The following is a 56,152-nucleotide window of genomic DNA, read 5'->3' as shown; positions in this document are numbered from 1 at the left end:
CGCTTCATCGAGAGCGATGCCAGCAACCCGTTCGAAGATGCCCAACTGGCGCTGGTCGCCCTGGAATGGCTGACCCACGACGAGAAGGCCCAAGACGCTCTGTTCGCCGCCGGCTGGGACCTGATGGTGGTCGACGAAGCCCACCACTTGGTCTGGCACGAAGAACAGGCCAGTCCCGAGTACACCCTGGTCGAGCAACTGGCCCAGGTTATCCCGGGCGTGCTGCTGCTCACCGCCACCCCCGAGCAGCTCGGCCAGGACAGCCACTTCGCCCGCCTGCGCCTGCTCGACCCCAACCGTTTCCACGACCTAGCGGCCTTCCGTGCCGAGAGCGAGCACTACCGCCCAGTGGCCGAAGCCGTCCAGGAGTTGCTCGACGAAGGGCGCCTGTCGGCCGAAGCCCATGCCACCATCGAAGGCTTCCTCGGTGCCGAGGGCGAAGCCCTGCTGGCCGCGGTCAGCGACGGCGACAGCCAGGCCAGCGCGCGCCTGATCCGCGAACTGCTCGACCGCCACGGTACCGGCCGCGTGCTGTTCCGCAATACCCGTGCGGCGATCCAGGGATTCCCCGAGCGCAAGCTGCACCCTTACCCGCTGCCCAATCCCGAGCAGTACCTCGACCTACCGGCTGGCGAGCATGCCGAGCTTTATCCGGAAGTGGCCTTCCAGGCCCAGGGCGAAACCAGCGATGAAGAGCGCTGGTGGCGCTTCGATCCACGGGTCGACTGGCTGATCGACACCCTGAAGATGCTCAAACGGACCAAGGTCCTGGTGATCTGCGCCCACGCCGAGACCGCCATGGACCTTGAAGACGCCCTGCGCGTGCGCTCCGGCATCCCGGCCACGGTGTTCCATGAGGGCATGAGCATCCTCGAGCGCGACCGTGCAGCCGCCTACTTCGCCGACGAAGAGTTCGGTGCCCAGGTGCTGATCTGTTCGGAGATCGGCAGCGAAGGTCGCAACTTCCAGTTCGCCCATCACTTGGTGATGTTCGACCTGCCGGCCCACCCGGACCTGCTCGAACAGCGTATCGGCCGCCTCGACCGGATCGGTCAGAAGCACACCATCGAGCTGCACGTGCCCTACCTGCAGGAGAGCCCCCAGGAACGCCTGTTCCAGTGGTACCACCAGGGCCTCAACGCCTTCCTCAATACCTGCCCGACCGGCAATGCCCTACAGCATCGCTTCGGCTCCCGCCTGTTGCCGTTGCTCGAAGGTGGCAAGGCTTCAGACTGGGACGGTCTGGTCGAGGAAGCGCGCAGCGAACGCGAGCGCCTGGAGGCCGAGCTGCACAGCGGTCGCGACCGCCTGCTGGAGTTGAATTCCGGTGGCGCCGGCGAAGGCCAGGCACTGGTCGAGGCGATCCTCGAACAAGATGACCAGTTCGCCCTGCCGATCTACATGGAAACCCTGTTCGACGCTTTCGGCATCGACAGCGAAGACCATTCGGAAAATGCCCTTATCCTCAAACCGAGCGAAAAGATGCTCGACGCCAGCTTCCCGCTGGGCGACGACGAAGGCGTGACCATCACCTACGACCGCGGCCAGGCCCTGTCACGCGAAGACATGCAGTTCATCACCTGGGAGCACCCGATGGTCCAGGGCGGCATGGACCTGGTGCTGTCCGGCTCGATGGGCAACACCGCCGTGGCGCTGATCAAGAACAAAGCGCTCAAGCCAGGCACCGTGCTGCTCGAGCTGCTGTATGTCAGCGAAGTGGTGGCTCCGCGTAACCTGCAACTGGGCCGCTACCTGCCTCCAGCGGCATTGCGTTGCCTGCTTGATGCCAACGGCAATGACCTGGCGCCACGGGTGGCCTTCGAAACCCTCAATGAGCAGCTCGAAAGCGTGCCCAAGGCCAGCGCCAACAAGTTCATCCAGGCCCAGCGCGACGTCCTGGCCAGCCGCATCAATGGCGGTGAAGCCAAGATACTGCCGCGCCATACCGAACGCGTAGCCGAAGCGCAACGCCGTCTGGCGGCGCAAGCCGATGAAGAGCTGGCGCGCCTGACAGCCCTGCAAGCCGTCAACCCGAGCGTGCGGGACAGCGAGATCGAGACACTGCGCAAGCAGCGCGAAGACGGGCTGGCCATGCTGGAGAAAGCGGCACTGCGGCTCGAAGCGATTCGCGTGCTGGTCGCAGGCTGATAATCGCGGGCAAGTCCGCTCCCACGAGCCTCGGCTCGTGGGAGCGACTGCCTCGCATCAGGCTCTACCGGGGCAATCCCAAAGCAGCTCTACGCGGGCACCCCGGCCCCGTCTTTAGATCCCTCCGCTATTAAGCCAATATCCAAATGGTTGAAATCAAAACGCCATTATCCAGGAAGGCTTGACGCCCAGTTCCTATACTCCAGCCAGACAGTCTCCACACAACTTTTTGGGGACGAGTGCAAACTCGACAAAGAGGCATTCAATGGAGTGGCTGGGGCTGCAATTGTTCGCCGAACTGCCAGCGACCGGGCAGATCATCCTCGATTGCCGACACAATGCCTTCCTGGTGATGCTCGCCTACGCGGTTGCCTGCGCAGGATGTTTCGCCACCCTGGACATGGCTGAACGCCAGAGCCACAGCGAGCACCACTCCTCCCGGCGGCAGTGGCGGGTGCTGGGTGCGTTCTGCCTGGCGAGCGGCATCTGGGCCATGCACTTCATCAGCCTGCTGGCCTTCGAAGTACCGATCGAGACTCACTATGACGTCACGCTGACCGGCATGTCGCTGCTGATCGCCCTGCTAGCCGCCTGGCTGGCGATGAACACCCTCAACCGAAGCGAGCTGCGCCCGCGTCATTACCTGCAGACGGCTGTCATCATCGGCCTGGGTATCACGGTCATGCATTATGTCGGGATGGCCGCGCTGCAGACTGGCGCCCGGCAGTACTACCAGGTCGGCCTGCTGCTGGCATCACTGGCCATCGCCATCACCACCAGCCTGGTCGCCCTGCTGCTGGCCCGCTACTTTCGCAATGGCAGCGGCACCCTGCACTTGGCGATGAAATGCGGCGCGAGCCTGCTGATGGGAGCCGGTATCGTCTGTACCCACTTCACCGGCATGGCTGCCATGACCCTGGTGCTGGCGAACGGTTCCGCACTGCAACTGCCCGTCACCGACAACAGCCTGCAACTGAGCCTTACCATCGCCTTCATCACCTTGCTGATCAGCGCCAGCAGCATCAGCGTGGCCCTGGCGGACAAAAAGCTGCAAAGCAAGGAGCACGACCTGCGCCGGGTCAATGTCCTGCTCAGCCAACTGGACCAGGCGCGAGTGTCGTTGCAGCAGGCCGCCCATTACGACGCCCTGACCAACCTGGTCAACCGCAGGGGCTTCAACCAGGTGTTCGCCGAACGCCTGGCCGAGCAGAACGCCAACGAAGGCATGCTGGCGGTGATGTTCCTCGACATCGACCATTTCAAGCGGATCAACGACAGCCTCGGCCACGCCGCCGGTGACGAACTGCTCAAGGTGATCGCCGGGCACATCAAGGCCGCTACCCGCAGCCAGGACGTCGTGGCGCGCTTCGGCGGCGACGAGTTCTGCATCCTCACCAGCCTCAACAACCGTGACGAGGCCCGCCACCTCGCCCAACGCATCATGCAGAGGATGAAGGACCCCATCCACCTGGCTGGCCGGCGCATGGTCATGACCACCAGCATCGGTATCAGCATCTTTCCCGATGACGGGCGCACCAGCGAGGAACTGCTGAAAAACGCCGATCTAGCGCTCTACCAATCCAAGGGCTGCGGACGCAACAGCCTGAACTTCTTCAATAGCAGCCTGAAGACCCGTGCCTCGCTGGAGTTGCAACTGGAGGAAGAACTGCGCGTAGCCCTGCTCGAGGAACAGGGACTGTGCGTGCACTACCAGCCGATCTTCGACCTGCACACTGGCCAAGTGGCCAAACTCGAAGCCCTGGTGCGCTGGCAACATCCACAGCATGGCCTGATCGGCCCAGACCGTTTTCTCGGCATCGCCGAGACCAACGGCCTGATCGTCGAGCTGGACCTATGGGTGCTGCGACAGGCTTGCGAAGACCTAGCCCAGCTCAATCGCCATGGCCTGGGCGGCCTCAAGGTCACAGTCAACTGCTCGGCCCTGACTCTGGGCCGCGAGGAGTTGGCCAACGAAGTCGAAATGACGCTATTCCAGACCGGTCTCGGCCCGTGGCAGTTGGAATTGGAGGTCACGGAAAATGCCCTGATGGGCGACATCCAGCACACCATCAGCTTGCTCAAGCGCATCCGGACCCTGGGCGTGTCGCTCTTGATCGATGATTTCGGCACTGGCTACTCATCACTGGCCTACCTCAAGTGCCTGCCCCTGGACATCCTGAAGATCGATCGCTCGTTCATCCAGGATGTGCCGGGCAACCAAAAAGACCGGGAGATCGTCCAGGCCATCATTGCCATGGCCCATACCCTGCACTTGCAGGTGGTGACCGAAGGCGTGGAAACCGTCGAGCAATACGAATTTCTCGCCAACCACGGCTGCGACTTCCTCCAGGGCCACCTGCTCAGCCGCGCCGTGCCTCTGAGCGAACTGCGACCGATCCTCCAGCGCCTCAACCGGCAGGCCTCCGACATGGCCAGCGATGTCAGTCCTTACTGCGATACAGCGCTACCAGGGTCGACGGATCTTTTTGCAGGTAGCCCTGACTACCGTGCAAGCGCAACAGTTGCGCGGCGAGGCCACTGACCGGCGTGGCCGAGCCCTGTTCGCGCGAGAACTTCACCGCCGTGTCGACGTCCTTGAGCAAGGTACGCACATGCCACTTGATCGGTTCGAAACGGCTTTCAGCCATTTGCGGAGCGAGGATCTGCAGTGGCTTGGAGTCGGCGAAGCCACCAGCCAGGGCTTCGGCAATCTGACTCGCATCGACCCCGGCCTTCTCGGCCAACGCCACCACCTCGGCGATCACCAGCGCGTTGCAGGCAACGATCATCTGGTTGCAGGCCTTGGTCACTTGCCCGGCACCGACGCCCCCCATGTGCGTTACACGCTGGCCCAAGGTCAGTAGCACAGGCCGCGCCCGCTCCAGGTCAGCCTCCTCGCCGCCGACCATGATCGCCAGAGTGCCGGCCTCAGCCCCCGGTGTGCCTCCGGACACCGGCGCGTCCAACCAGGCCATGCCGCACAAAGCCGCCAGCTCGGCGGCCATCTCACGGGTCGCGGTCGGCTCCAGGCTGGACAGGTCCACCAGTAACTGCCCGGCACTCGCCCCCTGGGCAATACCCGCTTCACCGAATACCACTTCACGCACCACTGCCGTATCGGCCAGGCACAGCAAAACCAGATCCGTACCCTGGCACAACTCGGCGGGGTTGGCCGCCAGACGCGCGCCGGCCTTGACCAGCTCGGCACATTTGTCCGGGCTGCGGTTCCACACGGTCAGCGGATACCCCGCTGCCAGCAAGCGCCGACACATCGGCAGGCCCATCAGGCCGATTCCGGCAAATCCCAGCGAAGGCAATGCAGTACTCATGTACGACTCCAGGCAGATGATTAAGGAACTTCGATAATTGGACGATCCAGTTCAGGCGTAACGGGAAAACCCTTAGCTCTTGTAGGGCAAAACCCTATCGCTTACGTAAAAGATGCACTGATACAGTCGCGAAATTACTCAATGATGGCCATATGACATCCATCTTTGACAGTCCACCACTCCAGGCAAATGGCGCAATATGACCTCTACGAACACTTCTGCCAATGCGCTTCCCGAGTTGTCGCCCTCCTCCACCTCGCTGACCGCCACCGATGCTCGAGAGCACTACATCGCCCGTAACGTGCCGGCGCAGCAATACCTGTACTACACCGAGAACGACATCCAGCGCATCCTCGAAAACCTCGACGGCCTGCGCGACCTGGTGTTCCCCCATAGCCTGCACGTGGAAGACGCAGACCTGCTGCGCCTGGAGCAGCAGTTTCCTTCAGTGTGCCTGATCGGCCTGGGCCGCTGCGGCTCGAACATCGCCCTGGACGTGGCGGAACTGGTGTACAACGCCCGCACCTTCTTCCTCAATGAGTTCAACAACGAAGACCGGCACAACAGCGAAACCTCCTACAGTCCAGCACGCTGGATCCGCAACAACCTGCGCCTGGTCCAGAACAAGGGGGCCAAGCCAGTGTTCCTGGTCGAGCCTCTGGTCATGCTCGGTGACCTGGACAAGGATATCGCCGGGCGCATCCGTTTCTCGCGCAAGGGTGAACGGGGCGGGTTCCTGCGGGACTACAGCAAGATGAAGATCATGGACCTGTCGGAAGTCCATGCTGGCGGCGCAGGCAATGCGCCGATCCTCGGCCAGTACCTAGCCAAGATCATCCTCAATAAGGAAACCCAGCGTTTCTCCAGCGCCGACTGGAAGCTGATCCATTCGTACCTGATCGACTCGTGCGGGATAAAGGCCAACCAGTCGCGCCTGTACTTCTACATCTTCAGTGCCGGCGGCGGCACAGGCTCCGGCATGGCCTCCGAATTCGGCCTGGCCCAGCAGTACTCGTACATGAACAAGACCTTCGACACCAAGGCTGCCGACGAAAACGACGGCAAGAGCGGGCATTCGTTCGTCTTCGAGCCGATCTTCACCAGCGGCATCTGCGTACTGCCCAACATTTCCGATCACCGCAGCGAGATGTCTGAAGCCCTGCACATCAACGCTGGGCGATTGCTGTGCAAGTACCTATCGGAAGAATGGGACTTCTCGTACAACTTCGACAATGAAGACAGTAGCGAAGCCAGTGTCATGGGGCGCATCCGTCCCTGGAACGCGATGATGCTGATATCCAACGACATCATGCGTTATGCCGAAGAGAGCGATGACGGCAACATCCAGAACATCGACGTCAACGCCATGGAGAAGCATGCGAACCAGTACATCTCCCAACAGATCTTCAACATCCTGACCGCCCAGGCCGTCACGACCGACTACGACCAGAACTATTTCCGCCGCGCCGGCATCGATATCGGCGAAACCATCCGCCTGGACGCCAACGACCTGTTCATGAGCCTGGCCGGCCCAGTCGCGATCGCCTACGCCGAATCCGTGGTGCCGGAACAACCGGCCCCGGGGTCGGACAAGTTCAAGGTATTCGAAAAAGACCCACCCCGTCTGGACATCGATGACCTGTTCTTCCGCTCCATCGACCTGCCGCATTTCAACAAGCAGACCCAGGCCATCGAAGGCATCAGCCTGCTGCCGATCGAGTCACAGCGCTACCGTGCGGCCCTGGAGCAGTACCAAGCCTCTGGCTTCGATGCCGCGGCCCTGCATGACCTGCATTTCTTCAAGAACTGCTCGTCGGTGGTGTCGATCGTCTCGCTGCCCAAAGACTACAAGCTGTCGTACATGGACCTGAACCGGCTCAAGACCCACCTCAACAGCCTGTTCCCCAACACCACGCTCAAGCGCTATGCCCTGGTCATCGGTGCTTCGGCCAACCTCTCGCTGACCACCCTGATCGCCAAGAGCCCGTGCCTGTCGGATGACTTCCTGACCTTGATCGTGGCGTTCATCAAGCGCTGCTTCGCGCGCAATCCGTACCGCTTCGACGACACCCTGGACAACGCCATCCTCGAGTTCATCACCAGCGAGCACTTCGACGAGGGGCGCATCGACGACCTGCTCAACGAATTCGAGAACCCAGCGAAGATCCTCGACACCAACTGGTATGCGATCAAACCGATGTACGAGAAGAAGTACCGCGAGCTGATCAATGACAAGAGCCGCTTCGTGTCGATCAACGACATCCGCCTGTCCCGCGAATGCGTGAAGAAGGCGGTGAAGTACCTGCGGGAGATCTTCCGTCACCGCATCGGCAAGACCCGGATCATCTCGCTGAACAGCCATACCGGGCGGGTCGACTACTGAGGCATTGCGGGCCGCTGGGCGGCCCTGCAACTTCGTTACGCATTCCGTAAACTGTTACCGCACAGCCAAACGCTCACGCAATTGTTACTTACGTCCACCTTACGTGAACGTCAACACGCACCAAACAGATGCCGATGCGCATTTTCACGCACCCAAAAAGCGCAGGCTCACTGCGTTTTTTTCTCCTGAATCACGATGAACGGCGATACCACCACCGCCCAGATCTCAGGATCGCGGCCCTGCAGGTCTAGCGCCTGCTCTGCCGTGACCGGCCCGACAGTGCCAGCATTGCGCCAGTTGGCGAAGGTTTCACTGCGGTTCTCAGCCATTGCCTGTGCCACCTCGATCAAGTCCAGGCTTGGGTCGACCCAAATCAGGTCACCCTTGGCCCAAAAACGCTCCAATGCTTTCCACTCGATGATTGCCGTCTCGCCGAGCAGTTTGGCATAGAGGGTGCTTGTTTGATCTGTCATGGGTTCCTACCAGCAAAGATTCAGCCACTAAAAGGTTGTCATTTTTGCAGAAAAACCCGGTTTCAAATATGTAATTGGTCGACAGAGCGCGCAGAGCCTGGGGTTGCTGTGGGATGAAGGCAATTTGATGGCGCTTTTCTGTATCTTTCTGTCAACCAGGCGACACCCTCGGAGAGCGCTGCGATTCGCCCGCTTTTCAAGCGCTCGAACGGCGCTCTACACTGTACCGGTACAGTTACCGGGACAAGTTCCGGGGGAAGGTGGGCTTGCGGCATTTGGCGTGGCCATGCCGCAAATCCCGCCCGGTCTGTAGCCCTGGGCGCCAGGACTATAAGAATTACAACAGAATGAGTGGAGCACTATGATCAAGATTTCCAAGCTGTTTGCCGCAATGGTACTGGCCGGGGTTGCCAGCCATTCGTTTGCCGCCGACACCATCAAGATCGGTATCGCCGGCCCCAAGACCGGTCCGGTCACCCAGTACGGCGACATGCAGTTCATCGGTGCCAAGATGGCCATCGAGCAGATCAACGCCAAGGGCGGCGTCGACGGCAAGCTGCTCGAAGCCAAGGAATACGACGACGCCTGTGACCCTAAACAGGCCGTCGCGGTTGCCAACAAAGTGGTCAACGATGGCGTCAAGTATGTCGTCGGCCACCTGTGCTCCAGCTCCACCCAGCCTGCGTCCGACATCTACGAAGACGAAGGCGTGATCATGATCACCCCAGCCGCAACCAGCCCGGAAATCACCGCCCGTGGTTACAAGCTGATCTTCCGCACCATTGGCCTGGACAGCGCCCAGGGGCCGGCCGCCGGCAACTACATCGCCGACCACGTCAAACCGAACGTCGTCGCAGTGCTCCACGACAAGCAGCAGTACGGTGAAGGCATCGCCACCGCCGTCAAGCAGACCCTCGAGGGCAAAGGCACCAAGGTTGCCGTCTTCGAAGGCCTGAACGCCGGCGACAAAGACTTCTCCTCGATCATCCAGAAGCTCAAGCAGAACAACGTCGACTTCGTCTACTACGGCGGCTACCACCCCGAGCTGGGCCTGATCCTGCGCCAAGCCAAGGAAAGGGGCCTGAACGCCAAGTTCATGGGGCCAGAAGGTGTCGGCAACGACTCCATCTCGCAGATCGCCCAACAAGCCTCCGAAGGCCTGCTGGTGACCCTGCCCAAGTCGTTCGACCAAGACCCGGCCAACCAGGCACTGGTCAAAGCCTTCGCTGACAAGAAGCAGGACCCGAGCGGCCCGTTCGTGTTCCCGGCCTACTCCGCCGTCCAGGTGATTGCCGAAGCGATCAAGGCCGCCGGTGACAGCGATGACGCCGAGAAAGTGGCCGAGGAAATCCACAAAGGCACCTTCCACACCCCGACCGGCGAGCTGTCGTTCGACGACAAGGGAGACCTGAAGGATTTCAAATTCGTGGTCTACGAATGGCATTTCGGCAAACCGAAAACCGAAGTTTCCCCTCAGTAATTGCGTCTGACTAGCTGACCGAAAGCCCACTGTGCGAGCAGTGGGCTTTGTTTTACGAGGTTCATGGGCCCGACTCCCGCGATCCGGGAGCAGGCTCACCTGAAAATCTTAAAACCGTCACCCGCGGTTCCCTGGCAGTGCCCAGCCGAAGTGGCCAAAGACCACAAGGAAGGGCCGGGTTCACCACCCGCCAGCGAATGCAAATCAGGTTTTTAGGAGCGCTGTAAATGCCTGAGATCTATCACTTCTTCCAACAGCTGGTTAATGGCCTGACCATTGGCAGCACCTATGCCTTGATAGCCATTGGCTACACAATGGTTTACGGCATCATTGGAATGATCAACTTCGCCCATGGCGAGGTGTACATGATCGGTTCCTATGTGGCCTTCATCGCCCTCGCCGGGCTGGCCATGATGGGCATCGACTCACTGCCGCTGCTGATGACCGTCGCCTTCATCGCGACGATCTTCGTGACCAGTGCCTATGGCTACAGCATCGAGCGGGTTGCCTACCGCCCCCTGCGCAACAGCAACCGCTTGATCCCGCTGATCTCCGCCATCGGCATGTCGATCTTCCTGCAAAACACCGTCCTGTTGTCGCAGGACTCCAAGGACAAATCCATTCCCAACCTGATTCCGGGGAGTTTCTCCTTCGGTCCGGGCGGCGCGGAGGAAGTCCTGGTGTCCTACATGCAGGTCCTGGTGTTCGTGGTCACCCTGGTGGCCATGACTGGCCTGACTCTGTTCATCTCTCGCTCCCGCCTGGGGCGCGCCTGCCGTGCCTGCGCCGAGGACCTCAAGATGGCCAACCTGCTGGGCATCAATACCAACAACATCATCGCCCTGACCTTCGTCGTCGGCGCCGCCCTGGCCGCCGTGGCGGCCGTACTGCTGAGCATGCAGTACGGCGTGATCAACCCCAACGCCGGCTTCCTGGTGGGCCTGAAGGCCTTCACCGCTGCGGTTCTCGGCGGCATCGGCAGTATCCCGGGCGCCATGCTCGGAGGCCTGGTGCTCGGTGTGGCCGAAGCCTTTGGTGCCGATATCTTCGGTGACCAGTACAAGGACGTGGTGGCGTTCGGCCTATTGGTTCTGGTGTTGCTGTTCCGGCCGACCGGCATCCTGGGCCGTCCGGAGGTTGAAAAAGTATGAACAGAAATCTCAAACAGGCGTTCTTCAGCGCCTTGCTGGTATGGGCCGTGGCCTTCCCGGTCCTGGGCCTGAAGCTGAGCATCGAAGGCATCCGCCTGATCGTCCACAGCCAGGGGCCCTTCACCCTCACGGTGATCGCCGTCTGCTCGGTGCTGATGTTCCTGCGCGTGCTGTTCGACAAGCAGTGGAGCGCAGTGATGCGCAGCCGCTCGGATCGCAAGCTGATCTCGCCGGCCGTCAGCAACTTCCTGACCCTGCCGCAGACCCAGCGCTGGGTCATCCTCGGCCTGATCGTGCTAGCCCTGGTCTGGCCGTTCTTCGGCTCGCGCGGCGCGGTCGACATTGCCACCCTGATCCTGATCTACGTGCTGCTGGGCCTGGGCCTGAACATCGTGGTCGGATTGGCAGGCCTGCTCGACCTGGGCTACGTCGGCTTCTATGCCGTCGGCGCCTATAGCTACGCCTTGCTGTCGCACTACTTTGGCCTGAGCTTCTGGATCTGCCTGCCGATCGCCGGCCTGATGGCGGCGATCTTCGGCTTCCTGCTCGGCTTCCCGGTACTGCGCCTGCGCGGGGACTACCTGGCGATCGTGACCCTCGGCTTCGGCGAGATCATCCGTCTGTTCCTGCGCAACCTGACCAGCGTCACCGGTGGCCCCAACGGCATCAGCAACATCGACAAGCCGACCTTCTTCGGCCTGACCTTCGAACGCCGTGCCGCCGAGGGGATGCAGACCTTCCACGAGTTCTTCGGCCTGCCGTACAACTCGATCAACAAGGTCATATTCCTTTACCTGGTAGCCCTGCTGCTGGCGCTGCTCGCCTTGTTCGTGATCAACCGTCTGCTGCGCATGCCGATAGGCCGCGCCTGGGAAGCGCTACGCGAAGACGAGATCGCCTGCCGTGCGCTGGGCCTGAACCCGACCGTGATCAAGCTGTCGGCATTCACCCTCGGGGCCAGCTTCGCCGGTTTTGCCGGCAGCTTCTTCGCCGCGCGCCAGGGCTTGGTAACACCGGAGTCGTTCACCTTCATCGAATCGGCGATTATCCTCGCCATCGTCGTGCTCGGCGGCATGGGCTCGCAACTGGGCGTGATCCTCGCGGCCATCGTGATGATCCTGCTGCCGGAACTCATGCGCGAGTTCAGCGAGTACCGGATGCTGATGTTCGGTGCAATGATGGTGTTGATGATGATCTGGCGTCCGCAAGGCCTGCTGCCTATGCAACGTCCACACATGGAGCTGCGTCGATGAGCCGCGAAATTCTGCAAGTCAGCGGCCTGAGCATGCGCTTCGGCGGCTTGTTGGCGGTCAACGGCGTGGGCCTGACCGTCAAGGAAAAACAAGTGGTGGCGTTGATTGGCCCGAACGGCGCCGGCAAGACCACGGTGTTCAACTGCCTGACCGGCTTCTACAAACCCAGCAGCGGCACAATCCTGCTCGATGGCCAGCCAATCCAGGGCCTGCCCGGTCACGAGATCGCCCGCAAGGGCGTGGTGCGAACCTTCCAGAACGTGCGCTTGTTCAAGGAAATGACCGCACTGGAAAACCTGCTGATCGCCCAACACCGGCACTTGAACACCAACTTCTTCGCCGGCCTGTTCAAGACCCCGAGCTATCGTCGCAGCGAGCAAGAGGCCATGGAGCACGCGCAGTACTGGCTGGAGAAAGTGAACCTCACCGACTTCGCCAACCGTACTGCCGGCACCTTGGCCTACGGCCAGCAGCGTCGCCTGGAAATCGCCCGCTGCATGATGACCCGCCCGCGCATCATCATGCTCGACGAGCCAGCGGCAGGCCTCAACCCGAGGGAGACCGAAGACCTCAAGGCCCTGATCGCCTATCTGCGCCAGGACCACAACGTGACCGTGCTGCTGATCGAACACGACATGAAGCTGGTGATGAGCATTTCCGACCATATCGTGGTAATCAACCAGGGCACTCCCCTGGCCGACGGCACGCCGGAGCAGATCCGCGACAACCCTGAAGTGATCAAAGCCTACCTGGGGGAAGCGTAAATGCTGCAGTTCGAAAACGTCTCCACCTTCTACGGCAAGATCCAGGCGCTGCACAGCATCAACGTCGAGATCCGCCAGGGCGAGATCGTCACCCTTATCGGTGCCAACGGTGCCGGCAAATCGACCCTGCTGATGACCCTCTGCGGTTCGCCCCAAGCCCAAAGCGGCAGCATCAAGTACCTGGGCGAAGAGCTGGTCGGCCAGCCCTCCTCGCACATCATGCGCAAGAGCATCGCCGTGGTCCCTGAAGGCCGCCGCGTGTTCGCCCGCCTGACCGTCGAGGAAAACCTGGCCATGGGTGGCTTCTTCACCAACAAGGGCGACTACCAGGAGCAGTTGGACAAGGTCCTGCAGTTGTTCCCCCGCCTGAAGGAGCGCTACAACCAGCGTGGCGGCACCATGTCCGGCGGCGAGCAGCAAATGCTCGCCATCGGCCGGGCGCTGATGAGCAAGCCCAAGCTGTTGCTGCTCGACGAACCCTCGCTGGGCCTTGCGCCGATCATCATCCAGCAGATCTTCGACATCATCGAGCAACTGCGCAGCGATGGCGTCACAGTGTTCCTGGTCGAGCAGAACGCCAACCAGGCCCTGAAGATCGCCGACCGTGCCTACGTGCTGGAAAACGGCCGCGTGGTCATGCAGGGTACCGGTGAATCGCTGCTCACCGACCCGAAGGTCCGCGACGCCTACCTGGGAGGTTGATCGACACCTGCAATGGAAAAAAGGCCTTCGGGCCTTTTTTTGCCTGTGGAGAGCAGGCCCTGCCGCTACGGAATTGCCCTTGTGATCCGAGACCATGCTGGGTAACGTGCCCACTTCATCCGTCGTGACCCCGGAGCCCCATCCATGCGCCTCGCCCCACCCCTGCTGCTCGCCACCCTGTTGCCCCTGTTCGGCGGCTGCCAGATGCTGGCGGACAAGCCCAGCGATCCGAACCTCGGCACCACGCGGATGCAGGGCGAACTCAGCGCCAGCGGCGGAAAGCTGCTGTTCAAGCCCTGCAACGAAAGCCGTCGTTTCGTGGTCAACGACAGCGGTAACACCGGACTGCTGCAGGAAGCCGCGAACCTGGCCGACGATGCTGCCGAGCAACTGTTCGCTGACGTACGCGGTAAACTGACTGGCGCCACCCAAGCCGGCAGCGACGGGCAACTGAACGTGCAACGGCTTTACCGCGTGGAAGGCTCCGCCAATGCCTGCAGCGATCCCAACTTCAAGCAACTGACCTTGCGCGCCAGTGGCCATGAGCCCGACTGGGACATCAAGGCGAGCGGCAAGGGCATGGTCCTCAGCCGGGTTGGCCAACCTGCGCTACCCCTGCCCTACCTGGAAGAACAAATGCCCGGGGGCGGCCTGAGCTTGAGCAGCGAAGCCGACGGCCAACGCATCGAGTTGTGGGTAGCCCCGCAGCGTTGCATCGACAGTGCCACTGGCGCGGTACAACACCTGCGTGCCGAGCTGCGTATCGACGACCAGGTCCTGCAAGGTTGCGGCTATTACGGCGGTTCTCGCGACGACTGATCGCCGGCGGCGTTTCTCCTGCCTGCAAAGGCAGCGAACAGCTTATACTTGGCGGTTTGTGTAAAGCCGCCGGCCACCCATGGCCGGGATACTGGACCCTGCCATGCTACGAATCACCGAACTGAAGCTGCCCCTGGATCATCCCGACGAAGCCCTGCGCGAAGCCATCGTGCAGCGCCTGGGCATCGAGGATGAGCAACTGCTCGGCTTCACCCTGTTCAAACGCAGCTACGACGCCCGCAAGAAGAACAGCGAGATGCTGTTCATCTACACCATCGATCTTGAGGCAAGCAACGAAGCGGAACTGCTGCGCAAGTTCGCCGACGACCGCAACGTCAACCTCGCGCCCGATGTCAGCTACAAGTTCGTCGGCCAGGCGCCGGACGGGCTTGAAGAACGGCCAATCGTGGTCGGCTTCGGCCCCTGCGGCATCTTCGCAGGCCTGCTGCTGGCGCAGATGGGCTTCCGGCCGATCATCCTCGAACGCGGCAAGGAAGTGCGCCAACGCACCAAGGACACCTGGGGCCTGTGGCGCAAGAGCGTGCTCAACCCCGAGTCCAACGTGCAGTTCGGTGAAGGTGGCGCAGGGACATTCTCCGACGGCAAGCTCTATAGCCAGATCAAGGACCCGCACCACCATGGCCGCAAGGTCCTGCACGAGTTCGTCAAGGCTGGCGCACCGGATGAGATCCTCTATGTCAGCAAGCCGCACATCGGGACTTTCCGCCTGACCGGCATGGTCGAGAACATGCGCCAGGAGATCATCGCCCTGGGTGGCGAAGTACGCTTCCAGCAGAAGGTCACCGACCTGTTGATGGACGATGGCCAACTGCACGGCGTGGTCCTGGAAAGCGGCGAACAGCTGCACTCGCGCCATGTCGTCCTGGCCCTGGGCCACAGCGCCCGCGACACCTTCCGCATGCTCCATGGCAAAGGCGTGTACATGGAAGCCAAGCCGTTCTCCATCGGTTTCCGTATCGAGCACCCGCAGTCGTTGATCGACAAGGCACGCCTGGGCAAGTACGCCGGGCACCCGAAACTGGGCGCTGCCGACTACAAACTGGTGCACCACGCCAAGAACGGCCGTTCGGTCTACAGCTTCTGCATGTGCCCGGGCGGCACCGTGGTCGCGGCCACCAGCGAGCCCGGGCGCGTGGTCACCAACGGCATGAGCCAGTACTCACGCAACGAGCGCAACGCCAACTCGGGCATCGTCGTCGGCATCCACCCGGAGCAGGACTACCCGGGCGGCCCGCTGGCCGGCATCGAGCTGCAAGAACGCCTGGAGTCCAACGCCTATCTGCTCGGCGGCAGCAACTACCAAGCGCCGGCTCAACTGGTGGGCGATTTCGTTGCCGGACGGCCGTCCACGGCCCTGGGCAGTGTCGAGCCGTCCTACAAGCCTGGCGTGACCCTCGGTGACCTGGCGCCGAGCCTGCCGGACTTCGCCATCGAAGCCATCCGTGAAGCGCTGCCCGCCTTCGATCGCCAGATCAAGGGCTACAACCTGCATGATGCGGTACTCACCGGCATCGAGACGCGCACCTCCTCGCCACTGCGCATCACCCGTGGCGACGACTACCAGAGCCTGAACCTCAAGGGGCTGTTCCCGGCAGGCGAAGGTGCCGGCTATGCCGGCGGCATTCTCTCGGCAGGTGTCGATGGCATCCGTATCGCCGAGGCTGTGGCACGTGACATGCTCGGACTGAAGCGCCAATAACATCCGGCAACAAAAAACCCCGACCGGCCTGACCGCGTCGGGGTTTTTCTTGTGCGCAATCCCGTCAATGAGTGACGCGGCTGGTGCCATCGACAGTCATGATGCGGACCCGTTCGCCCACACGGAAGATCTCGTTGTCCTGCACTTGCTGAACATAGGCACGGGTGCTGCCGTCGTCTTCACGCACGGTGATCTCCACGCCTTGGGTGCGGGTCAGGCCTTCTTCGGCAGCCGAACCGGCCAGGCCACCGGCAACGGCACCGATCACTGCGGCAACAATGCTGCCACGGCCACCACCGACTGCACTGCCGGCAACGCCGCCGACAATGGCGCCTGCGCCACCGCCGATGGGGGTCTTGGTGCCTTCGATCTTCACTGGACGCAGGGCTTCGATGGTACCCATGCGCACCGTTTGCACCCGCCGTGCCTCATCGCGGGAATAGGAATCGCCAGTCAGGTTCGAGGCACAACCGCCAAGCAGCAACGACATGGTGGTAAAGCTCGCCACCAGCAGAACAGATTTACGCATGGGAAAAATCTCCATAGGTCAGGTGTCTATTAGACTCCGCACATTGACGACTGTCACGAGACACAAGATATAAAATTGTTTTCATTCAGCTCAGGTACAGCCTGTACCACAGGGCTGCGCATAAATACTGAGACAAAGGATAGACATGGATTACTTCATCGTCGTCGTCACGACAGTGGCCGGCCTGTACTTCCACTGGTGGTTGTACGTGCGCATACGGCGCTGGATGGACCGTGACCTGGCCTTGTCACTGGCCGGCAACGACGAGGGCAAACGCGCCTTCATGCTGCAGCGCCTGGAACAGGCGCGGGCTCAAAAGATCAAGCGCAAGGAACTGGCGACCTGGCTGCAACGCGAAGCCGCCAGCTATCCCCTTTAGGGCGCCAGCCGCTCGCGCAGCCATTGGCCCTCGACCAGGCGATAGTTCAGGCGGTCATGCAGGCGGCTCGCGCGCCCCTGCCAGAACTCGATGCGCTCGGGCAGCAGACGGTACCCCCCCCAGTGTTCCGGGCAATGCGGTTGGGTGTCACTGAAGCGTGCCTCGGTCGCCTTGACCAGTGCTTCCAACTCTTCACGGTTGGCGATCACCCGGCTCTGCGGCGACGCCCAGGCGCCGAGGCGACTGCCGAGCGGACGCACCTGATAGTAATCGTCCGACTCCTTCGCGGTAACCTTCTGTACCCGTCCCTCAATCCGAACCTGGCGTTCCAGCGCCGGCCAGAAGAAGGTCATGGCCGCGAACGGATTGGCCAGCAGTTGCTGGCCTTTGGCGCTTTCGTAATTGGTGAAGAACGTGAAACCGTGGTCGTCGAGGCCCTTGAGCAACAGCACCCGGCAATGGGGCCGGCCGTCGCCATCGACGGTGGCCAGGGTCATGGCGTTGGCCTCCACCGGCGGCTGCTCGGTCTTCACCGCATCGGCGAACCATTGGTGAAACAGAGCGAACGGCTCGCCCGGCGCCTGGGCTTCGGCCAGGCCATCACGGGTGTAGTCGCGGCGCATATCGGCCAGGGTCTGGGTCATTGCTGACTTCCTTGACGATCAGTTGGATTTCGCAGAAGTGTTGGCGGCCAACTTCTTGGCCGCGGGTTTGGCCGAAACGGCCTTCTTCTGAGGGCTGGCCTTGGCTACCGGCTTCTTCGCCTCGGGCTTGGCCTGGGCCTTGCTGGTCGGCTTGGCAGCAGCGACAGGCGCCTTGGCATCCTGGACGGCGACCATTTCCGCCGAACTCGGCGCTGGCCGCTGGTACCTGGCTAACAGCGCCACCATCGTATTCTGCGGTGTCAGCACCATTTCCACGCGACGGTTCAGCGAACGCCCTTCGGCGCTGTCGTTAGCCGCACGCGGCATCTCCGAACCCATGCCACGCAGCATCAAGCGGTCACGCTGCAGGCCGCTCAGGCGGAAGATTGCCGAGACCGACGCGGCGCGCTCCTGGCTGAGCTTTTGGTTCAGTGCGGCGGCGCCACTGGTGTCGGCATGGCCCAGCACAAGCACGGCGGTCTTCGGATCGGTCTCGACGACCTTGGCTACTCGAGTGATCGGCCCCAGGCTCACCGGCAGCAGCATGGACGGACGATCGGGGTTGTAGGAACTGTCGACCGGAATGGTGACCACCAGCACGTCCTCGCGCCGCTCCAGCTCGAACTTGCTGTCCTTGATGGCTTCGCGCAACTTCGGTTCGTAATCGTCCAGCCAGGCCTGGGTCGCCTTGTGATCGATCTTCGGCACAGCCTTCACGCTCGCCTTGTCGTCGCCGAACGGCCACCACCAGCGGCTGCCGCTTTCGGATTTGGCGTCGGCCTTAGCCACCTTCTCGGTCACCACCTCCTTCACTTCCTGGTCGGCTACCTGGTCCGAACCAAAAGGCCACCAACTGCTGATCCCACCCTCGTTGGCGGCGTTCTGCGGATGCTGGGCGCAGCCGGTCACGGCCAGGCACAGGGCGAGTGCTAAGGTTTTATGTGAAGACATCAGCGATACACCATGAAATTGAAAGAATTTTACCCAAGCATACCGGGCGTTGGAATTCAGGATAGTCAAAGGGTTCAGGCAACACCCGGGTTACCCGATCAAAGGCAAGTTGCCAATACGCGCACCAGCTTCTGCGCCCGCGGGTCCATCAGCACATAAGGCCCCAGGGTATTGGTGACGAAGCCGAAGGCCACATCGAATTCAGGATCGGCAAAACCCACCGAGCCGCCCGCCCCCGGATGCCCGAAGGCCCTGGCGCCCAGCCCGAAGGTGGCGTTGGCCACGGTCGGCTGGTCGAGCATGCAGCCGAGGCCGAAGCGGGTCTGGGTCAGCAGGGTCCGGTCCTGGCCCAGGCTGTGCTCACGGGTCAGCTCGTCGAGCAGTTCGGACTCGAGCAGGCTGCCATCGAGCAACCCGGCATAGAAGCCGGCGAGGCTGCGGGCGTGGCCATGACCATTGGCGGCAGGCTGCTGCATACGCCGCCACTCAGGTTTATTGGTGCTGGTGAGGATCGCCGGTGGGTTGGTGAAGGCACGGGTCGACAAGGCCTCGGGCTCGCGCAGGGTCACCTGCAGCAGGCGCTGGGCCGCTTCGTCACCCATGTTGCCTTTGCCACGGGCGATGTGCGCGACGCGGTGGAACTCCTCGTCGTCCAGGCCAATATGGAAGTCCAGCCCCAGCGGTTTTGCGGTACGGGCGACGATCGACTCGCCCGGTCCGCGGCCGTCGGCACGCTGGATCAGTTCGCCGATCAGCCAGCCATAGGTGATGGCGGCATAGCCATGGGCCGTGCCTGGTGTCCACCAGGGGGCCTCGGCGGCCAGAGCGTCGACCATGGTCTTCCAGTCGTACAGGGCCTCGGGGGCCAGCAACTCGCGGATGGCCGGCAGGCCAGCACGGTGGCTGAGCAATTGGCGCAAGGTCACACTGTCCTTGCCGGCCTGGGCAAACTCCGGCCAGTAGCGGGCTACCGGCACATCCAGCGCCAGCTTGCCCTCGCCCACCAACTGCAAAGCGGTGACAGCGGTGAAGGTCTTGGTGCAGGAGAATAGGTTGGCGATGGTGTCGCTGTGCCAGGCCTCCTGGCCATCCTTGTCGGCGCTGCCGGCCCAGAGGTCAATGACGGTTTCACCGCCGACCTGGATGCACAGCGCCGCGCCACGCTCCTGGGGATCATCGAACAACGCGGCGAAGGCTTCGCGCACCGCCTCGAACTTCAGCTCATAGTGACCCTGGATCTGCACCCGCCAACTCCCCGAAAGACCGTTCCTAAAGAGGCGTGCATTGTTTCAGCCCTTGGCTGATTTGCAAACAGATTGTGGCCAGATGGTCGCGGGAAATCTCGATGCTCCGCGTAAATCCGAGTCAGGGCCTCACGCTTCAAGGCCTTGGTTGCTCCAGGCCCTTGCGCAGTTGCTCGAGGGCTTGCAGGTTGCTCCGGCGCACCGCGTCGACAAACCCCGGATAAGGCAGATCGGTGATTGCCACCAGGCCCAGGTGCCCGTTCTCGCCATCGAGCAGACGCCCGCTGGCCGGCTGGTCGAGGTACTGGAACCAGTGCACGCCGACGATCATCGGCTGGGCCAAGGCCGCCTTGACGAAGTTGCCGTAGGCCGGCCCACGGTCTTCTTCACGGGCCACCTCCAGCGGCCCCGGCCAGAACGGGCCACGGTCCCGGGAACCGAACTGGAACTCGGAGACCAGTACCGGCTTGTCCAGCGCCGCCAACTGCTCGAAGTCATAGCCGTCTTCAGGCTTGAGGGTGTAGAAGTTGAAGCTCAGCACATCGCAGTACTCGGCGCAGGCCTTGACCGCTTCCGGCGTGCTCACGGCATAGCGGCCACCGAGCAGCAGATGGTTGGGCGCATGCCACCTCAGCGAGTCGGAAATGGTCTTGAAGTAGGTTTCGGCAAACACCTGCTGGAAATGCTGCAAGTCCTTCTCGATCTCCGGATACTCAGGGTTCGGCAGCGGTGCCTCGAAACCGGGGTCTTCCATCAGTTCCCAAGCCTGCAGGTCGATGCCCCAGGCCTTGGACAAGCCATCCTGGTTACGGTACTTGTCGCGTAGCTGTTTGAGGAAGGCACGCTTGGCCGGCACATCGGTGGTCAAGCGCAGGGTGCCATAGGCCAAGGCATAACGCGCCTTGGGGTCATCGCCCGGGGCTGCCCAGGCCAGCTCGTTGTCGGCGAAGTAACCGATCAACCAAGGATCGTTGCGGTGGTCCCGGGCCGCGATGGCCACCGCACGTTCGGTGGCCATGGCGAATCGCGGATCGAATGGGTCGGGCATGCGCCCCCACCAATCCTGGCCTGTACTGATGCTGGCGTAGTCACCCACGATCGACAACGGCAGGGTGTAGGGCATGCGCGTGGCCTGGCCCAGAGCCGGCTCGCTCCAATTGCCCAAGGTATTGAAGCCCCATGCTTGCAGACGGTCGAGAGCCTGTGCCTGCCAACGTGGCGCATCGAACACAGCGGCGGGGCAATCGCTCGGAGGCTGCCCTTGTGCTACCGGCTCACACGGCGTGCCATGGGTGCGTGCGAGGTTGGCGGCATAGAAGTCGAACCAGCGCCCCTGGTTGAAGTTGCGGCCACGCGTAGAAGCATTGCCATCGTTGTTATTACCCTCGCCATAGAAGGCCGCCAGCGCCTCGCCCTCGGCCGGTAGGCTCTGGAACATGCTCTCGCGACCCGCGACGTAGGTACGACCGCCATCGGCGGCCACGGCATTGACTCCCAGGGAATAGAACGGATGCCCGTCAGGCGTCACCAGGAACCAGCGTCCATCGCGTTTCTCAGTGCGGAAGAAGCCCTTGGCCTCGAACGCCGGACCGGCCAGCAAACCGCCGAAGCGGTCCTGCCGCAGCTTGTCGCGCCCGGCGAGCCAGCCCTTCAACTGCTGCTGTTCCCGCCTGGCGGCGGCCTTGAGCTGTGCGTCGTTGACGATCTTCTCCGGCCAGCGGCCACGACTGAACTGGCCATAGCTGTCGATCAGGCCTGCGTAGGCCGCCTTGAGCGCGTTGTCATCGTCCTGGATCCCGACCCGCTCGATCAGCAGGCTCTGGGCCATCTTGGGTTGGGGGATCGACAGGCTGATCGACGTAACTTGCTTGAGGTCCAGTTCCCCAACGCTGCTGCTCAGCAACAGGCGCTGGCCTTCGTAAGTCCAAGGCATGGGCGGGCCAGCACGCATGCCCTGGGTCAGCGACGAACTGGCCTTGAGCGGCACCAGCACGGTTTGCGCCGGCCCCGCGGGCAGGTCGACCCGGCTGGTCAGGGAGCGGCCGTCACTGCTCTGCACCGTGACATCCACGGTCAGCGCCCAAGCCATGGCGCTTTGCAGGCGCAAGGTCAGGGCCTGGGCCTCGGACCAGTCCCAGGCTCCGCTCTGGGGGCTCAGGCGCAGGGTTGGCCGTTGCACCGGACTGAACACCACTCGCCGCAAGACCTCGCCGTCGGCCGTCTGCTCCGCGTTGTACTGCGGCAGGCTGGCTCCTTCGGTCACTACGTTGACCACCGAGGCCGGGCGCACGAAGCTGAACAGCGTCTGTTGCCCTGCCAGCAAAGGCGCACTGAACAACAAGATAAGTACGGCGGGCAGGGTACGGCGAATCATAGGGCAGGTGCTCTCCTTCAAGGCCCTTGTGGGCCAGGGAACTGAGTGAATAGACAACACGCCGGAGCATTGCGCTCCGGCGTCAGGAAATTTCCCGGCGGAACGGCGGCAGCGCGTTGAGGATGGCCTTGCCGTAGCGCTGGGTGACCACACGCCGGTCCAGCAGGGTGATGGTGCCGCGATCCTGCTCGGTACGCAGCAGACGCCCGCAAGCCTGGATCAGGCGCAACGAGGCATCGGGCACGGCGATCTCCATGAACGGATTGCCGCCACGGGCCTCGATCCACTCGGCCAGGGCCGCTTCGACCGGGTCGTCCGGCACAGCGAAGGGGATCTTGGCAATGACCACGTGCTCGCAGTAGGCGCCGGGCAGGTCGACCCCTTCGGCGAAACTGGCCAGGCCGAACAACACGCTGGACTGGCCGTCGTCGACGCGCGCCTTGTGCTTGTTCAGGGTCTCCTGCTTGGACAGGTTGCCCTGGATGAACACCTGCTTGCGCCAGTCGCGGTCCAGGCCATCGAACACGTCCTGCATCTGTTTGCGCGAGGAAAATAGCACCAGCGACCCCCGCGAGCCTTCCACCAGCTCCGGCAGATCGCGGATGATCGCTGCGGTGTGCGCCGCTGCATCGCGAGGGTCGGCGCGCAGGTCGGGAACCCGCAGCACACCAGCATCGGTATGGTGGAAAGGGCTAGGCACAACGGCGGTGACCGCATCGCGGGGCAGGCCGGAACGCATGCGGAAGCGGTCGAACTTGCCCAGCGCAGTCAGGGTGGCCGAGGTCACCAGGGCGCCATGGGCGACATTCCACAGGCTGCGGCGCAACATCTCGGCCGCGAGTATAGGGCTGGCATTGACCTCGATGTCGAACAGCGCGCCGCTTTCGGCCAGGGTCAGCCAGCGCGCCATGGGCGGGCAGTCTTGCGGATCTTCGGCGGTGAAGGCGGTCCACAGCTCCCAGTTGCCCTGGGCACGGGTCACCAAGGTGCCGAACAGCGGGTACCACTCCTCGGCTTGATGGCTGGCGATGCCGATGTTGACCTCGCCGTCCATGCCTTCCTTGAGCAGGTCGGCCAGGCGGGTGAACAGGTCGTTGAGACGGGCGAAGCCCTTCTTCAGCTCGATGCCGACCTCGCGGATCTGCTCCGGCACCACGCCGCCCTCGAAGCGGTAGCGTGGACGCTCGCGGCCTTCCATGTCCTCGCCGGGACGGAAGTCCGCCACCTGTTCACACAGGGTGAACATGAACTGCTGCTGGGTGCGGATCTCCCGCGCCAGCTCCGGCACCTGCTCAATCAGCTTGCCCAGGTCGCCCGGCAGCGGGTGCTGGGCCAGCAGCTTGGTCAGGTTCTTGGCGGTCTGCTCCAGCCAGTCGGCGGTGGAGCGCAGGCGCGAATAATGGGCGAAATGGCCGATGGCCTTGTCCGGCAGGTGATGGCCTTCATCGAAGACATAGATGGTGTCGCGCGGGTCGGGCAACACCGCGCCGCCGCCCAGGGCCAGGTCGGCCAGGACCATGTCGTGGTTGGTGACGATCACATCGACCTTGCCCATGCCTTCGCGCGCCTTGTAGAAGACGCACTGCTGGAAGTTCGGGCAATGCCGGCCGGTGCACTGGCTGTGATCGGTGGTCAGGCGCGCCCAGTCCTGGTCCTCCAGGGCCTCGGGCCAACTGTCGCGGTCACCGTCCCAGCGGTTACCGGCCAGCTTCTCGATCATGCTGGTGAACAGCTTCTGGCTGGCCTCGTCGACCTCGATACGAAAGCCCTCGTCCTCGAACAGCTGGGCAGTGGCCGATTGGGCGTGGCCTTCCTGCAGAAGCAGGTCGAGCTTGGACAGGCACAGGTAGCGGCCACGCCCCTTGGCCAGGGCGAAGCTGAAGTTCAGGCCACTGTTGCGCATCAGGTCGGGCAGGTCCTTGAAGACAATCTGCTCTTGCAGGGCCACCGTCGCGGTAGCGATCACCAGACGCTTGCCAGCGGCCTTGGCGGCGGGGATCGAGGCCAAGCTGTAGGCGACCGTCTTGCCGGTACCGGTGCCGGCCTCCACCGCGACCACTGCGGGCTCGCCCGCGCGACGGCCCTCGTCATCGCAGGCGATGTCACCGAGAACTTTGGCGACTTCGGCGATCATCAGGCGCTGGCCATAACGGGGCTTGAGGCTCTTGGCTTCGAGAAAACGCGTGTAGGCGCCCTGGATAGTGGTCTTGAGTTCGTTGCTGATCATGGTCTGGGGGCGCCCGGAGGGCTGGATAAATTTTCAGTGTTTCGCATGGGGCGGCTATCATACCCCGCTCTTGCCCTTTACGCCGCATGGAGATCCTGATGACCGCCTTCGCCCTCCCCTACACCCTGCATGTCCTGGCCGCCCTGGTGTGGGTCGGCGGCATGTTCTTCGCCTGGCTGGTTCTGCGTCCGGCGGCGGTTGCAGCGCTTGAAGGGCCGGCTCGATTGCGCCTCTGGGTGGAAGTGTTTCAGCGTTTTTTCGTATGGGTCTGGGTGGCTATCGCGATCCTGGCGATCAGCGGCATCGGCATGCTGCATATGCGCTTCAGCGGCTTCGAAACAGCGCCGCGCTACATCCAGGTGATGATCGGCGGCGCCATTGCCATGTTCGCCTTGTTCATGCGCATCCAGGCCCTGCTGCTGCCTGAACTACGCAATGCGGTGAAGGCCGAGGATTGGGCGACCGGCGCCGGCGTACTGGGACGTATCCGGCGGATGGTGGGGATCAACCTGCTGCTGGGGATAGCGGTGGTAGCGCTGGCCAGCTCGCGGTTGCCGTTCTGAACCCTCTGCGCGGACTGGGCTGGCCCCTTCACGGGCAAGTCCGCTGCTACAGGCACAGGGGTCGGCCATGGACATTGAGCGACCCTGTGGGAGCTTGCCAGCGAATGCGTTCGTTCAGTCCCACCTGATCGCCAGGCAGGCCATTCACAAACGCTGCAAGATCAGCTCCCCCGCCGTCCCAGCCAGGCCTGGCTGCCCCGCTTGCCCGGGCCGGCCATTGGCGCCGGCCTCGGTACGATAGACTAGGCATCCTTTGCTCGCCCCACCCGTACCTGGCTTGCCAGCGGCGCCAGGTTCGCCCGGCGGACCACCATCTACACGAACCTGGATGCGTTCGACCGGGAAATCCTCCGGCACCGCCAAACTGACCCGGCCACCTGCCGCGCCGTCATGGCCATTGCCGCCGTCATCACCATTGGCGCCCCGGCTGGCCCGGCCCCAGGTGCACCCACCGGCCTGGCCATTGGCACCGTCGAGCCCCACGTAGCCCGGCGCGCCCGCGCCACCACGGGCGTCGATAAACAACTGGCTGGCCTCCAGCCCTTGCAGCTTCAAATCGAGGTTACGCCCGGGACGGGCTGGCCGCTCATAGCTTCCCGGAGCGCCACGGGCGGTGATCTGACTGCCTTCGGCCAATTCAGCATGCCGGGCTTCGACCAGCAAGGTGCTGTCGGACGGGGCGATGGCAATGCGAGCCTCACGCCCCAATTGCAGGTGATCGACTGTCAGTTCGGTGAGCGTGGCCGGCAACAACAAGGTCGCCGAGTCCGCAACTTGCAAGCGCTCCAGGTGAAGACTGGCGGCCTTGCCTGGCAGGCGCAGCAAGGAATGAGCGGCCACTTCCAGACTCTCGGCCTGCGCCAATGGGCTGAGCAGGGCCGCCAGCAGCATCAGCTTACGCATGGTGCGCCTCCCTCAGCGGCTTGGGGATGGACATGACATGAAAGATGCCGGTCAGGAGGATCTGCAGGCGGTCGAACCAACGATGGCTGCGCCCGCGCAGGCAGCCGTTGAAAAACAGCACTTCCAGCAAGTGCAAGCCCAGCAGGGCGATGCCCGCGGCGCTGATCAACAGATTGAACGGGCTGTACTGGGGAATCAGCAGATTCACCAGCACTACCCACCAAAAAACCACTGTCAGGGCCTTGCCCAGCCCCAGTATGAACTTCATACCCGCCCCCGCTGTTTTTGTGCTGCCAGCGCGGTCCGCTGGCAGCAGTAACGCCTTGCCCTGGCTCAGTTCAGGTGCAGCTCTACCCGCCGGTTCTGGGCACGTCCGCCGTCCGTGTCATTGTCGGCGACCGGCTCGTGTTCGCCTCGCCCCTGGCTTGTCACCTTGGACGGTGCCAGGCCCTGGCTGATCAGGTACTCGGCGACACTATTGGCACGCCGCTCGGACAAGCCTTGGTTGTAGCTGTCCGAACCCACACTGTCGGTATGACCGATGACCTTGACACTGAGCACGGCTAGGGTCGTTCAGCTTGCTCATCAGGCCTTGCAACTGCTGCTGGGCGTGCGTCGTCAATTGCGCCGAGTCGAAGGCGAACAGCACCTGGCCTTGGTCGCTGAGAGTGATCACCTCAGGGAGCGGCTCCTCGGCCTTGGCTGTCGACGGCGGGTACTGGGGCAACGGGCAACCAGTATGGCTGACGGGCGTGTTGGCCGGCGTATCGGGGCAACGATCACGGCGGTCGAAGACGCCATCGCTGTCTTCGTCACCGTCCTGGGCGTAGCAGATCAAGCCACCGGCAATGGCGCCGGCGACACCTCCGCCCGCTGCCCAAGCCGAGCTTTCGATAGCCCCCAGGCCACCTCCGACCAAGCCGCCAAGCAGGCTACAGATCGGCCAGGTCCGTTGGTTAAGTGGCGCGCTGCCGTCACTGTGGGTGGCGCAACCAGACAACAGGCCTGTGGCCACCAGCATCGCAAGTGCCGCCTTCGACAAAACATGCATAGGAAATGCTCCTGTGTCACCGGCCGTTGCCGGTACACAGGAGTAAAGACGGGCCCGCGCCACTTCTCAAGGCCCGGGCACCGGGTCGTCAACGCTGGATCTTGATTTCGGTGCGACGGTTCATGGCACGGCCTTCGGCAGTGGCGTTGTCCGCTTCCGGCTGGGTTTCACCCGCGCCGACCACCGAGACGAAGCTATTGCGTGGCACGCCACTGCTGACCAGGTAGTCGGTCACCGATTGGGCGCGGCGCTCCGAAAGCTTCTGGTTGTAGCTGTCAGAGCCGACACTGTCGGTGTGCCCAGTCACGCTCAGGCGAGCGCTCGGCGCTTCGTTTTTCAAGCGGGTGGCGATGGTGTCCAGGCGCTCTTTGTCGGCAGCGGTCAGGCGCGCGGAGTCGAATTCGAAGTGCACATCACGAATGACGATGACCTCCTCCTGCTCGACCACCACTTCCTCGACCACGGCCACCGGCTCAGGTGGACAGCCATTGGCATCGACCTGGACACCGCGTGGCGTGCCCGGGCACTGGTCGCGGCTGTCCGGCACGCCGTCGCCATCCTCGTCGCCATCGCCATGAGCCCAGCAGTAGCCCGCCGCCAGGCCTCCGCCCAGCAGCGCGCCCCAGCCAGCCCAGCTGGAACTCTCGATGGCACCCAGGGCGGCGCCGCCAACACCCCCGACGGCAGCACACTTCGGCCAGTCGGTTTTTTGCAAACCTGCACAACCAGTCAATACGCCGGTGAGCAGAACCAGAGGTATCGCTGTGCGTACTATGCTCATTTTTGTTGCCTCTCCTAGGGGGGAATCGGTGCAATACCGATGCTCTGGGAGTAAAGACCGCGCATTCCATCTCTGCCAGCAATAAGCCAGGATGCCGCCCCGTGCCCCTATGCCAGGCCGCCTGGGCCCGCTAGTCTTGGACAACCTGAGTGAGGACTGGCAATGACCGACGTTTTTTCCCAACGTACCCCCCAGCAGGCCCTAGCGGCCCTGCTCGATCGCTTCACGCCCCAGCGCCTGCTGCTGGTCGGCTCCCGTTTCCCGGCCCTGGACGCTTTTGCCCAGGCTCACCCACAAGTCAGCATCGAGGTAACGGCGCCCGGCCCACTCCCACAGGAGCTGGCTGCCCAGCGCTTCGACCTGGCCCTGCTGGTCGATTGCCTGGAACACCTGCCCAAGCGCACCGGACTGGAACTGCTGGGTGGCATCCGCAATCTCAACGCCAACCGCGTCGCAGTGCTGGCCGACTTGCCGGCCTGCGGCTGGCAGGACACTGACTTCTTTGCCCTGGCCCTCTCGGCGAGCGAGAAGTTCCAGCGCGAGGAGCAGGTCCTGAGCCTGTTCACCTATGATCTACATGACTATAAGCAGGTCCCGGACTGGCTCAACGCCAAGTTCTGGGCCAACCCGGAAAACTTTGGCAAGTACTGGTGGTGACTTCATGAGTGTCTCGGTCTGCCCTTGTGGCAGCGGCAACCTGCTCGATGCCTGTTGCGGGCATTATCACTCCGGCACCCCAGCGCCTGATGCCCAGGCGCTGATGCGCTCGCGCTACAGCGCCTATGTGCTGGGCCTGGTGGATTACCTGGTGCAGACCACCCTGCCGGCCCAGCAGGCAAGCCTGGACCGGGCCGCCATGGCCGCCTGGAGCGCGCAGAGCACCTGGCTGGGCCTGGAGGTAGAAAGCGCCGAGGTGCTCGGCGGCCAGCCCGAGCATGCATTCGTCACCTTCACCGCCCGCTGGCACGATCTGGAGGGCGACCATCAGCACCGCGAGCGTTCGGCCTTCGTCCAGCATGATGGACGCTGGTACTTCATCGATCCAACCGTAGGACTCAAAGCCGGACGCAACGACCCCTGCCCTTGCGCCAGCGGCCAGAAATTCAAGAAATGCTGCGCCAGCTACCTGGGTAACTGACGATGATGAACAAGGCCCGCCAGCTTGCTCTCAGCCTCACGCTGATGCTGCTGGCAGGCTGTGCCGGCTGGGGCGGCGATACCTGGCGCGACCCCGAGGTGCATCTGGTCAGGGTCGAGACGGTCAAAGCGCGCCTGCACCAGCAGGAGTTCGTTCTGCACCTGCGCGTCGACAACCCTAACGACAGCCGCCTGTTCATCCGCAACGTTGCCTATTCGGTGCGGCTGAACGACCTGCGACTGGTCGAGGACGAGGCCAGCCTCTGGCGCAGCGTCGGCGCTCATGAGCGGCGCACCTTCAAGATCACCGCGCGGACCAATCTGTGGAGGCAGCTCAAACCCCTGGCCAGGCTGCTCAAAAGTGGACAGCCGTTGCGCTATCACTTGCAGGGCGAGTTGCGCAGCGGATTAATCTTCCATCGCGACCTGCACTTGTCGCGCAGTGGTGAGATAATTCCCGGCGATCTTTTACCGGAGTAACCTGCAATGACCCAACAACCCCATGTCCATGGCCCCGACTGCAACCACGATCATGACCATCATCATGACCACGGCCATGTGCACGGCCCACACTGTAACCACGGGCACCAGGAGCCGGTGCGCAACGCCCTGAAGGACGTCGGCCGCAACGATCCGTGCCCGTGCGGCAGCACCAAGAAGTTCAAGAAGTGCCACGGGGCCTGATCCAGGCCTTTCGGTACCGCGTTGCGGGAGTCACTGTCTTGGTGAGGGCACCGGCTTCGCCAAGCCTGGCTCCCACCTCGGGCCAAGCCCGCTCCCGCACCTACTGGCTGCGCAGTCCCTCGTGACAAGGCTGCCCCACGCGTTCGGCCTGCGCGGATATCCAGCATCCGACCGCTGAGCGGGCTCGCGTAAATAAAGGTTTGCGGCGACTTGCATGGCGCCAGCGCGCTCACTAACGTAGCGCCTTTTACGATCACGCCCAGCCTTGCAGGAGCCTTGTCATGGCCGCGCCCGCCTTTCCTTCCTTTCGTCCCCGGTTCGGCGTCGCCGCCGCGATGCTCGGCCTGCTAGGCCTTGGCGGCTGCCAGGTGGGCGGTTACCAGGACAGCGTTCCCCCCTCTACTGGCGTGCAACCGCTCAAGGGCCTGGCGCAGAACGTCTCGGTGCGGCGCAATGCCATGGGCATGCCGCTGATCGAGAGCAGCAGCTTCCATGACGCCTTGTTCAGCCTGGGCTATGTGCATGCCAGCGACCGTATCGAGCAGATGGTCGGCATGCGCCTGCTGGCACAGGGCCGCATGGCCGAGCTGGCCGGCCCCGAGGCGCTGGATGTCGATCGGCTGATGCGTGCGGCCAACCTCAAGCAGAGCGCCAACCAGCTGTATGCCGATGCCTCGCCACGCCTCAAGCGCTTCTTCGAGGTCTATGCCCGAGGCGTCAACGCCTACCTGTTCCGCTACCGTGACAAGCTGCCGGGCGACCTGGCACGCAGCGGCTACCGCCCCGAATACTGGAAGCCCGAGGACTCGGTGCTGATCTTCAGCCTCTACGCCTTCAGCCAGTCGGTGAACCTGCAGGAAGAGATCGCGGCCCTGACCCTGGCGCAGAAAACCGGCAGCGACAAGCTCGCCTGGCTGCTGCCGGGTGCTCCGGATGAGCCGCTGGCCGATGCCGAGTTGGAGAAGCTCAAGGGCCTCGATCTGTCCCGCCAATTGCCAGGTCTGGCACCACTGGCGGCAGTCAGCCAACAGCTGGCCGAGCTCAACCTGCTGGGTGCCCCGGGCTCGGCGAACTGGGCCCTGTCACCCCAGCGCAGCCGCAGCGGCAAGAGCCTGCTGGCCAGCGACAGCCGCGCTGCCTGGGCGATGAGCCCGGTGCAGGTCCACACCAGCAAGTACCAGGTGGCCGGCCTGTCGCTACCTGGTCTGCCCATCGTGCTCGCCGGTTTCAACGGCAAGGTAGCCTGGAGCAGCAGTGCCGTGATGGCCGACAACCAGGACCTGTACCTGGAACAACTACGCCGCCAGGGCAGCCAACTGGCGTACCTGGCCGATGGCAAGTGGCAGCCAGCGCGCGCGCGCAATGAAACCTTCTTCGTCCGCGGCCAGCGGCCACAGCGTGAAGTGATGTACGAGACCCGCCACGGCACCTTGCTCGGCCAGCCTGACAACGCGAGCCTGGGCCTGGCCCTGCACCTGCCACAACTCAAGGACGACAAGAGCCTGGACGCGCTGTTCGACCTCACCCGCGCCCAGACGGTGGAGCGCGCCTTCGACGTTACCCGGGAGATTGGCGCGGCGGAGTTGAACTTCGTGTTCGCCGACGCCGCGCATATCGGCTGGCAAGTCAGCGGCCGTTATCCCAACCGTCGCGAAGGCCAGGGGCTGCTGCCCTCGCCGGGCTGGGACGGGCGCTACGACTGGGATGGCTATGCCGACCCTATGCTCCACCCCTACGACCAGGACCCGCCAGCCGGCTGGCTTGGCCACGCCAACCAGCGCAGCCTGCCGCGCGGCTATGGCATGCAGCTGTCCAACACCTGGTACTACCCGGAGCGCGCCGAACGCCTGGCACAGCTGGCAGGCAATGGCCGCCACGACAGTCGCAGCCTGATAGCCATGCAGAATGACCAGACCACCTTGCTAGCCGACAAACTGAAGCAGATGTTCGAAGCACCCGGCATGGCCCAGCCACTCAAGCAAGCAATCGATGCCCTGCCTGCAGCCCAGCGCGACAAGGCCCGCGAGGCCTATACCCGCCTGATGGCGTTCGACGGCCGCCTCAGCCCAGTGTCGGCCGATGCCGCGCTATACGAACTGTTCCTCCAGGAAGTCGCCCGCCAGACCTTTCTCGACGAGCTCGGCCCCGAGTCCGGTCCGGCCTGGCAAGCCTTCGTCAGCAATGCCCGGCTCTCCTACTCAGCCCAGGCCGACCACCTGATCGGCCGCGAGGACAGTCCGTTCTGGGATGACCGCAACACGCCGCAAAAGGAAGACAAGCCCGCCATCCTTGCCCGCAGCCTCGCCGCGGCCGTGGATGCAGGTGTCTCCCAACTGGGTAGCGACCGCCGTGCCTGGCAATGGGGCAAACTGCACCAATACCGCTGGCCGGCGCCGACCTTCCATGGCCTGGGCGACGCCGTGAACCACGCGCCCACGGCTGCTGGCGGCGACTTCAGCACCCTGGCCCTGAGTCCCTACGCCTGGGGCAACAGCTTCGACACCAGCCTGCCCCCTTCGGCGCGCCTGGTGGTGGACTTCGGCCAGGTCGAGCCATTACAGGTGCTGACCAGCAGCGGACAATCCGGCAACCCGGCCAGCCAGCACTTCAGCGATGGGCTGGATGCCTGGTTCAAGGGCCGCTTCATGAGCCTACCGCTGCAACCGCAGAATTTCGGACGGGCCTATGGAAACCAACGGCTGACCCTGGTGCCTGGGAAGTAACCCTCACGCAGACAGCACCGTCGAAACTCCACCCGGCCGTAATGGCCGGCGTGCCTGCATTGGGGCTGCTACGCATCGGTACAGCCCATGTAGGAGCAGCTTCATGTCGAGATAGGGAGCGCAATGGCCCCAAACCAGCCGAGCGGCTGAACCGCCCAAGGGCTGCGCAACGGGAAAAGTTATGCTTGTATCATCATGGCCGTTGCCACTGACCGACTTGCACCGCTGATCAGGATTGCCATGCATCATTCGACCCACGACCTTCTCACGCCCGTCCCTGGCGTCGCCCGCCAGATCCATAGCTTCCACTTCGGCCCACGGGGTGGCGGCAAGGTGTACATCCAAGCGTCCCTGCACGCCGACGAACTGCCTGGCATGCTGGTCGCCTGGCACCTTAAGCAGCGCCTGGCCGAACTGGAAAACCAAGGCCGCCTGCAGCGCGAAGTCATTCTGGTGCCGATCGCCAACCCTGTGGGCCTGGAGCAAGTGCTGCTGGACGCCCCCCTAGGACGTTTCGAATTGCAGAGCGGCGAGAACTTCAACCGTAATTTCGTCGACCTTAGCGACAATATCGGCGACCAGATCGAAGACCACCTGAGCCAGGACCCAACCCACAATGTCGCGCTGATCCGAGAGTGCCTGCGCCGCGCCCTGGACGCCCACCCGGCGCACACGCCACTGCAATCCCAGCGCCTGACCCTGCAGCGCCTGGCCTGCGATGCCGACCTGGTATTGGACCTGCACTGCGATTTCGAGGCAGTGGAACACCTTTACACCACCCCGGAAGCCTGGCCACAGGTCGAGCCGCTCGCCCGCTACCTGGGGGTGCAGGCTAGCCTGCTGGCCACCGATTCCGGCGGGCAATCCTTCGACGAATGCTTCACCCTAGTCTGGTGGCAGTTGCAGCAGCGTTTCGGCAAGCGCTTCCCGATCCCGCAGGGCAGCTTCTCGGTGACGGTGGAATTGCGCGGCCAGGGCGATGTGAGCCATGCGCTGGCCCGCCAGGATTGCGAAGCGATCCTCAACTACCTGACCCACCGCGGCGTGATCGAAGGCCGCGCGCCCAGCTTGCCGGCGCTACCCTACCCCGCTACGCCCCTGGCCGGAGTCGAGCCAGTGGCGGCGCCGCTCGGTGGACTGCTGGTGTTCCACGCCACGCCAGGCCAATACCTGGAAGCCGGCCAACTGATTGCCGAAGTCATCGATCCGCTGAGCGACCGGGTAACGGCCGTGCGCAACACCCAGGCCGGGCTGCTGTACGCCCGCACCTTACGGCGCATGGCCACAGCGGGCATGGTCATTGCCCATGTCGCTGGCGAACAGGCCTGCCGCAGCGGCTATCTGCTGGCGCCCTGAGGAGCGCTCCCGGGCCATCGACCCAGGTCAGACCACGGGTGCAGGCGGCGGCTCGTCGGGAAGGGTCGGCTCACCGGGCTCCATAGGCGGCGTATCGTCAGGCTCTGGCGGTTGCGGGGTATCCGGGTCAGGCTGGTGGGGCACGCCCCCGGCCTGCACCGACGCCTGCGGGTGCGCCAGCAGAGACCACGCCAGCAGCCCAATCTGGTTGGGCTGCAGCACGGCCAGCTTGGCGCTGATTGCGGGATCGAGTTTCATTGGCTGCTCCTGGGCGAGGCCCGGCGCACGTCATGTGCGCCAGGGCTGTTCATCTCGTTGGAGTGCCTTGCGCCGGAGGAATTCCCGCGCTTCGTCGCCTCAGGTGCGCGGCAAGGTCACACCGCGCTGGCCCTGGTACTTGCCACCACGATCCTTGTAGGACACTTCGCACTCTTCGTCAGATTCTAGAAAGAGCATCTGCGCCACGCCTTCGTTGGCGTAGATCTTCGCCGGCAGCGTTGTGGTGTTGGAGAACTCCAGGGTCACGTGGCCTTCCCACTCGGGCTCGAGCGGAGTCACGTTGACGATGATGCCGCAACGGGCGTAGGTGCTCTTGCCTAGGCAGATGGTCAACACGTTGCGCGGAATACGGAAGTACTCGACCGTACGGGCCAGGGCGAAGGAGTTGGGCGGAATGATGCAGACATCGCTCTTGACGTCGACGAAGCTGCCGGCATCGAAGTTCTTCGGGTCGACGGTAGCCGAATTGATGTTGGTGAACACCTTGAATTCATCGGCGCAGCGCACGTCGTAGCCGTAGCTGGAAACACCGAAGGAAATGACACGGCTGTCATGCTCACCGCGCACCTGGCGCTCGACGAACGGTTCGATCATGCCGTGCTCCTGCGCCATGCGGCGAATCCACTTGTCCGATTTGATGCTCATGGCGGGGTCCTGATATAGCGAGATGAAAAAACAATGGCGCATCTTACCGGGCTCGGCCCCGGCTTCAAAGGTCCATCCTGCATTCAGCGTGCGATCCCGTGCCCGACGGCCCTGCAAATGGCCAGGTCACCGTCAGTCCGATTTTCAGCAAAGCGCGTGCTGGCCATTGGCAGCTTCTGGAAAGTGGGTTATGGTGACGCCACTGTGCTGCACGTGTCACCGAGAATGTCTGTCTGATGCAAGATTACGATCGCCCATCTCTGAATTTTCCTGCTCTTTGCACTCAGTCTCGGCCAGGGCAGTTCCTGAGCCGCAGTTAACTCAGTCCAAGGAGACTCACCATGTCCAATCGTCAAAACGGCACCGTCAAGTGGTTCAACGATGAGAAAGGCTACGGCTTCATCACCCCACAATCCGGTGACGACCTGTTCGTACACTTCAAAGCCATCCAAGCTGACGGCTTCAAGACCCTGAAAGAAGGCCAGGCTGTTACTTTCGTCGCTACCCGCGGCCAGAAAGGCATGCAGGCTGAAGAAGTCCAGATCGCCTGATCTAGCTTCTTGCTAAAAAGAACCCGCCGAATGGCGGGTTTTTTTGTGCCTGCAAAAAGCGTCAGCCTTGCCATGGGCGGATCCGTCCATGGCAAGGCTGGCTGCCTACGGCCATCCTGCCATTTCAGCGACCCGGCTACCGTGCCAAGACGATCAATCCTCGCTGATGGTGATATTCGGCATCGCCGGCGCCGCCGCTTCCTGCAACACGATCCGTGCGCCGACCTGACGGGCCAGTTCCTGGTAGACCATGGCGATCTGGCTCTCCGGCTCGGCGATCGCGGTGGGCCTGCCGCTGTCGGCCTGCTCGCGGATCAGCATCGACAGCGGCAACGAGGCCAGCAGATCGACGCCGTACTGCACCGCCAGCTTCTCTCCCCCGCCTTCACCGAACAGGTGCTCGGCATGACCACAGTTGGAACAGATGTGCACGGCCATGTTTTCCACCACGCCCAACACCGGGATGTTGACCTTGCGGAACATCTCCACGCCCTTCTTGGCATCCAAAAGAGCGAGATCCTGCGGCGTGGTGACAATCACTGAACCTGCCACTGGCACCTTCTGCGCGAGGGTCAGCTGGATGTCGCCGGTGCCCGGCGGCATGTCGATCACCAGATAGTCGAGATCGTCCCAGGCGGTCTGGGTCACCAGTTGCAGCAAGGCCCCGGAGACCATGGGGCCACGCCAGACCATCGGTGTATTGTCATCGGTGAGGAAGGCCATGGACATGACCTCCACGCCATGGGCCTTGAGTGGCACGAACCACTTCTGCTCACGGATCTGAGGTCGGGTGCCTTCGGGAATGCCGAACATCACACCCTGGCTGGGCCCATAGATGTCGGCGTCGAGAATCCCCACCCTGGCACCTTCGCGCGCCAGCGCCAAGGCCAGGTTGGCGGCCGTGGTCGACTTGCCGACACCGCCCTTACCCGACGCCACGGCGATGATGTTCTTCACGTTGGCCATGCCCGGCACCTGGGCCTGGGCCTTGTGCGCGGCGATCACACAATCGATCCCGACACGCGCGGAACTGACGCCGTCGATACCTTCGATCGCCGTCTGCAGCACCTGGGCCCAGCCGTTCTTGAACAGGCCCGCGGCATAGCCCAACTGCAGTTGCACGCTGACCTGCCCGCCCTGGATATCAATGGCACGGACACAGCCGGCGCTGACCGGGTCGAGATTCAGGTAAGGATCGGTGTACTGGCGAAGCACGGCTTCGACGGCGGCGCGTGTGACGGCACTCATGGAGGCTCCCGTTGACAAGACTGAGTGAAACAGACGCCTATGCTAACCCGTCAACCGTCATCAAATGCGTGCATGGGGTGAAATATATTTCCCGGGCCTTTATAGTGGCCGATCACCCTTTCTTCACCCCTGTAGACGATAAGTAGCCGAGCCACCATGTCCGAGCCCCGTCAGATTCTCGTTACCAGCGCCCTGCCCTATGCCAATGGTTCCATCCACCTGGGTCATATGCTCGAGTACATCCAGACGGACATGTGGGTTCGCTTCCAGAAGCTGCGCGGCAACCAGTGCATCTACGTCTGCGCCGACGACGCTCACGGCTCGGCCATCATGCTGCGGGCCGAAAAGGAAGGCATCACCCCAGAGCAACTGATCGCCAACGTCCAGGCCGAGCACAGCAGCGACTTCGCCGACTTCCTGGTTGACTTCGATAACTTCCATTCGACCCATGCCGAGGAAAACCGCGAACTCTCCAGCCTCATCTACCTGAAGCTGCGAGACGCCGGCCATATCGCCACCCGTTCGGTGACCCAGTACTTCGACCCGGACAAACAGATGTTCCTGGCCGACCGCTTCATCAAGGGCACCTGCCCCAAGTGCGCGGCCGAAGACCAGTATGGCGACAACTGCGAGAAGTGCGGCGCCACCTACGCGCCCACCGAGCTGAAGAACCCCAAGTCGGCGATCTCCGGCGCCACGCCGGTGCTGCGCGACTCCCAGCACTTCTTCTTCAAGCTGCCCGACTTCCAGGCCATGCTGCAGCAGTGGACCCGCAGCGGTACCCTGCAAGATGCGGTGGCCAACAAGCTGGCCGAGTGGCTGGACTCCGGACTGCAGGAATGGGACATCTCCCGTGATGCGCCTTACTTCGGCTTCGAGATCCCCGGCGAACCAGGCAAGTACTTCTATGTCTGGCTGGACGCTCCGATCGGCTACATGGCCAGCTTCAAGAACCTCTGCGCTCGCCGTCCGGAACTGGACTTCGATGCGTTCTGGAGTCAGGACTCCAAAGCCGAGCTGTATCACTTCATCGGCAAGGACATCGTCAACTTCCACGCCCTGTTCTGGCCTGCCATGCTCGAAGGCGCCGGCTTCCGCAAGCCGACCGCCATCAACGTGCACGGCTACCTGACCGTCAACGGCGCCAAGATGTCCAAGTCGCGGGGGACCTTCATCAAGGCCCGCACCTATCTGGACCACCTGCAGCCGGAATACCTGCGCTATTACTACGCAGCCAAGCTGGGCCGTGGTGTCGACGACCTGGACCTGAACCTGGAAGACTTCGTGCAGAAGGTCAACTCCGATCTGGTCGGCAAGGTGGTCAACATCGCCAGCCGCTGCGCCGGCTTCATCCACAAGGGCAACGAAGGCGTGATGGTCGCCGGCGACGCAGCCCCTGAACTGACCGAGGCCTTCCTCGCCGCCGCGCCGTCCATCGCCGAAGCCTTCGAGGTCCGGGACTTCGCCCGCGCCATGCGCGAGATCATGGCCCTGGCCGACCGCGCCAACGCCTGGATCGCCGACAAGGCGCCCTGGGCCCTGGCCAAGCAGGAAGGCAAGCAGGATGAAGTCCAGGCGATCTGCGCCCAGGGCATCAACCTGTTCCGCCAACTGGTGATTTTCCTCAAGCCGGTCCTGCCGGTGCTGGCCGCCGACGCCGAGGCCTTCCTCAATGTCGCGCCACTGACCTGGAACGATCACCTGACCCGCCTGGAGAACCACAAGCTGAACCCGTTCAAGGCACTCATGAGCCGTATCGAACCTGCCAAGGTCGACGCCATGATCGCCGCCAGCAAAGAAGACCTGGCCGCGACCCAGAACGCGGCGCCAGCCGGTAACGGTGAGTTGGCCAAGGATCCGTTGTCCGAACAGATCGAGTTCGACACCTTTGCCGCGGTCGACCTGCGCGTAGCCCTGATCGTCAAGGCCGAAGCCGTGGAGGGCGCCGACAAGCTGCTGCGCCTGACCCTGGACATCGGCGATGAGCAACGCAACGTGTTCTCCGGCATCAAGTCGGCCTATCCGGACCCATCCAAGCTGGAAGGCCGCCTGACCATGATGGTGGCGAACCTCAAACCACGGAAAATGCGCTTCGGTGTCTCCGAGGGCATGGTCATGGCAGCCGGCCCCGGCGGTGAAGAGATCTACCTGCTCAGCCCCGACAGCGGCGCCAAGCCCGGCCAACGCATCAAGTAAGCCCCTCTGCCCCGGCCCTGGCGGCCGGGGCATTCTCATCTCCGCCGCCTTGCCGGATAATGACGGCAGCCCCCGGCCTTCGGCATCTGCATGAGCGACTTCATCCTGGTCCTGATCAGCGCAGCGCTGATCAATCACCTGATTCTGCACAAGGAACTGGCGCTTGCCCCGCTGTCGCGGACCCGGCTGCATGCGCTCGGGCTGGCCACCGCCCTGCTGATGGTGTTAGGGCTAGGTATCGGCCAATCGCTCTACCGCCTGGTTCTACGGCCTTGGCAACTGGAATACCTGCAGTTATTCGTGTTCCTGCCTTTGTGCGTGCTGTTGTCTTGGCTGCTGCCCCGGCTGCTCGCCAGGCTTCGCCCGGGTTGGCCAATGGCCGGATTGCAGCCGCTGCTGCTGGGCAACGTGGCAGTGCTAGGCTTGCTCTTGCAGGTGACGGCAAGCGATACCAGCATTGGCTGGACCTTGGCCTGGAGCCTGGCCGGCGGGCTGGGCTTCTGGATCGCCCTGGCGCTGTTCGACGATCTGCGCCAACGCAGCGAGCATCCGGACATTCCCCTGGCCTTGCGTGGCCTGCCTATCCAACTGATCGGCGCCGGCGTGATGGCCATGGCGTTTTCCGGCTTCAACGGATTATTTACACAATGAGTCTTGTTCAACGTATCGACGCCCTACTGCCGCAGACCCAGTGCGGCAAGTGCGGCCACGCGGGTTGCCGTCCCTATGCCGAAGGCCTGGCCGCGGGTGAGGCGATCAACAAATGCCCGCCTGGCGGCAGCGAAACCATCGTCGCTCTAGCTCACTTGTTGGCAGTCCCGATCATCGAACTGGACCCGGAACGCGGCAGTGCGCCCGCTCAGGTGGCGTTCATCCGTGAGGCCGAATGCATCGGTTGCACCAAGTGCATCCAGGCTTGCCCGGTGGATGCCATCGTCGGAGCCGCCAAGCTGATGCACACAGTGATCTTTGCCGAGTGCACCGGTTGCGACCTGTGCCTGGCACCCTGCCCGGTCGATTGCATTGACCTGCTGCCGCTGGCACCGGACGGCGACATCGTGCCCATCGTCAGTGGCCTTGCTCACAGCCCCGAGCAACTGGTCGCCCGTACCCAGCGCCGCAACCATGCCCGCCGCCGCCATGAACAGCGCGCTGCCCGGCTGCAACGCGAGGAAGCACGCAAACAAGCCGAACGCCTGGCACGTAGCCAACGGCCAACCAGCGTCGCAACCGCGACCCCGGACGCAGCCCAGGATCCGATCAAGGCCGCCATCGAACGAGTCAAGGCGCAAAAGGCCGCCGCTGCCGATGCAGCACTGAAGCAGGCGAAAATCGCCGCGGCCATGAGCCGGGCACAACTGAGCAAGGCCCGCAACGCGTTCGGCGCCAACCCGAGTGATGCCCAGCGCGCCCAACTGCAGGATCTGGAGCAGGAAGCCCAACACGCCCAACAGCGTCTGGAGGCGCTTCAGGCAGGCCCTGGCCATGCCAGCGGTTGACGTACGCCTGCGCAACACCATGGGCCTGGTGCTGCTCGCCTGCGGCCCTGGCTTGTTGACGTTGCTTTGGCTGCACGGCTGGGGACTGCTGGTCAGCCTGTTGCTGTGCAGTTGCGCGACACTGGCCTGCGAGGCCCTGCTACTCACCCTGGGGCGTCAGCCGATCAGCACATTCCTGAACGACGGTAGCGCACTGGTCACCGCCGTCTTGCTCGCTGCAGCCCTGCCAACACACGCTCCTTGGTGGTTGCCGGTCATTGCCGCGACCTTGGCCATTGGCATCGGCAAGCACACATTTGGTGGAGTCGGGCGCAACCCGTTCAATCCCGCCATGCTCGGCTACGCCTTCGTCCTGCTGTGCTTCCCGCTGCAGATGACCCACTGGCCACCGGCTCAGGTTCCCGCTCTCGCAGACACCCTGGACTACGTCTTCGGCTTCTCGGGCCAGCCTGATGCCTGGGCGCAACCGACCATCCTCGATGGCTTACGCCACAATCGCAGCCTGACCCTGGACGAACTGTTCGCCCAACACCCCGGTTTCGGCAGCATCGGCGGCAAGGGCAGCGAATGGGTCAACCTGGCCTTCCTGCTGGGCGGCTTATTCCTGATGCAGCGCAAGGTCATCAGTTGGCACGCGCCAGTGGGACTTCTCGGCGGGTTGCTTCTGCTCAGCCTGGTGTGCTGGAACGGTTCGGGGTCCGACTCCAATGGCTCGCCCCTGCTGCACCTGTTTTCCGGCTCAACCATGCTGGCTGCGTTCTTCATCGCCACCGAACCGGTTTCCGGCCCGAAAAGCCCGCAGGCCCGTCTGCTTTTCGGCCTCGGCGCCGGCTTGCTGATCTATCTGATTCGCACCTGGGGCAGCTATCCCGACGGAACCGCCTTCGCCATTCTGCTGATGAACTTCGCCGTACCAACTCTGGAACGCTGGGCCGAGCGGCGCCAGCAGGCACTGCCATGAGCACCGGGCTGCGAAACGCAGGGGTGCTGGTGATCGTCGCTATGCTGGCCCTTGCTATCACGCTCATTTGCCAGCACTGGACTGCGCGCCCCATCGCCAATGCCGAACAACAGTTGAAGAGCCGCCAATGGCTGGCCGTACTGCCCGATGGCAGCTACGACAACCAACCGTTGCAGCAACCACTGCAACTGACTGATCCCGTGCGGCCACACAGCCGGCTGCTGGCCGGTTACAGGGCGACCTTGCAAGGACGCACCAGCGCCATCGTGCTGCAAAGCCAGGTACAAGGATACGGTGGCCCAATGTCGCTGCTGGTCGCCATTGACCACAATGCACGCCTGCTCGGAGTGCACGTATTGGAGCACCAGGAAACTCCCGGACTGGGTGCCCAGGTGGCTGACCCAGCAAGCCATTGGCTGCAACAGTTCATCGGCCGTGACCGCCGGACCACCGCCGAATCGGCCTGGGCGCTGAAACGCGATCAAGGCGACTTCGATCAGTTGGCCAGCGCCACCGTCACTTCGAGGGCCGTGATCAGCGCGGTGCAGGACGCTCTGCGCTACTTCGACGAACAACGCCAGACGCTGCTGGGGGAGGATGCGCATGAGTAGGTTCTGGTTGATAGGCATCGCCCTGGCGCCCCTGCTCGGAGCCACCCGCACACTGCTCCAGGCTGGAACCATCGCAGTGCTCAGTGTTCTGGCCGTGGCTCTGCATCAGGCAGGCATGCTACTTCTGCGACGTCCCTTGCAAGGCCTGCCCTACCTGTTGGCCAGCGCACTGCTGGCTTGTACCCTGGCGACTTGCCTGTACTTGGGGCTGCGCGCCATCGCCCTGCCATTGGCCTTGGCGCTCGGCTTCTACCCTGCGCTGATCAGCCTGCACTGCCTGACGCTGGACACCTTGCTACCAGATGAAGCGCGTTGGCGTGCCCTGGCCGCTCACCTGGGCGCCTTCGTTGTCCTGTGCCTGGCCCTGGGCGCATGCCGTCAATGGCTAGCCAACGTGGCGGGGCTGCATCTGGCCAGCCTGGCGCCAGGCGCGCTCTTGCTGCTGGGCCTGCTGCTGGCCTTGTACAATCGACTCCGTCCGGGGCCCGCCCCCACACGTCGTCAAGGAAACCTGTGACCCCATGAATGCCGCCAAACGCCTGGAAATCTTTCGCAGGCTGCATGAAGACAATCCCGACCCCAAGACCGAACTGGCCTACACCACCCCTTTCGAACTGCTGATTGCCGTCATTCTCTCGGCACAAGCGACTGACGTAGGGGTCAACAAGGCCACCGCCCGCCTGTTTCCAGTTGCCAACACTCCGGAGGCCATCTACGCCCTGGGCGTCGAAGGACTCAGCGAATACATCAAGACTATTGGCCTGTACAACAGCAAGGCCAAGAATGTCATTGAAACTTGCCGCCTGTTGATCGAACAACATGGCAGTGAGGTCCCTCAGACCCGTGAGGCCCTGGAAGCCCTGCCTGGCGTTGGCCGCAAGACTGCCAACGTCGTGCTCAACACGGCCTTCCGGCAACTGACCATGGCAGTGGACACTCATATTTTTCGGGTCAGCAATCGCACAGGCATCGCCCCAGGCAAGAACGTACTGGAAGTGGAAAAGAAGCTGCTCAAGTTCGTCCCCAAGGACTACCTGCTCGATGCGCACCACTGGCTGATCCTGCATGGCCGCTACGTCTGCCAGGCGCGCAAGCCACGTTGCGGCAGTTGCCGTATCGAGGACCTGTGCGAATACAAGATGAAGACCTCCGACGATTGAGGTAATAGGGAAAAAACCTACAATTCGATTGAAAAAATCTTTTTTACCCGCTCAGAGTTTCTCGCTATAAGGTGCGCCAATGGCCCTCTTGGCGTGGAGTGACTCATGAGCACCGATAAAGAAGAGCTGGTAATCGACGATGACTACAACAGTACGGAAGACGATGCGGAGCCTCAGGTAGAACTGGCAAAGACCAATCTGAGCAAACGCCGTACTATCGATAACCTTCTGGAAGAGCGACGCCTGCAGAAACAGTTGGCCGATTACGATTACGACCTGTAGCCGCTAAACCTGGTTTGAAAGCCTCCATTACGGAGGCTTTTTCGTGACAGTTGCCCTGTCTTTGAGACCATTGCCGCTTCGAGTACCGGCAAGCATTCAGACCAGCCCATGCCGCTGGGCGAGTTCGATCAGGTCCACCAGGGAACGGGCATTGAGTTTGAGCAGAAGTCGCGCCTTGTACGTGCTGACTGTCTTGTTGCTGAGGAACATGCCTTCGGCGATTTCCTTGTTGCTCTTACCCCGGGCCAACTGCTGCAGAACCATCATCTCCCGGCCGGAGAGACGCTCCACCATATCCGCCTCGCTGGCCCCGCCCATGCTCGAGCGGGTCTTGTGCAGCGCCTGGTTGGGAAAGTAACTGTAGCCGGACAGCACCGCCTTGATGGCGCTGAGCAGTTCGGTAAGGTCCTGCTGCTTACAGACATAACCGGCGGCCCCCGCCTGCATGCAGCGCATCGAAAAGTGGCCCGCTGCCTGGGAAGTCAATACCAGCACCTTCGACATGACGCTGTTGGCCGCCAAGCGGGCGATGACCTCCAGGCCGTCAAGCTTGGGAATGCCGATATCCAGTATGACGATGTCCGGGAGAAACTCCCGCGCAAGTTGCAGCGCATCCACACCATTGTCCGTCTCCGCCACGACTTCGTAGCCATGCCGCTCCATCAGCATGCGGACAGCCAGGCGAATGACCGGATGATCATCCACGATCAGCACTTTATTCATGGGATATCCATTTTCTCGTTGTTCTATTTCTAAAATCGCACGATAGCCTAGTAAAACACGACAATGCGCGGCGACTCTCCATACACTTACAAGCAGGGATGAGTACTACAGATTTCGCGGAAAACCCCTACACATCGCATCATTTCGCAACAGTTGCCAGAAGCCCCCTCATGGATTAACTGGCAAGCAAAACTAGCATCACCGGAAAACTTCCCCATACCGCTGCATTCAATATGAGTTGAGAGAATTTTCCCAAAATACAAAGTCAACATCGGAAAATAGCAACATGCCCAAGGGGGGCTCATTTCCTCGACGAAACTGCGTACAGTGCTTCTAACTCCGACGGCATGCTAAAGGTTGGCAACCTACCAACAGACAGCCAAGCCCATGAGCCGAACAGACCCCATCAGTCCGCTGACCATCATTGCCATCTTCGCCGGTATCATCGAAGCCTCCGCGCTGGCTTCACTACCGTTTCTGAGCGAAAGAAGCCAGTCCATCTATACATGGTTTCTCGTGGCTTTCCCGTTCTTCCTGACGGTACTTTTTTTCCTGACGCTGAACTTCAACTACAGGTCTTTATACTCACCCTCGGAAGAAAAGAGCGCCGCTGAACTTTCTCCCGCCCCTGCTGAGTCACAGGAAGACTCAATTGGCGCACAACCTCCGGCCATCACGAACGGCGCAGATATAGCAACACAACAGGCAGGTCCGCCTTCTCCCCGGACTTCCAGCGTCTTGAACAGTTCCGTTGTTGGGGACGTCATGATCCTCACCGTGTCAGGGACTGATGCGAGAAAGGTGATTGCTGCGCATATATTGCGTACCGCGGTTCAAGAACATCGCAAGGAACGCCACTGGGTGATAAACAATCTTGACAGTCAGACGCGTATTACCCTCAGCGTACGCCCCTTGCCGACTGCGCCTGAAAAGGTCGGCGCATGATCAAAGTGAAGCCAATGGCAAGGCAAAAAAGGTTCTTCACAGGTTGCAGGGGGAGTCAGTGGGATTGCGCGATGACCACCAGATGCATGCCTTGAGTCCTATGGCGCTCTTGGAACCCCGCTCGGGATCTAAAGAACAACAAAGAACCCAAGGCATGCACCCGCTAGCCATAAAAAAACCCGGCACGCCGGTAATGCTGTTCACTTAAGACATCTGTCGTATGGTTTGGGGCCGCTGCGCCCCCATCGCGACACAAGGCCCCACTTGCCATCTGTGGGAGCGGCCTTGTGTCGCGATGGGCTGCGTAGCAGCCCCACCTGAAGACACTCAAGCTTAAGCGAACAGCGTTACCGGCATGCCGGGTTTTTCGTCACCAAGCGCCAACCTCAGAGCAGCGAACGGCCCTTGTTGGCAGCAATGCGCATGCGCAGCGCATTGAGCTTGATGAAACCAGCAGCATCTTCCTGATTATAGGCGCCGCCATCTTCCTCGAAGGTCGCGATGTTGGCATCGAACAGGGAGTCGTCCGACTTGCGGCCAACGACGATGACGTTGCCCTTGTACAGCTTCAGGCGCACCACGCCGTTCACGTTGGCCTGCGAAGCGTCGATCATCTGCTGCAGCATCAGGCGCTCTGGGCTCCACCAGTAACCGGTGTAGATCAGGCTGGCATACTTCGGCATCAGCTCATCCTTCAGGTGAGCGACTTCGCGGTCCAGGGTGATCGACTCGATGGCACGGTGGGCCTTGAGCATGATGGTGCCGCCAGGCGTCTCGTAGCAGCCACGGGACTTCATGCCCACATAGCGGTTCTCGACGATGTCCAGACGACCGATGCCATTCTCGCCGCCGATGCGGTTGAGAGTGGCCAGCACGGTGGCCGGAGTCATCTCGACACCGTCGATGGCGCTGATGTCACCGTTGCGGTAGGTCAGCTCGATGTAGGTCGGCTTGTCGGGGGCGTTCTCTGGCGAAACGCTCCAGCGCCACATGTCTTCCTCGTGCTCGGTCCAGGTATCTTCCAGGACACCGCCTTCGTAGGAGATGTGCAGCAGGTTGGCATCCATCGAGTACGGCGACTTCTTCTTGCCGTGACGTTCGATCGGGATACCGTGCTTTTCGGCATAGTCCATCAGCTTCTCGCGGGACAGCAGGTCCCACTCGCGCCAGGGTGCGATGACCTTGACGCCAGGCTTGAGCGCATAGGCGCCCAGCTCGAAACGCACCTGGTCGTTACCTTTGCCGGTAGCGCCATGGGAAATGGCATCAGCACCGGTTTCGTTGGCGATTTCGATCAGGCGTTTGGCGATCAGCGGACGGGCGATGGAGGTACCCAGCAGGTACTCGCCTTCGTAGACGGTGTTGGCGCGGAACATCGGGAAGACGAAATCACGCACGAACTCTTCGCGCAGGTCGTCGATGTAGATTTCTTTCACGCCCAGGGCCTGGGCCTTGGCGCGGGCCGGTTCGACCTCTTCGCCCTGACCCAGGTCAGCGGTGAAGGTCACCACTTCGCAGTTGTAGGTGTCCTGCAGCCATTTGAGAATCACCGAAGTATCAAGGCCGCCGGAATACGCCAGTACGACCTTTTTTACGTCCGCCATGCCATCACTCCACGGGGTTGTACGGAAAGCCGTTGATTGTACCGGCCTTCCCGCGGAATTTACAGTGGGGCGACAGCTTGTGATGACAAAGCGACAAGAACTGTCGAGAGCGCGACCACTGGTCGCGCTCAGGATCCTACTGGCGTGGCCGGATCCGTCGGCGCCGCAGCCGGGGCGCCGGAAACACTGGTGGCCGGTGTGTCCGCAGGCTTGTCAGGCGCGTTCTCCAGCGGCTTTGCGACCGGAGCCAAGCGCTCCAGCTGGATACTCACCCGGCGGTTGCGCGCCCGATTCGCGGCGCTGCTGTTCTTGACCAGCGGGTAGCGTTCGCCATGAAAGCGAACGGTGAATTGCTCTTCGGGCACACCACGGGCCTTGAGGTACTCCATGACAGCCAACGCGCGGCGGCGCGACAAGTCGCGGTTGGCCAGGCGATTGCCGCTGTTATCGGAGTGACCGTCAAGTTCGATGTGATTGACCGTGGGATCAGCCTTCAGGTAGTCGAGAATCACGTCAAGGCGCGCCTTCGCAGCGCTGTCCAGCTCGATCCCCCCGCCGGGAAAACCCACCTGGGCCTGGCGGACCTGGTCATAATTCATCGGCAACAGTTTGCTGACACACGTTTGATAATCGCTATAGGCTTTATTGAAGCTCACCGGCAACACCCGGACCTCCATCACCCGGCCACCCTCACCCGTGTAGTTGCGGACCACGGTGCTGCGACCGTCGAGCAAACCGTTGATCAGGCGGCTGGCCTGCCCTTGGGATGAAGTGAAAAGAACGCCACTGCGCGCCATACGCACCGCGCCCAGGTTGATGTCACCCCGCCCCGGTTGCCATGGCGCCGCTGCCGCCAGCAAGGTGGCAGAACCCGCACCCAACGCATTGCCGGGCGAGCGCAGCTGGAAAATCGCCTGTTCGCCAGCCCGACGCACAAACTCGCCGCTGCCGAAATCAGCGATAGGCTGGGTCAAGCGGCACTCGAATTGGTCGCCCTCCACCTTCCACTCGATGTTCTCCATGCGAGTCTGGAAAGTCAGTGCCATGGCCGGCAGGCTGGCAAACACACTGAACAGGGCTAGGTAACGCTGGCGCACGGGCGGCTCCACAGATTTTCCACGGCATACCTGCACGCTATCGGTCCGCTCCGGCAAAACTTGATAGCCAGTGCTCGCCCTTGGCTTTTCCGGTAGCATTCACCCTGAGTTCGACCCGCCTGGAATCCCCAATGTCCGATCGCCTGACCCTCCTGCGTCCCGATGACTGGCACATCCATCTTCGCGATGGAGCTGTTCTGCCACATACTGTCGGCGACGTGGCGCGCACCTTTGCCCGCGCCATCATCATGCCCAACCTGGTCCCGCCAGTGCGTAACGCTGCCGAGGCTGGCGCCTACCGTGAGCGTATCCTGGCCGCACGCCCGGCTGGCAGCCGCTTCGAGCCGCTGATGGTGCTCTACCTCACCGACCGCACCCGCCCCGAGGACATCCACGCGGCGAAGGCCACGGGGTTCGTCCACGCTGCCAAACTGTACCCGGCCGGCGCCACCACCAACTCCGACTCCGGCGTGACCAGCATCGACAATATCTTCCCGGTGCTCGAAGCCCTGGCCGAGGCCGGCATGCCCCTGCTGGTGCACGGTGAAGTGACACGCGGTGAAGTCGACGTGTTCGACCGCGAGAAGCTGTTCATCGACGAGCACCTGAGCCGTGTGGTCGAGCGCTTCCCGACCCTCAAGGTCGTGTTCGAGCACATCACCACCGCCGATGCCGCGCAGTTCGTCAAGGAAGCACCGAGCAACGTCGGCGCGACCATCACTGCCCAGCACCTGCTGTACAACCGCAACCACATGCTGGTCGGCGGTATCCGTCCGCACTTCTACTGCCTGCCGATCCTCAAGCGCAACACCCACCAGGTGGCGTTGCTGGACGCCGCCACCAGCGGCAGCAGCAAGTTCTTCCTCGGCACCGACTCGGCACCCCACGCCCGCCACGCCAAGGAAGCCGCCTGCGGTTGTGCCGGCTGCTATACCGCCTATGCCGCTATCGAGCTGTACGCGGAGGCTTTCGAGCAACGTAACGCCCTGGACAAGCTGGAAGGTTTCGCCAGCCTGCACGGCCCGGCCTTCTATGGCCTGCCAGCAAACACCGACACCATCACCCTGGTCCGCGACGAATGGACTGCCCCCGACAGCCTGCCCTTCGGTGAGCAGACCGTCGTTCCGCTGCGCGCCGGTGAAAAGCTGCGCTGGCGCCTGCTGGAGGACAATGCGTGAGCGAAGATCGCTTTGATGACGACCAGGACGGTCAGGTTAGCGGCCCACGTCACCCGATGGCCGAACGCTTTCGCGGTTACCTGCCAGTGGTGGTGGATGTCGAGACCGGCGGCTTCAACAGCGCCACCGACGCCCTGCTGGAAATTGCCGCGGTCACCATCGGCATGGACGAGAAAGGCTTCCTGTTCCCGGAGCACACCTACTTCTATCGGGTAGAGCCGTTCGAAGGCGCCAATATCGAACCGGCAGCGCTGGAGTTCACCGGTATCAAGCTGGATCACCCGCTGCGCATGGCAGTAAGCGAGGAAACGGCACTGACCGACATTTTCCGTGGCGTACGCAAGGCGCTGAAAGCCAATGGCTGCAAGCGGGCGATCCTGGTCGGGCACAACAGCAGCTTCGACCTGGGATTCCTCAATGCTGCGGTGGCGCGCAACGACATCAAGCGCAACCCGTTCCATCCTTTCTCCAGCTTCGACACAGCTACCCTGGCCGGCTTGGCCTATGGCCAGACCGTGCTTGCTCGGGCCTGCCAGAGCGCCGATATCGACTTCGATGGCCGAGAGGCGCATTCGGCACGCTACGACACCGAGAAAACCGCTGAACTGTTCTGCGGCATCGTCAACCGCTGGAAAGAAATGGGCGGCTGGCGTGACTTCAACGACTAAGTTGCAAATTTCAAACCTGTCTAGTCCTGAAGCTTGAAGCTAAAAAAACCGGCCTGATCAAGGCCGGTTTTTTTTCACGCATTGGCGCTTACAGCTTGCCAGCGTTCTCGCTCAGGTAAGCAGCAACGCCTTCTGGCGAAGCGGTCATACCTTTGTCGCCTTTCTTCCAATTGGCAGGGCAGACTTCGCCGTGCTCTTCGTGGAATTGCAGGGCATCGACCAGACGCAGCAGTTCGTCCATGTTACGGCCCAGTGGCAGGTCGTTGACGATCTGCGAGCGGACAACGCCGTTCTTGTCGATCAGGAAGGCGCCACGGAAAGCTACGCCGCCTTCGGACTCGACGTCATAGGCCTTGCAGATCTCGTGGGAGATGTCGGCTGCCAGGGTGTACTTGACCTGGCCGATGCCGCCCTTGTCGACCGGGGTGTTACGCCAGGCGTTGTGGGTGAAGTGCGAGTCGATCGAAACGCCGATCACTTCAACATCGCGAGCTTGGAACTCAGGGATGCGGTTGTCCAGGGCGATCAGCTCGGACGGGCAGACGAAGGTGAAGTCCAGTGGGTAGAAGAACACCAGGCCATACTTGCCCTTGATGGCCGAGGCCAGGTTGAAGCTGTCGACGATCTCGCCATTGCCCAGTACAGCGGCGACGGTGAAATCCGGGGCTTGTTTGCCTACGAGCACACTCATTCGATATCTCCTGATAATGGTGAAAATGGACTGCCCGAGCGGGATGGTCCGCTCGGAATCACACAAAGGCCGGCCATCATACACCGCTTGACGTGACACGCCGAATTCAACCGCCGGTCGCTCAAGGACAGGGCTTAGGGAAAGAGTTTTGACAAGCATTCTCATTACCATTAAGCTCCAAACCATCAAGCCGTAACCAGCGATGGTCTGACTCTTATGTATGTGTGTCTTTGTGTTGGTGTAACCGACGGACAGATCCGCGATGCGATCTATGAAGGATGCTGCAGTTACAAGGAAGTCCGAGCCGCCACCAATGTCGGCACCCAGTGTGGCAAATGTGCCTGCCTGGCCAAGCAGGTGGTGCGTGAAACCCTCACTGATCTGCAGGTCAGCCAAGCCGCCCTGCCCTATCCCGCAGAATTTACTGCGGCATAAAACCCTGAATTCGAAGAACCGGACCTAGTGTCCGGTTTTTTTATGCCTGCAATTCAAGAAGTTAGGCTTAAAACGCGGTTCACAAACATTCTTATTCCGATTAATTTTCACTTAATATTCAATAACTTAGGTTTGACAGCAACAGTTGTCAGGCTCAAACTCCTGCTTATAGGCACACTTCTACAAGGGCAGGACCCCATCATGAAAGGCGACGTAAGCGTCATCCAGCATCTCAACAAGATCCTCGGAAACGAGCTGGTCGCGATCAACCAGTACTTCCTGCACGCGCGCATGTACGAAGATTGGGGCCTGGATAAGCTCGGCAAGCACGAGTACAAAGAATCCATCGACGAGATGAAACACGCTGACAAACTGATCAAGCGTATTCTCTTCCTCGAGGGTATCCCCAACGTCCAGGACCTGGGCAAGCTGCTGATCGGCGAGCACACCCGGGAAATGCTCGAATGCGACCTGAAGATCGAACAAAAGGGCCTGGTCGACCTCAAGGCCGCTATTGCTCACTGCGAAACCGTGGGCGACTTCGGCAGCCGTGAGCTGCTCGAGGACATCCTCGAGTCAGAAGAAGAACATATCGACTGGCTGGAAACCCAACTGGGTCTGATCGACAAGGTCGGCCTGGAGAACTACCTGCAATCGCAGATGAGCGAATAACCTTTCGCCAACAAAAAGCCCCGCAATCGCGGGGCTTTTTGTTGGCGCGTGCCACCGGGCCAGCGAACTGGCCCGGCGAACGGAATCAGGCTTCGGAAGCCTTGGCGGCCGCTTCCTTGATCAGGGTCTGCAGTTCACCCTTCTCGAACATCTCCAGCATGATGTCGCTGCCACCGACCAGTTCACCGCCGACCCACAGTTGCGGGAAAGTCGGCCAGTTGGCGTACTTGGGCAGGTTGGCGCGGATTTCCGGGTTCTGCAGGATGTCGACGTAAGCGAACTTCTCGCCGCAACCCATTACAGCTTGCGCAGCACGCGCCGAGAAACCGCACTGCGGGGCATTCGGCGAGCCTTTCATGTAAAGCAGAATGGTGTTGTTGGCAATCTGCTCTTTGATTGTTTCGATGATATCCATGGAGCACCTCGGCTGAACTTTCCGACGATCGTCGGCACGGTGAGGCATTGTATCGGAAAGCCGAGCAGCGTGCTCGGCCTTGCCGATCCTCAGGCCGCCACCACCTCCACCGGCACACCGTTCAACGCAGCGTTGCCCGACACTGCGTCGCGCCGGTGCTCGTCGGTGAGGTCATTGGCACTGGCTCCCGCCTGGGCGTTGGCGATCGCCAGGTGCACGCCCTTGCGCCCGTGGCCATAACCATGCGGCAGACTGACCACGCCCGGCATGACTTCGTCGCTGGCCTGCACCTGCACTTGGACCGTGCCTACCCGCGAACTGACCTGGACCCATTGCCCATCCTGCAGTTGCCGTTCGGCGAGGTCCGCCGGGTTCATCAGCAACTGATGACGGGGCTTGCCTTTGACCAGCCGGTGGAAGTTATGCATCCAGGAGTTGTTGCTGCGCACATGCCGGCGTCCGATCAGCAGCAGTTGCCCAGGCTCTGGCGGCACTTGCCGGGCAAGGCGCTGCAAATCGTCGAGCAAGGCCTGGGGAGCCGCCTCGACGCACTGCCCCGGAGTCTTGAGCCTTGAAGACAGGTTCGGCTGCAGCGCCCCAAGGTCCAGGCCATGTGGATGCTGTGCCAAAGTCTCCAATGACAAGCGCCAGGGCGAGGTATCACCATAGCGCCCATGGCGCAGGCCATGGTCGATCATCTGTGCCGGCGCCTGGGTCGGCTTCAGCGTCACCTGCGCTCGCTCGGCAAATGCCTGGGCCAGGCCGACGAAGATCTCCCAATCGTGCAAGGTCCCTTCAGGCTTGGCCAGGATCGCCCGGTTGAAACGGGTGACATTGCGCACCGCGAGCAGGTTGAACGTGGTGTCGTAGTGATCGTTCTCCAGTGCCGAGGTAGAAGGCAGGATCAGGTCGGCATGGCGTGTGGTCTCGTTGATGTACAAGTCGATGCTAAGCATGAACTCGAGCCCATTCAGGGCTTGGTCCAACTGTCGTCCATTAGGCGTGGAGAGCACCGGATTACCGGCCACGGTGACCAGCGCCCGGACCTGCCCTTCCCCCGGCTCGAGAATTTCCTCGGCCAATGCCGCCACCGGCAGTTCGCCACCATACTCGGGCAGGCCAGAGACCCGGCTTTGCCAGGCATTGAAATGTCCGCCCGAGGTGCTGGCCACCAGGTCGACCGCAGGCTCGGTGCATAGCGCGCCGCCGACCCGGTCGAGGTTACCGGTGACCAGGTTGATCAACTGCACCAACCAGTGGCAAAGCGTACCGAATGCCTGGGTGGACACCCCCATGCGGCCATAGCAGACCGCCTTGTCGGCAGCCGCGAAGTCACGGGCCAGTTGGCGGATCGCGTCGGCAGGTATCCCGCACAGCGCGCTCATGGATTCGGCGTCGAAGGGGGAAATGGCCTCTTGCACCGACTCCAGCCCTTGCACGGGCAAATGCGAGCCACGCGCCAGGTTCTCCACGAACAGGGTATTGAGCAACCCACACAGCAATGCGGCATCACCGCCCGGCCGAATGAACAGGTGCTGATCGGCCATGGCCGCCGTCTCGCTGCGCCGCGGATCGATCACCACCAAGCGGCCGCCACGCGCCTGCAAGGCCTTCAGGCGCTTCTCGACATCCGGGACGGTCATGATGCTGCCATTGGATGCCAGTGGATTGCCGCCAAGGATCAGCATGAAGTCGGTGTGGTCGATGTCCGGGACCGGCAGCAGCAGGCCATGTCCATACATCAGGTAGCTGGTCAGGTGATGCGGCAACTGGTCGACGGAGGTGGCGGAAAAACGGTTGCGAGTCTTGAGCAAGCCGAGGAAGTAGTTGCTGTGGGTCATCAGACCATAGTTGTGCACGCTGGGGTTGCCTTGGTACACCGCCACGGCATTGCGTCCATGGGCCTGCTGAATATCCCAGAGCCTCTCGGCCGCCAGGGAGAAGGCCTGCTCCCAAGTGATCGGTTCCCAACGCTCGCCGATACGCCGATGGGGCTGGCGCAGACGGTCAGGATCATTCTGGATATCCTGCAGGGCCACGGCCTTGGGACAGATATGTCCACGGCTGAAGGGGTCCTGCGGATCGCCCTTGATCGAACTGATCTGCGCCTGACCGTCGGCATGGTGAGTGACTTCGAGATTCAGACCGCAGATGGCCTCGCACAGGTGACAGGCACGGTGATGCAGGGTCTTGGTCATGGCCGCCTCTGCTTTGTTGTTGTACGACAGCCGGACTATGCACCCGCCTGCGGCCCGCTGCCAGAGAGGTTCGCGACGTGAATCGGACGACATCAGGCAACACGATCACGACACGCGGTTTGCCAAGGGCACGGCAGGCAGTGTAAAACCCTGCTGTAGAAAATAAAAAACAGTGTCTGCACAAGGGTTTTCGACACCCTTTGAAACAGTGGCGATGCCACCCCTCTTGGTTTGAGGCGACATTTAATTATAGTATTGCGCCTTTCCCTATTTTCGTCGCCCCGTGCGGCTTTCGCCGCAGGTCATTCCCGTTGTCAAGAAAACCGTTACGGTCGACCTGCTGTCCGTTGCAAATAAGGTAGTCAATCATGAGCGCTAGGCACTTTCTCTCCCTGATGGATTTCACACCCGACGAGTTGCTCAGTGTGATCCGTCGCGGCATCGAGCTGAAGGACCTGCGTAATCGCGGCGTACTGTTCGAACCACTGAAAAACCGCGTGCTGGGGATGATCTTCGAAAAGTCCTCGACCCGCACTCGCCTGTCGTTCGAAGCCGGCATGATCCAGCTCGGCGGCCAGGCCATCTTCCTGTCGCCGCGCGACACCCAGCTGGGCCGTGGCGAGCCGATCGGCGACTGCGCGATCGTCATGTCGCGCATGCTCGATGCAGTGATGATCCGCACCTTCGCCCACAGCACCCTGACCGAATTCGCGGCCAACTCGCGGGTACCGGTGGTCAATGGCCTGTCCGACGACCTGCATCCCTGCCAACTGCTGGCCGACATGCAGACCTTCCTCGAACACCGTGGCTCGATCCAGGGCAAGACCGTAGCTTGGATCGGCGATGGCAACAACATGTGCAACAGCTATATAGAAGCCGCCATGCAGTTCGACTTCCAACTGCGCGTCGCCTGCCCCGAAGGTTATGAGCCAGATGCGCGCTTTGTCGCTCAGGCCGGCGACCGCGTGCAGATCGTCCGTGATCCGAAGGATGCCGTGCGCGGCGCACATCTGGTGAGCACCGATGTCTGGACTTCCATGGGCCAGGAGGAGGAAACTGCACGGCGTCTGGCGCATTTCGCGCCTTACCAGGTCACCCGCGAACTACTCGACCTGGCGGCACCCGATGCCCTGTTCATGCATTGCCTGCCCGCCCACCGTGGCGAGGAAATCAGCCTGGACCTGCTCGACGACCCTCGTTCGGTCGCCTGGGACCAAGCGGAAAACCGCCTGCATGCGCAGAAGGCCCTTCTCGAATTCCTTGTAGAACCGGCTTACCACCACGCATGAGTCAACCCTTACTGCTCAACCTGCGCAACCTCGCCTGCGGCTATGGCGACCAGCGCATCGTCCAGAACCTCAACCTGCACCTGAACGCAGGCGACATCGGTTGCCTGCTGGGCTCGTCGGGGTGCGGCAAAACCACCACCTTGCGCGCGATCGCCGGTTTCGAACCGGTGCACGAGGGCGAGATCCAACTGGCCGGAGAAGTCATCTCCCGGGCCGGGTTCACCCTCGCCCCGGAGAAACGCCGGATCGGCATGGTGTTCCAGGACTATGCGCTGTTCCCCCACCTGACCGTGGCGCAGAACATTGCCTTCGGTATTGGCAAGCATCCGCAGCAGCGCGAAGTGGTCGAAGAAATGCTCGAACTGGTCAAACTCGGCGGCCTCGGCGGACGTTACCCGCACGAGCTGTCCGGCGGCCAGCAGCAACGTGTTGCCCTCGCCCGCGCCCTGGCGCCGGAGCCGCAACTGCTGCTGCTCGACGAACCGTTTTCCAACCTCGACGTGGAGTTGCGTCGCCGCCTGAGCCATGAAGTGCGCGACATTCTCAAGAGCCGCGGCACCAGCGCCATCCTGGTGACCCATGACCAGGAAGAAGCCTTCGCGGTCAGCGATCACGTCGGCGTGTTCAAGGAAGGTCGGCTGGAACAGTGGGATACGCCCTACAACCTCTACCACGAGCCACTGACCCCCTTCGTGGCCAGTTTCATCGGCCAGGGCTACTTCATCCGTGGCCAACTGCTCAGCCCCGAGGCAGTCAATACCGAGCTAGGCGAGCTGCGTGGCAACCGTGCCTATACGATGACACCGGGTAGCGCGGTGGATGTCCTGCTACGCCCGGACGACATCGTTCATGCGCCAGACAGCGCATTGCAGGCACGGATCGTCGGCAAGAGTTTCCTCGGCGCTTCGACCCTGTACCGCCTGCAACTGCCCACCGGCAGCCAGTTGGAAGCGATTTTCCCCAGCCATGTCGACCATCAGGTCGGCCATGACGTGGGCATCGAAGTGGCCGCCGACCATCTGGTGCTGTTCCCGGTG

Annotated in this window: 53 protein-coding genes and 2 pseudogenes (2 of these 55 cut by a window edge); 34 read left to right on the top strand and 21 right to left on the bottom strand. The window is 62.3% G+C overall.

Annotated features, from left to right (window positions below):
• Both rapA and ACYU03_RS06380 read left to right on the top strand, forming a co-directional pair.
• Nucleotides 1-2,148: the 3' portion of an RNA polymerase-associated protein RapA gene (rapA, locus tag ACYU03_RS06385; protein ID WP_461888982.1), read on the top strand. The gene continues 699 nt to the left of window position 1, outside the view; 2,148 of the gene's 2,847 nt are visible here — the last part of the coding sequence; its start codon lies beyond the left edge, outside the window; the stop codon is at nt 2,146-2,148.
• Between the two features lie 265 nt (nt 2,149-2,413).
• Nucleotides 2,414-4,690 (top strand): putative bifunctional diguanylate cyclase/phosphodiesterase, encoded by a 2,277-nt coding sequence (locus tag ACYU03_RS06380; RefSeq protein ID WP_461888980.1) that lies wholly within the window; start codon nt 2,414-2,416, stop codon nt 4,688-4,690.
• Here the strand turns inward: ACYU03_RS06380 and ACYU03_RS06375 are convergent.
• Nucleotides 4,590-5,477, bottom strand: coding sequence for an NAD(P)-dependent oxidoreductase (locus ACYU03_RS06375; RefSeq protein ID WP_461888978.1), 888 nt, complete (start codon nt 5,475-5,477; stop codon nt 4,590-4,592). The two genes, ACYU03_RS06380 and ACYU03_RS06375, sit on opposite strands and share 101 nt — an antisense overlap.
• Before the next feature lie 199 nt (nt 5,478-5,676).
• On the opposite strand from ACYU03_RS06375, the gene ACYU03_RS06370 reads away from it, so the two are divergent.
• Nucleotides 5,677-7,860, top strand: a complete 2,184-nt coding sequence (locus ACYU03_RS06370) for a hypothetical protein (protein WP_461888976.1) — start codon at nt 5,677-5,679, stop codon at nt 7,858-7,860.
• 167 nt (nt 7,861-8,027) lie between these two features.
• Here the strand turns inward: ACYU03_RS06370 and ACYU03_RS06365 are convergent, their stop codons facing one another.
• Entirely contained in the window at nt 8,028-8,333 is a 306-nt protein-coding gene (locus ACYU03_RS06365; protein ID WP_461888974.1) for a DUF2288 domain-containing protein, read from the bottom strand.
• Nucleotides 8,334-8,694: 361 nt separating this feature from the next.
• Here ACYU03_RS06365 and ACYU03_RS06360 point away from each other — a divergent pair, with 361 nt between their 5' ends.
• The 7 genes from ACYU03_RS06360 (at nt 8,695) to ACYU03_RS06330 (ending at nt 16,222) form a co-directional block, all read left to right on the top strand.
• Complete coding sequence (locus tag ACYU03_RS06360) at nt 8,695-9,813, top strand: branched-chain amino acid ABC transporter substrate-binding protein (RefSeq protein ID WP_461888972.1); 1,119 nt, start codon at nt 8,695-8,697, stop codon at nt 9,811-9,813.
• 227 nt (nt 9,814-10,040) lie between these two features.
• On the top strand, nt 10,041-10,964 hold the full coding sequence (gene livH, locus ACYU03_RS06355) for a high-affinity branched-chain amino acid ABC transporter permease LivH (protein WP_461888970.1): 924 nt from the start codon (nt 10,041-10,043) through the stop codon (nt 10,962-10,964).
• A complete protein-coding gene (locus tag ACYU03_RS06350) occupies nt 10,961-12,217 on the top strand; it encodes a high-affinity branched-chain amino acid ABC transporter permease LivM (RefSeq protein ID WP_461888968.1) in 1,257 nt (418 codons plus the stop codon). Before livH ends, ACYU03_RS06350 begins: the two co-directional genes overlap by 4 nt.
• Nucleotides 12,214-12,981 (top strand): high-affinity branched-chain amino acid ABC transporter ATP-binding protein LivG, encoded by a 768-nt coding sequence (gene livG, locus ACYU03_RS06345; RefSeq protein WP_461888966.1) that lies wholly within the window; start codon nt 12,214-12,216, stop codon nt 12,979-12,981. Before ACYU03_RS06350 ends, livG begins: the two co-directional genes overlap by 4 nt.
• Nucleotides 12,982-13,683: an ABC transporter ATP-binding protein gene (locus tag ACYU03_RS06340; protein WP_461888964.1), complete on the top strand. Its 702-nt coding sequence runs from the start codon at nt 12,982-12,984 to the stop codon at nt 13,681-13,683. It begins immediately after the preceding gene.
• Nucleotides 13,684-13,827: 144 nt separating this feature from the next.
• Complete coding sequence (locus ACYU03_RS06335) at nt 13,828-14,502, top strand: COG3650 family protein (RefSeq protein ID WP_461888963.1); 675 nt, start codon at nt 13,828-13,830, stop codon at nt 14,500-14,502.
• A gap of 103 nt (nt 14,503-14,605) precedes the next feature.
• Complete coding sequence (locus ACYU03_RS06330) at nt 14,606-16,222, top strand: NAD(P)/FAD-dependent oxidoreductase (RefSeq protein ID WP_461888961.1); 1,617 nt, start codon at nt 14,606-14,608, stop codon at nt 16,220-16,222.
• A gap of 64 nt (nt 16,223-16,286) precedes the next feature.
• Here the strand turns inward: ACYU03_RS06330 and ACYU03_RS06325 are convergent, their stop codons facing one another.
• Nucleotides 16,287-16,751, bottom strand: coding sequence for an outer membrane lipoprotein (locus tag ACYU03_RS06325; RefSeq protein WP_461888959.1), 465 nt, complete (start codon nt 16,749-16,751; stop codon nt 16,287-16,289).
• Between the two features lie 145 nt (nt 16,752-16,896).
• Here ACYU03_RS06325 and ACYU03_RS06320 point away from each other — a divergent pair, with 145 nt between their 5' ends.
• Nucleotides 16,897-17,130, top strand: a complete 234-nt coding sequence (locus ACYU03_RS06320) for a hypothetical protein (protein WP_461888957.1) — start codon at nt 16,897-16,899, stop codon at nt 17,128-17,130.
• Here the strand turns inward: ACYU03_RS06320 and pdxH are convergent.
• From pdxH to dinG, 5 genes are all read right to left on the bottom strand, one after another.
• Nucleotides 17,127-17,774, bottom strand: a complete 648-nt coding sequence (gene pdxH / locus ACYU03_RS06315; protein WP_461888956.1) for a pyridoxamine 5'-phosphate oxidase — start codon at nt 17,772-17,774, stop codon at nt 17,127-17,129. The genes ACYU03_RS06320 and pdxH overlap by 4 nt on opposite strands.
• Before the next feature lie 18 nt (nt 17,775-17,792).
• Complete coding sequence (locus ACYU03_RS06310; protein WP_461888954.1) at nt 17,793-18,725, bottom strand: OmpA family protein; 933 nt, start codon at nt 18,723-18,725, stop codon at nt 17,793-17,795.
• 98 nt (nt 18,726-18,823) lie between these two features.
• Entirely contained in the window at nt 18,824-19,969 is a 1,146-nt protein-coding gene (locus ACYU03_RS06305; protein ID WP_461888952.1) for a serine hydrolase domain-containing protein, read from the bottom strand.
• Nucleotides 19,970-20,105: 136 nt separating this feature from the next.
• Nucleotides 20,106-22,343 (bottom strand): beta-agarase, encoded by a 2,238-nt coding sequence (locus ACYU03_RS06300; RefSeq protein WP_461888950.1) that lies wholly within the window; start codon nt 22,341-22,343, stop codon nt 20,106-20,108.
• Between the two features lie 82 nt (nt 22,344-22,425).
• Complete coding sequence (dinG, locus tag ACYU03_RS06295; RefSeq protein WP_461888948.1) at nt 22,426-24,570, bottom strand: ATP-dependent DNA helicase DinG; 2,145 nt, start codon at nt 24,568-24,570, stop codon at nt 22,426-22,428.
• Nucleotides 24,571-24,668: 98 nt separating this feature from the next.
• Here dinG and ACYU03_RS06290 point away from each other — a divergent pair, with 98 nt between their 5' ends.
• Complete coding sequence (locus ACYU03_RS06290; protein ID WP_461888946.1) at nt 24,669-25,133, top strand: CopD family protein; 465 nt, start codon at nt 24,669-24,671, stop codon at nt 25,131-25,133.
• Nucleotides 25,134-25,277: 144 nt separating this feature from the next.
• Here ACYU03_RS06290 and ACYU03_RS06285 read toward each other — a convergent pair whose 3' ends face one another.
• The 4 genes and pseudogenes from ACYU03_RS06285 to ACYU03_RS06270 all read right to left on the bottom strand — a co-directional run bounded on the left by ACYU03_RS06285 (nt 25,278) and on the right by ACYU03_RS06270 (nt 27,868).
• Complete coding sequence (locus ACYU03_RS06285; protein WP_461888945.1) at nt 25,278-26,036, bottom strand: collagen-like triple helix repeat-containing protein; 759 nt, start codon at nt 26,034-26,036, stop codon at nt 25,278-25,280.
• Complete coding sequence (locus ACYU03_RS06280; RefSeq protein ID WP_461888943.1) at nt 26,029-26,304, bottom strand: DUF1145 domain-containing protein; 276 nt, start codon at nt 26,302-26,304, stop codon at nt 26,029-26,031. Before ACYU03_RS06280 ends, ACYU03_RS06285 begins: the two co-directional genes overlap by 8 nt.
• A 65-nt stretch (nt 26,305-26,369) precedes the next feature.
• Nucleotides 26,370-27,087: pseudogene (locus ACYU03_RS06275) on the bottom strand (OmpA family protein).
• Nucleotides 27,088-27,175: 88 nt separating this feature from the next.
• Nucleotides 27,176-27,868 carry an OmpA family protein gene (locus ACYU03_RS06270; RefSeq protein WP_461888941.1) on the bottom strand — a complete coding sequence of 231 codons (693 nt, stop codon included), beginning with the start codon at nt 27,866-27,868 and terminating at the stop codon, nt 27,176-27,178.
• Nucleotides 27,869-28,030: 162 nt separating this feature from the next.
• Between ACYU03_RS06270 and ACYU03_RS06265 the strand changes: the two genes are divergently transcribed.
• The 6 genes from ACYU03_RS06265 (at nt 28,031) to ACYU03_RS06240 (ending at nt 33,768) form a co-directional block, all read left to right on the top strand.
• The gene (locus tag ACYU03_RS06265) at nt 28,031-28,525 is read left to right on the top strand and encodes a DUF6231 family protein (protein ID WP_461888939.1); all 495 of its coding nucleotides are present in this window, start codon (nt 28,031-28,033) and stop codon (nt 28,523-28,525) included.
• 4 nt (nt 28,526-28,529) lie between these two features.
• On the top strand, nt 28,530-29,006 hold the full coding sequence (locus ACYU03_RS06260; RefSeq protein ID WP_461888937.1) for a YchJ family protein: 477 nt from the start codon (nt 28,530-28,532) through the stop codon (nt 29,004-29,006).
• A 2-nt stretch (nt 29,007-29,008) separates the two neighbouring features.
• Complete coding sequence (locus tag ACYU03_RS06255; protein ID WP_461888935.1) at nt 29,009-29,485, top strand: LEA/WHy family protein; 477 nt, start codon at nt 29,009-29,011, stop codon at nt 29,483-29,485.
• 6 nt (nt 29,486-29,491) lie between these two features.
• Nucleotides 29,492-29,689, top strand: a complete 198-nt coding sequence (locus tag ACYU03_RS06250) for an SEC-C metal-binding domain-containing protein (RefSeq protein WP_461888933.1) — start codon at nt 29,492-29,494, stop codon at nt 29,687-29,689.
• A 281-nt stretch (nt 29,690-29,970) separates the two neighbouring features.
• Complete coding sequence (locus ACYU03_RS06245) at nt 29,971-32,412, top strand: penicillin acylase family protein (RefSeq protein WP_461888931.1); 2,442 nt, start codon at nt 29,971-29,973, stop codon at nt 32,410-32,412.
• A 240-nt stretch (nt 32,413-32,652) separates the two neighbouring features.
• On the top strand, nt 32,653-33,768 hold the full coding sequence (locus ACYU03_RS06240; protein WP_461888929.1) for a succinylglutamate desuccinylase/aspartoacylase family protein: 1,116 nt from the start codon (nt 32,653-32,655) through the stop codon (nt 33,766-33,768).
• 27 nt (nt 33,769-33,795) lie between these two features.
• Here ACYU03_RS06240 and ACYU03_RS06235 read toward each other — a convergent pair whose 3' ends face one another.
• On the bottom strand, nt 33,796-34,026 hold the full coding sequence (locus tag ACYU03_RS06235; protein ID WP_461888927.1) for a hypothetical protein: 231 nt from the start codon (nt 34,024-34,026) through the stop codon (nt 33,796-33,798).
• A gap of 99 nt (nt 34,027-34,125) precedes the next feature.
• Nucleotides 34,126-34,692: a dCTP deaminase gene (dcd, locus tag ACYU03_RS06230; RefSeq protein WP_012313046.1), complete on the bottom strand. Its 567-nt coding sequence runs from the start codon at nt 34,690-34,692 to the stop codon at nt 34,126-34,128.
• Nucleotides 34,693-35,033: 341 nt separating this feature from the next.
• Here dcd and ACYU03_RS06225 point away from each other — a divergent pair, with 341 nt between their 5' ends.
• On the top strand, nt 35,034-35,243 hold the full coding sequence (locus ACYU03_RS06225) for a cold-shock protein (RefSeq protein WP_012273869.1): 210 nt from the start codon (nt 35,034-35,036) through the stop codon (nt 35,241-35,243).
• 153 nt (nt 35,244-35,396) lie between these two features.
• On the opposite strand, the gene apbC is transcribed toward ACYU03_RS06225, so the two are convergent.
• Entirely contained in the window at nt 35,397-36,491 is a 1,095-nt protein-coding gene (gene apbC / locus ACYU03_RS06220) for an iron-sulfur cluster carrier protein ApbC (protein WP_461888924.1), read from the bottom strand.
• A gap of 156 nt (nt 36,492-36,647) precedes the next feature.
• On the opposite strand from apbC, the gene metG reads away from it, so the two are divergent.
• The 8 genes and pseudogenes from metG to ACYU03_RS06180 all read left to right on the top strand — a co-directional run bounded on the left by metG (nt 36,648) and on the right by ACYU03_RS06180 (nt 43,200).
• Complete coding sequence (gene metG, locus ACYU03_RS06215; RefSeq protein WP_461888923.1) at nt 36,648-38,687, top strand: methionine--tRNA ligase; 2,040 nt, start codon at nt 36,648-36,650, stop codon at nt 38,685-38,687.
• Between the two features lie 90 nt (nt 38,688-38,777).
• Nucleotides 38,778-39,338 (top strand): Rnf-Nqr domain containing protein, encoded by a 561-nt coding sequence (locus ACYU03_RS06210; RefSeq protein WP_461888921.1) that lies wholly within the window; start codon nt 38,778-38,780, stop codon nt 39,336-39,338.
• Nucleotides 39,335-40,162: pseudogene (locus tag ACYU03_RS06205) on the top strand (RnfABCDGE type electron transport complex subunit B); the annotation flags it as partial. The gene ACYU03_RS06210 and the pseudogene ACYU03_RS06205, both read left to right, overlap by 4 nt.
• A 10-nt stretch (nt 40,163-40,172) precedes the next feature.
• Nucleotides 40,173-41,147, top strand: coding sequence for an RnfABCDGE type electron transport complex subunit D (locus tag ACYU03_RS06200; protein WP_461888919.1), 975 nt, complete (start codon nt 40,173-40,175; stop codon nt 41,145-41,147).
• Complete coding sequence (locus ACYU03_RS06195; protein WP_461888917.1) at nt 41,144-41,758, top strand: RnfABCDGE type electron transport complex subunit G; 615 nt, start codon at nt 41,144-41,146, stop codon at nt 41,756-41,758. The genes ACYU03_RS06200 and ACYU03_RS06195 overlap by 4 nt, the downstream gene beginning before the upstream one ends.
• Entirely contained in the window at nt 41,751-42,275 is a 525-nt protein-coding gene (locus ACYU03_RS06190; RefSeq protein ID WP_461888916.1) for an NADH:quinone oxidoreductase, read from the top strand. The genes ACYU03_RS06195 and ACYU03_RS06190 overlap by 8 nt, the downstream gene beginning before the upstream one ends.
• A gap of 4 nt (nt 42,276-42,279) precedes the next feature.
• A complete protein-coding gene (gene nth, locus ACYU03_RS06185) occupies nt 42,280-42,918 on the top strand; it encodes an endonuclease III (RefSeq protein ID WP_461888914.1) in 639 nt (212 codons plus the stop codon).
• Between the two features lie 105 nt (nt 42,919-43,023).
• Entirely contained in the window at nt 43,024-43,200 is a 177-nt protein-coding gene (locus tag ACYU03_RS06180) for a PA3496 family putative envelope integrity protein (protein WP_461888912.1), read from the top strand.
• Nucleotides 43,201-43,296: 96 nt separating this feature from the next.
• On the opposite strand, the gene ACYU03_RS06175 is transcribed toward ACYU03_RS06180, so the two are convergent.
• The gene (locus tag ACYU03_RS06175; RefSeq protein ID WP_461888910.1) at nt 43,297-43,923 is read right to left on the bottom strand and encodes a response regulator; all 627 of its coding nucleotides are present in this window, start codon (nt 43,921-43,923) and stop codon (nt 43,297-43,299) included.
• A 387-nt stretch (nt 43,924-44,310) separates the two neighbouring features.
• Between ACYU03_RS06175 and ACYU03_RS06170 the strand changes: the two genes are divergently transcribed.
• The gene (locus ACYU03_RS06170; RefSeq protein WP_461888908.1) at nt 44,311-44,868 is read left to right on the top strand and encodes a hypothetical protein; all 558 of its coding nucleotides are present in this window, start codon (nt 44,311-44,313) and stop codon (nt 44,866-44,868) included.
• 386 nt (nt 44,869-45,254) lie between these two features.
• On the opposite strand, the gene ACYU03_RS06165 is transcribed toward ACYU03_RS06170, so the two are convergent.
• Both ACYU03_RS06165 and ACYU03_RS06160 read right to left on the bottom strand, forming a co-directional pair.
• Nucleotides 45,255-46,472 (bottom strand): argininosuccinate synthase, encoded by a 1,218-nt coding sequence (locus ACYU03_RS06165; protein ID WP_461888906.1) that lies wholly within the window; start codon nt 46,470-46,472, stop codon nt 45,255-45,257.
• A gap of 128 nt (nt 46,473-46,600) precedes the next feature.
• Complete coding sequence (locus ACYU03_RS06160; RefSeq protein WP_461888904.1) at nt 46,601-47,569, bottom strand: flagellar protein MotY; 969 nt, start codon at nt 47,567-47,569, stop codon at nt 46,601-46,603.
• Between the two features lie 131 nt (nt 47,570-47,700).
• Here ACYU03_RS06160 and pyrC point away from each other — a divergent pair, with 131 nt between their 5' ends.
• Nucleotides 47,701-48,747 carry a dihydroorotase gene (gene pyrC, locus ACYU03_RS06155; protein WP_461888902.1) on the top strand — a complete coding sequence of 349 codons (1,047 nt, stop codon included), beginning with the start codon at nt 47,701-47,703 and terminating at the stop codon, nt 48,745-48,747.
• Nucleotides 48,744-49,415, top strand: coding sequence for a ribonuclease T (gene rnt / locus ACYU03_RS06150; RefSeq protein WP_461888901.1), 672 nt, complete (start codon nt 48,744-48,746; stop codon nt 49,413-49,415). Before pyrC ends, rnt begins: the two co-directional genes overlap by 4 nt.
• 88 nt (nt 49,416-49,503) lie before the next feature.
• On the opposite strand, the gene ACYU03_RS06145 is transcribed toward rnt, so the two are convergent.
• On the bottom strand, nt 49,504-50,106 hold the full coding sequence (locus ACYU03_RS06145) for a peroxiredoxin C (protein WP_461888899.1): 603 nt from the start codon (nt 50,104-50,106) through the stop codon (nt 49,504-49,506).
• Nucleotides 50,107-50,322: 216 nt separating this feature from the next.
• Here ACYU03_RS06145 and ACYU03_RS06140 point away from each other — a divergent pair, with 216 nt between their 5' ends.
• Nucleotides 50,323-50,541 (top strand): bacterioferritin-associated ferredoxin, encoded by a 219-nt coding sequence (locus tag ACYU03_RS06140; RefSeq protein WP_461888897.1) that lies wholly within the window; start codon nt 50,323-50,325, stop codon nt 50,539-50,541.
• Between the two features lie 201 nt (nt 50,542-50,742).
• Entirely contained in the window at nt 50,743-51,213 is a 471-nt protein-coding gene (gene bfr, locus ACYU03_RS06135) for a bacterioferritin (protein ID WP_461888895.1), read from the top strand.
• A gap of 85 nt (nt 51,214-51,298) precedes the next feature.
• On the opposite strand, the gene grxD is transcribed toward bfr, so the two are convergent.
• Nucleotides 51,299-51,628 (bottom strand): Grx4 family monothiol glutaredoxin, encoded by a 330-nt coding sequence (gene grxD, locus ACYU03_RS06130; protein ID WP_461888893.1) that lies wholly within the window; start codon nt 51,626-51,628, stop codon nt 51,299-51,301.
• A gap of 89 nt (nt 51,629-51,717) precedes the next feature.
• The gene (locus tag ACYU03_RS06125; protein ID WP_461888891.1) at nt 51,718-53,826 is read right to left on the bottom strand and encodes a molybdopterin-dependent oxidoreductase; all 2,109 of its coding nucleotides are present in this window, start codon (nt 53,824-53,826) and stop codon (nt 51,718-51,720) included.
• A 368-nt stretch (nt 53,827-54,194) separates the two neighbouring features.
• On the opposite strand from ACYU03_RS06125, the gene argF reads away from it, so the two are divergent.
• Together argF and ACYU03_RS06115 are read left to right on the top strand one after the other, a co-directional pair.
• Nucleotides 54,195-55,115: an ornithine carbamoyltransferase gene (gene argF, locus ACYU03_RS06120; RefSeq protein WP_461888889.1), complete on the top strand. Its 921-nt coding sequence runs from the start codon at nt 54,195-54,197 to the stop codon at nt 55,113-55,115.
• Nucleotides 55,112-56,152, top strand: partial view of an ABC transporter ATP-binding protein gene (locus ACYU03_RS06115; RefSeq protein WP_461888887.1) — the 5' portion only. It continues 69 nt past the right edge of the window; the window shows 1,041 of its 1,110 coding nt (coding positions 1-1,041); the start codon lies at nt 55,112-55,114; its stop codon lies beyond the right edge, outside the window. The genes argF and ACYU03_RS06115 overlap by 4 nt, the downstream gene beginning before the upstream one ends.

It is taken from the genome of Pseudomonas sp. X10 (genome assembly GCF_054889225.1).
Note: the sequence above shows the minus strand (reverse complement) of the source record. Positions and strands in the feature narration are given on the sequence as shown.

What these genes read in the sequence shown, in the direction of transcription:
- metG (WP_461888923.1), top strand. Translation starts at nt 36,648, where the DNA reads ATGTCCGAGCCCCGTCAGATTCTCGTTACCAGCGCCCTGCCCTATGCC.
- ACYU03_RS06350 (WP_461888968.1), top strand. Translation starts at nt 10,961, where the DNA reads ATGAACAGAAATCTCAAACAGGCGTTCTTCAGCGCCTTGCTGGTATGG.
- ACYU03_RS06325 (WP_461888959.1), bottom strand. Translation starts at nt 16,751, where the DNA reads ATGCGTAAATCTGTTCTGCTGGTGGCGAGCTTTACCACCATGTCGTTG.
- bfr (WP_461888895.1), top strand. Translation starts at nt 50,743, where the DNA reads ATGAAAGGCGACGTAAGCGTCATCCAGCATCTCAACAAGATCCTCGGA.
- ACYU03_RS06320 (WP_461888957.1), top strand. Translation starts at nt 16,897, where the DNA reads ATGGATTACTTCATCGTCGTCGTCACGACAGTGGCCGGCCTGTACTTC.
- ACYU03_RS06145 (WP_461888899.1), bottom strand. Translation starts at nt 50,106, where the DNA reads ATGAGTGTGCTCGTAGGCAAACAAGCCCCGGATTTCACCGTCGCCGCT.
- ACYU03_RS06175 (WP_461888910.1), bottom strand. Translation starts at nt 43,923, where the DNA reads ATGAATAAAGTGCTGATCGTGGATGATCATCCGGTCATTCGCCTGGCT.
- dinG (WP_461888948.1), bottom strand. Translation starts at nt 24,570, where the DNA reads ATGATCAGCAACGAACTCAAGACCACTATCCAGGGCGCCTACACGCGT.
- ACYU03_RS06170 (WP_461888908.1), top strand. Translation starts at nt 44,311, where the DNA reads ATGAGCCGAACAGACCCCATCAGTCCGCTGACCATCATTGCCATCTTC.
- pyrC (WP_461888902.1), top strand. Translation starts at nt 47,701, where the DNA reads ATGTCCGATCGCCTGACCCTCCTGCGTCCCGATGACTGGCACATCCAT.
- ACYU03_RS06270 (WP_461888941.1), bottom strand. Translation starts at nt 27,868, where the DNA reads ATGAGCATAGTACGCACAGCGATACCTCTGGTTCTGCTCACCGGCGTA.
- ACYU03_RS06255 (WP_461888935.1), top strand. Translation starts at nt 29,009, where the DNA reads ATGATGAACAAGGCCCGCCAGCTTGCTCTCAGCCTCACGCTGATGCTG.
- dcd (WP_012313046.1), bottom strand. Translation starts at nt 34,692, where the DNA reads ATGAGCATCAAATCGGACAAGTGGATTCGCCGCATGGCGCAGGAGCAC.
- pdxH (WP_461888956.1), bottom strand. Translation starts at nt 17,774, where the DNA reads ATGACCCAGACCCTGGCCGATATGCGCCGCGACTACACCCGTGATGGC.
- ACYU03_RS06165 (WP_461888906.1), bottom strand. Translation starts at nt 46,472, where the DNA reads ATGGCGGACGTAAAAAAGGTCGTACTGGCGTATTCCGGCGGCCTTGAT.
- ACYU03_RS06335 (WP_461888963.1), top strand. Translation starts at nt 13,828, where the DNA reads ATGCGCCTCGCCCCACCCCTGCTGCTCGCCACCCTGTTGCCCCTGTTC.
- ACYU03_RS06225 (WP_012273869.1), top strand. Translation starts at nt 35,034, where the DNA reads ATGTCCAATCGTCAAAACGGCACCGTCAAGTGGTTCAACGATGAGAAA.
- livH (WP_461888970.1), top strand. Translation starts at nt 10,041, where the DNA reads ATGCCTGAGATCTATCACTTCTTCCAACAGCTGGTTAATGGCCTGACC.
- ACYU03_RS06245 (WP_461888931.1), top strand. Translation starts at nt 29,971, where the DNA reads ATGGCCGCGCCCGCCTTTCCTTCCTTTCGTCCCCGGTTCGGCGTCGCC.
- ACYU03_RS06125 (WP_461888891.1), bottom strand. Translation starts at nt 53,826, where the DNA reads ATGACCAAGACCCTGCATCACCGTGCCTGTCACCTGTGCGAGGCCATC.
- ACYU03_RS06330 (WP_461888961.1), top strand. Translation starts at nt 14,606, where the DNA reads ATGCTACGAATCACCGAACTGAAGCTGCCCCTGGATCATCCCGACGAA.
- ACYU03_RS06235 (WP_461888927.1), bottom strand. Translation starts at nt 34,026, where the DNA reads ATGAAACTCGATCCCGCAATCAGCGCCAAGCTGGCCGTGCTGCAGCCC.
- ACYU03_RS06190 (WP_461888916.1), top strand. Translation starts at nt 41,751, where the DNA reads ATGAGTAGGTTCTGGTTGATAGGCATCGCCCTGGCGCCCCTGCTCGGA.
- ACYU03_RS06180 (WP_461888912.1), top strand. Translation starts at nt 43,024, where the DNA reads ATGAGCACCGATAAAGAAGAGCTGGTAATCGACGATGACTACAACAGT.
- ACYU03_RS06290 (WP_461888946.1), top strand. Translation starts at nt 24,669, where the DNA reads ATGACCGCCTTCGCCCTCCCCTACACCCTGCATGTCCTGGCCGCCCTG.
- ACYU03_RS06340 (WP_461888964.1), top strand. Translation starts at nt 12,982, where the DNA reads ATGCTGCAGTTCGAAAACGTCTCCACCTTCTACGGCAAGATCCAGGCG.
- ACYU03_RS06370 (WP_461888976.1), top strand. Translation starts at nt 5,677, where the DNA reads ATGACCTCTACGAACACTTCTGCCAATGCGCTTCCCGAGTTGTCGCCC.
- nth (WP_461888914.1), top strand. Translation starts at nt 42,280, where the DNA reads ATGAATGCCGCCAAACGCCTGGAAATCTTTCGCAGGCTGCATGAAGAC.
- ACYU03_RS06140 (WP_461888897.1), top strand. Translation starts at nt 50,323, where the DNA reads ATGTATGTGTGTCTTTGTGTTGGTGTAACCGACGGACAGATCCGCGAT.
- grxD (WP_461888893.1), bottom strand. Translation starts at nt 51,628, where the DNA reads ATGGATATCATCGAAACAATCAAAGAGCAGATTGCCAACAACACCATT.
- apbC (WP_461888924.1), bottom strand. Translation starts at nt 36,491, where the DNA reads ATGAGTGCCGTCACACGCGCCGCCGTCGAAGCCGTGCTTCGCCAGTAC.
- ACYU03_RS06240 (WP_461888929.1), top strand. Translation starts at nt 32,653, where the DNA reads ATGCATCATTCGACCCACGACCTTCTCACGCCCGTCCCTGGCGTCGCC.
- ACYU03_RS06200 (WP_461888919.1), top strand. Translation starts at nt 40,173, where the DNA reads ATGCCAGCGGTTGACGTACGCCTGCGCAACACCATGGGCCTGGTGCTG.
- ACYU03_RS06300 (WP_461888950.1), bottom strand. Translation starts at nt 22,343, where the DNA reads ATGATTCGCCGTACCCTGCCCGCCGTACTTATCTTGTTGTTCAGTGCG.
- ACYU03_RS06365 (WP_461888974.1), bottom strand. Translation starts at nt 8,333, where the DNA reads ATGACAGATCAAACAAGCACCCTCTATGCCAAACTGCTCGGCGAGACG.
- ACYU03_RS06260 (WP_461888937.1), top strand. Translation starts at nt 28,530, where the DNA reads ATGAGTGTCTCGGTCTGCCCTTGTGGCAGCGGCAACCTGCTCGATGCC.
- ACYU03_RS06265 (WP_461888939.1), top strand. Translation starts at nt 28,031, where the DNA reads ATGACCGACGTTTTTTCCCAACGTACCCCCCAGCAGGCCCTAGCGGCC.
- argF (WP_461888889.1), top strand. Translation starts at nt 54,195, where the DNA reads ATGAGCGCTAGGCACTTTCTCTCCCTGATGGATTTCACACCCGACGAG.
- ACYU03_RS06380 (WP_461888980.1), top strand. Translation starts at nt 2,414, where the DNA reads ATGGAGTGGCTGGGGCTGCAATTGTTCGCCGAACTGCCAGCGACCGGG.
- ACYU03_RS06360 (WP_461888972.1), top strand. Translation starts at nt 8,695, where the DNA reads ATGATCAAGATTTCCAAGCTGTTTGCCGCAATGGTACTGGCCGGGGTT.
- livG (WP_461888966.1), top strand. Translation starts at nt 12,214, where the DNA reads ATGAGCCGCGAAATTCTGCAAGTCAGCGGCCTGAGCATGCGCTTCGGC.
- ACYU03_RS06375 (WP_461888978.1), bottom strand. Translation starts at nt 5,477, where the DNA reads ATGAGTACTGCATTGCCTTCGCTGGGATTTGCCGGAATCGGCCTGATG.
- ACYU03_RS06310 (WP_461888954.1), bottom strand. Translation starts at nt 18,725, where the DNA reads ATGTCTTCACATAAAACCTTAGCACTCGCCCTGTGCCTGGCCGTGACC.
- ACYU03_RS06250 (WP_461888933.1), top strand. Translation starts at nt 29,492, where the DNA reads ATGACCCAACAACCCCATGTCCATGGCCCCGACTGCAACCACGATCAT.
- ACYU03_RS06195 (WP_461888917.1), top strand. Translation starts at nt 41,144, where the DNA reads ATGAGCACCGGGCTGCGAAACGCAGGGGTGCTGGTGATCGTCGCTATG.
- ACYU03_RS06285 (WP_461888945.1), bottom strand. Translation starts at nt 26,036, where the DNA reads ATGCGTAAGCTGATGCTGCTGGCGGCCCTGCTCAGCCCATTGGCGCAG.
- ACYU03_RS06210 (WP_461888921.1), top strand. Translation starts at nt 38,778, where the DNA reads ATGAGCGACTTCATCCTGGTCCTGATCAGCGCAGCGCTGATCAATCAC.
- ACYU03_RS06280 (WP_461888943.1), bottom strand. Translation starts at nt 26,304, where the DNA reads ATGAAGTTCATACTGGGGCTGGGCAAGGCCCTGACAGTGGTTTTTTGG.